Raw genomic sequence first — 57671 nt, forward strand, 5'->3', positions numbered from 1 at the left:
GATCGACTCCTACAGGGGAGTTCGACACAAGCGCGGGCAGAAGGTTCGCGGTCAGCGGACCAAGTCCACCGGTCGTACGGAGGGCACCATCGGGGTCAACGTCGAAGAGATCCGCGAAGAAGAAGCCGAAGGCGGCGAGGAGGAGGGTGAATAACGATGCCACTCGGAACCGACACCAAACAGTACGAGACGCCGAATCACCCCTACCAGGGTGAGCGCATCGCCACCGAACACTCCCTCATCGACCGCTACGGCCTCAAGAACAAGGAGGAACTCTGGCGAGCCCAGTCCGAGCTTCGTTCCTACCGGCGCGAGGCTCGAGACCTGCTCGGCCAGGCCCAGGGAGACGAAACCGTCATCGAACGCTCCGAGGAGTTCGTCGGCCGTCTCAAGCGCGTCGGTATCCTCGACGAGGGTGACGAACTCGGCGACGTCCTCGGTCTCGAGATCGAGGACATCCTCGAGCGCCGTCTCCAGACGGTCGTCTACCGCAAGGGACTCGCGAACACGACCGAACAGGCCCGGCAGTTCATCACGCACGGGCACGTGACGGTCGACGGCCAGCGCCACCGGGTCCCGTCGTACGTCGTCGACGTCGACGAGGAGGACCTCGTCGCGTTCGACGAGAACAGTCCGCTCGCGGACGAACTCCACCCCGAACGCGCGGAGGGTCAGTAAACCATGAGCCAGGACGACGAAAAGTGGGGCATCGCCCACGTGCACGCATCGTTCAACAACACCATCATGACCGTGACGGACCTCACGGGCGCGGAAACGATCGCCAAGTCCTCCGGTGGGACGGCGGTCAAGCAGAACCGCGACGAGGCGTCGCCGTACGCGGCCATGCAGATGGCCGAGTCCGTCGCCGAGGAGGTCAAGGCTGCCGGCATCACCGGACTTCACGTCCGCGTTCGCGGCCCCGGCGGAAACCTCCAGAAGTCCCCCGGACCGGGTGCCCAGGCGACGATCCGTGCCCTGGCCCGCTCCGGCATCGAGATCGGACGCATCGAGGACGTCACGCCGATCCCGCACGACGGATCGCGCGCACCGAAAGGAAAGGGCGGCTACTAGATCATGAGCGAAGAGTACGACGTCGAGTTCGTCGAACGCGAGGAACGCGAAGCACGCTTCCTCGTCCGCGGGATCTCGCCCGGGTTCGCCAACGGCATCCGTCGCGCGATGGTCGCCGACGTGCCGACGATGGCGATCGACACCGTCCGGTTCATCGAGAACTCGTCGGTCATGTTCGACGAGCAACTCGCCCTGCGACTCGGGCTCGTCCCGCTGACGACCCCGCCTGAAGGGGAGTTCGGCGAGGACGACACCGTCACGCTCTCGATCGACGTCGAAGGGCCGGCCACCGCCTACTCGGGCGACCTCGTCTCCGAGGACGACCTCGTCCAGCCTGCGGACGAGAACGTCCCGATCATCGAGCTCAAAGAGGACCAGCGGCTCGAGGCCGAAGCCGACGCCGTGCTCGACCGCGGGAAAGACCACGCCAAACACCAGGGCGGGGTCGCGATCGGCTACCGACACCTCCAGCGCGTGGAGGTCGTCGGCGACCTGCCGGAGTTCGAAGAGCAGGAGAGCCGGATCGTCCGCGGCGTCATCGAGGACGACGGCGAGCTCGTTCCCACCAGCGAATTCGACCACGACCTCTCGAACCGGTATCCGGGCAAGGAGGTCGAGGTCGAGGACGTCCCGAACGCCTTCGTCTTCCACGTGGAGACGGACGGCTCGCTCGACGTCGAGGAGTTGGTTACGCGAGCCGCCGACTCGATCGAGTCTCGCGCGACCGAACTCGAAGAAGCCGTACAGCTATAACACAAGTATGAACCGACGCCCCCGACCCGAACCGGCCGAAGCCGACCGCGAGGACGCACACAGCAGCGCCAGCGCCGTGAGCCACGAGACTGGCGCGACCGCGTCCCCGGCGGCTTCGTCCACTGGAATCGAAAGGGGTTTGAAGGGGCGGCGGGTACACGGAAGTGCGAGCAGGGATAGCCAAGTCAGGCCAACGGCGCAGCGTTCAGGGCGCTGTCTCGTAGGAGTCCGCAGGTTCAAATCCTGCTCCCTGCATTTTTCCGGCTCGACCGACGGAAGAGCCGTAAAAATGGAACGTACAGGTTTGAGCCACGGGAGTCGCAGCGGTCGAGCAATCGCGAGACCGACCGTCTCCCGGCGGTTCAAATCCTGCTCCCTGCATCACTTCTCTCGAATCGATTCCACGGTCGATTACGACCACGACCACGATTACGACTACGATTACGATCGCCGACGCTCCGTCGGCATTCACTGCAGATTTGGAGGTAACCAATGAGTAGCAAGACTAATCCGAGGCTTACCGATCTCATCGCCGAGCTGAAGTCGACGTCCCGCGAGGAGGACGCCGACGTCTGGCGAGACGTTGCGGATCGTCTCGAGAAGCCCCGGCGCACCCACGCTGAGGTGAACCTGGGCCAGATCGAGCGATACGCACGCGAAGAAGAGACCGTCGTCGTTCCCGGCAAAGTGCTGGGATCGGGCGCACTACAGAAGAACGTCACCGTCGCCGCCGTCGACTTCTCCTCGTCGGCCGAGACGAAGATCGACCAGGTCGGCGAACCAGTACCGCTCGAGCAGGTGCTCGAAGAGAACCCAGACGGATCCAACGTGCGGGTGATTCGATGAGTGTAAACGTCGCAGAGTTCGACGCGGACGTCGTCGTCGACGCCCGGGACTGTATTCTCGGTCGCGTCGCGAGCCAGGTCGCACAGCGGGCCCTCGACGGCGAGCGCGTCGCCGTCGTCAACGCCGAAGACGCCGTCATCACCGGCGACAAGGAAGACATCTTCGGCACCTACCGCAAGCGACTCCAGCTGGGGTCCGACAGCGGACCGTACTACCCGAAGCGACCGGACACGATCTTCAAGCGCTCGATCCGTGGGATGCTTCCGTACAAGAAGCCCCGCGGTCGCGAAGCGTTCGAGAACGTCCGCGTCTACGTCGGCAATCCCTACGAGGGCGACGACGAGCGCGACGCGGAAGTACTCGAGGACACGTCGCTGGACCGGCTTTCGAACATTCGCTTCGTCCAGCTGGGCGAAGTCTCCGAACAACTCGGTGCTAACGTCACATGGTAACGAACACGAGTGGCAAGAAAAAGACCGCCGTCGCTCGCGCAACCGTGCGCGACGGCGAGGGTCGCGTGCGAATCAACTCCCAGCCCGTCGAGCTGGTCGAGCCCGAGATGTCGCGGCTCAAGATGCTCGAGCCGTTCCGCATCGCGGGCGAGGAGCTCCGTAACGAAGTGGACGTCGACGTCGACGTCGAGGGTGGTGGCATCAGCGGACAGGCCGACGCCGTCCGCACCGCCATCGCTCGCGGCATCGTCCAGCACACCAACGACGCCGAACTCCGCGACGCGTTCATGGAGTTCGACCGGTCGCTGCTGGTCAACGACGTTCGACAGTCCGAACCCAAGAAGTGGGGCGGCCCGGGCGCTCGGGCGCGCTACCAGAAGTCCTACCGCTAAGGTGATCCAGATATGATGGTACCGGTTCGGTGTTTCACCTGTGGCAACGTCGTCGGCGAGCACTGGGAGGAGTTCGACGAGCGAGCGAACGAAGGCGACGAGGACCCCCAGGAAGTGCTCGACGACCTCGGCGTCGACCGCTACTGCTGTCGGCGCATGCTCGTGAGTCACACCGACCTCGTCGACGTCGTCTCCCCGTACCAGTAACATGCAACAGGAACAACACAACCGATACGAAAAGGCGCGCATCCTCGGCGCTCGAGCACTGCAGGTGTCCTACGGGGCACCCGTGCTGATCGAGACGGATCGAGCCGAGCCGATCCTGATCGCGGCGGAGGAGTACGACGCCGGCGTGTTACCCTTTACGGTCAAGCGAGGAGACGAGTAACTATGACGCTGATCACCGACGTTCGACTTCGCAGGACGCTGGACTCGCGCGGGAATCCGACCGTCGAGGCCGACGTGCTCACGGAAAGCGGCGGCTTCGGCCGTGCGGCCGCACCGAGCGGCGCGAGCACCGGCGAGTACGAGGCTGTCGAACGCCCGCCGAGCGAGGCGATCGCCGCGGCCCGGGAACACGCCGTTCCCCGGCTGGTGGGCGAGGCCTACGCCGGCAACCAGCGCGAGGTCGACGCGATCCTGCGTGCGGCCGACGGAACCGACGACTTCTCCGAGATCGGTGCCAACAGCGCGGTCGCGATCTCGATGGCCGCCGCGAAGGCCGGCGCCGACGTGCTGGGCGCACCGCTGTTCCAGCACCTGGGCGGCACCTTCCGCGGAGGGAACTTCCCGATCCCGCTCGGGAACGTCGTCGGCGGCGGCGAACACGCCGCCGACGCGACGGACATCCAGGAGTTCCTCGCCGCGCCCGTCGGTGCACCGAGCGTCGAAGACGCCGTCTTCGCCAACGCCGCCGTCCACGAAGCCGTCGCGAACCTGCTCGAGGAACGCGGCGTTGCCTGCGGCAAGGGCGACGAGGGCGCGTGGGCACCGTCGATCGACGACGCCGAGGCGTTCGAGATCGTCGACGAGGCGGTCTCGCTGGTCGAGGACGAGGTCGGGTTCGAGATCGGATTCGGGCTCGACGTCGCCGGCGCGGAGCTGTACGATTCCGACTCGGAAACGTACGAGTACAGCGACGAGAGCCGCGACACCGACGAACAGATCGCGTACATCGCCGAACTCGTCGACGAGTACGATCTGGTCTACGTCGAGGATCCCCTCGACGAGGACGACTACGACGCCTTCGCCGAGCTGACTGACGAGGTCGGCGACGAGACGCTGATCTGTGGCGACGACCTGTTCGTCACCAACACCGAGCGCCTCCGGGAGGGGATCGACCGCGACGCGGCAAACAGCATCCTGATCAAGCCGAACCAGATCGGAACGCTTTCCGACGCCTTCGACGCGATCGAACTCGCGATCGAGAACGGCTACGATCCCGTCGTCTCCCACCGCTCCGGTGAGACGGAGGACGCGACGATCGCACACCTCGCCGTCGCGACCGACGCACCGTTCATCAAGACCGGTGCCGTCGGCGGCGAGCGAACCGCCAAGCTCAACGAGCTCATCAGAATCGCAGACGACGCGACATGACAGACGACAACGACGCAACCCAGGAAGGGCTCGACGCCGCCGAAGAAGAGATCGACGAGGAGCCGGCCGAAGGGGCTGGCCCCGCCGCCGATCAGGACGACGTCGAGCCAGCGGAACAGACCGCCGACGCCGAGGCCGCCGACGCCGAGGCCGACGCCGAAGAAACCGAGGAAGACGCGGGGCCAGCCCTCGACGACGACGTGATGTCCGACGAGGAGGCCGACCTGCTCATCCCCGTCGAGGACTACCTCGGCGCCGGTGTCCACATCGGGACCCAGCAGAAGACCCAGGACATGGAGCGGTTCATCCACCGCGTCCGGACCGACGGTCTCTACGTGCTGGACGTCTCGAAGACCGACCAGCGCATCCGTACGGCCGCGGATTTCCTCTCGAACTACTCGCCCGAACAGATCCTGGTCACCTCGAGTCGCCAGTACGGTCGGTTCCCGGCGGAGAAGTTCGCCGAGGCCGTGGGCGCTCGCGCCCGCACCGGCCGCTTCATCCCGGGGACGCTGACGAACCCCAAGTACGACGGCTACATCGAACCCGACGTGCTCGTCGTCACCGACCCGATCGGCGACGCCCAGGCCGTCAAGGAGGCCATCACGGTCGGCATCCCGGTCATCGCGATGTGTGACTCGAACAACCAGGTCAGCAACGTCGACCTGGTCGTTCCCACGAACAACAAGGGTCGCAAGGCCCTCTCGGTCGTCTACTGGCTGCTCGCGAACGAGGTCCTCGACCGCCGCGGCGCGGAGCCGTCCTACTCGCTCGAGGACTTCGAGAGCGGAGTCTAACCCGTTCAGTTCGCCGCTTATCGTTCCTGTTTCGATCCGTTCGCCTGTTCGTTTTCGGTCCGACTATCGCTGACCGCCAGCCGTCGGTATCGCCCGTAAGCGGCCGGTCGTGGCGGACGCTCGAGGCTGCCGAGACGAAACCGAACCGGAACGCCAGGACCCCGCCCGAGGCGAAGGAGTTACCTGCGGTCCCGAGAAAGGTCGGAAATACGATGATCGACAACGTCTTCGAGTTCGAAGAGGAGAAAATTCCGCCGGTGGTCCTGCTCGCCGCGGCGGCGCTGATCGGGATCTTCGCGCTCGGGATCCCGTATCGAGTGTTCGTCGGGCTGGTCTGAACGGGCCGTTTTCCGCTACCGTTCTCCCTTTTCGCTCCCGATTACCCCGCGTTCACCTCGAGTCGTCCGCCGCCAGCGACTCGATCAGTTCCGCGGCCTCGACGGCCGTCCCGCCGAAGACGTAGGTCGCGGGTTCGATCCCGAACGCGCCGCGGTGGTATGCGACGGGCGGTACGGTCCCGCGCTCGGCGAACCGTTCCCGGAGGTGATCACCTCGATCCTCGTAGTCGGCGTCGAACTCGAGCGGGTCGATCCCCGCCTCCCTGGCCCGGTCGAGCAGGGCGTCGTCGGTGGCGACGTTGATCGCGCCGCGGACCTCGGGGTCGACGGTATTGGCCGCGAGTACCGCCGTGGCGACGTGTTTCGACGCGCCGAACTCCGGGTTCGCGGGGATCTCGATCCGGCCGCCCATCGCGTAGATCCGGCCGGGGACGGCGGCCACGTCGGTTTCGTCGTCGGGATCGGGCAGGGCCATACCCACGTTGGTGCCCACGTTGGGGACGTAGTCGGCCATCCGGGGGATCGAGGCGAGCGTTCGCGCGGCGGTCCGGACGTTCGCGAGGACGTCGCGTTCGGCCCGGACGTCGGGGTCGAGCCCGCGGACGCAGAGGTCACAGCCCAGCCCCCGGAGTTCGGGCATCTCCTCCTCGTGGATCTCACAGACCGGACCGCGGTCCTCGAGGGTGCGCACGAGCGCGAGGAGTTCGGCGAGCGCGTCGTAGCCGTCCATCTCCCCACTGGCGAGGCCGTCGGCGATCCGGTCGACGGTCGCGACGGTTTCGGGGTGGTCCCGGAAGCGGTCGTCGCCGCCGCCCTCGCCGCTGACGTACTTGCTGACGGCGGCCTGGGTGACGCCGAGTTCGGCGGCGATCTCCTGTTGGGTCAGCCCGCGGTCGGCCAGCCGGGTCGCCAGCATCGCACGTACCGTCGGCAGGAACCGGTCGACGACGATCTCGCTCGGCAGGACAAGCGACATGGTTTGGTTCATCGGGGCTTCGGACGGCGGTGGCTTAAGTTCGGCTACACTCGCTTTGGCTCCCCGTCGATCGGAGCCGACCGCGGCCCGACACGAGAGGATAGCTATTAATCGTCGTCGTGCGAACGCCCGCCTATGGCAGTCTCGAGCGCCCCCGGCAAGGTCTATCTCTTCGGGGAGCACGCAGTCGTCTACGGCGAGCCGGCCGTCCCGTGTGCCATCGAGTTACGGGCACGGGTCGGCGTCGAACAGCGATCGGACAGCAAACTCCGGGTCCACGCGGAGGATCTGAGCCTGGACGGGTTCACCGTGGAGTACGGCGGCCCCGCCGACGGACGGCCCGATATCGACGCGTCGGAGTCGCTGGTCAGCGCGGCGATGGGCTACGTCGACGAGGCAATCGAGCAGGTACGGGACGTGACCGGGGAGGACGACGTCGGCTTTGACGTGACCATCGAGAGCGACATCCCGCTGGGGGCCGGGCTGGGATCGTCGGCAGCGGTCGTCGTCGCCGCCATCGACGCCGCGGCCCGCGAACTCGGCGTCACGCTCGAGACCGAGGAACTCGCCGAGCGGGCCTACCGCACCGAGTACGAGGTCCAGGACGGCCAGGCCTCCCGGGCGGACACGTTCTGCTCGGCGACCGGCGGCGCGGTCAGGGTCGAGGGCGACGACTGTCGCTCGATCGAAGCGCCCGACCTGCCGATCGTGATCGGCTTCGACGGCGGCGCGGGCGACACCGGCGAACTCGTCGCCGGGGTCCGCAACCTGCGCGAGGAGTACGAGTTCGCGGCCGACACGGTCGAATCGATCGGGGACATCGTCCGACAAGGTGAGCAGGCGCTTGCCGACGGCGACGTCGCGGAACTCGGCCGACTGATGGACTTCAACCACGGCCTGCTGTCGGCGCTGGGGGTCTCCTCGCGGTCGCTTGACTCGATGGTCTGGGCGGCCCGGGACGCCGACGCCTACGGCGCGAAGCTGACCGGCGCGGGCGGGGGCGGCTGTATCGTCGCCCTCGATCCCACCGAGGAGACAGAGACCGCGCTGTCGTTTACGCCCGGCTGCGAGGAGGCGTTCCGCGCTGAACTCGCCGAGGAGGGGGTGAAGCGGCTCGAATGATCGTCCTCAAGCTCGGCGGGAGCGTCATCACCGAGAAGGACCGCCCGGAGACGCTCGACGGGGACGCGCTCGAGCGGGCGGCCGACGCGATCGCGACGGCGCTTGCGGACGAGGAGGACCTCGTGATCGTCCACGGCGGCGGGAGCTTCGGCCACCACAACGCGAGCGAACACGGCGTCACCACGACGGAGGGGACCCACGAGGCCGGAGCCGTGATGGATATCCACGGTGCGATGGGAACGCTGAACCGGTTCGTTCTCGCTCGACTCCACGACCGGGACCTCGAGGCGGTGTCCGTCCACCCGCTCTCGACGGCCGCTCGCGACGCGGACGGCGACCTGGAGTTACCGACGAGCCAGGTCCGGACGCTGCTCGAGGAGGGGTTCGTGCCCGTCCTCCACGGCGACGTGATCGCCCACGCCGGGGCGGGTGCGACGATCGTCAGCGGCGACGAACTCGTGGCCGAACTCGCCCGCCAACTGGGGGCCGACCGGATCGGCCTCTGTTCGACGGTCCCCGGCGTCCTCGACGAGTCGGACGCGGTTATCGAGCGGATCACCGCCTACGAGGACGTCGAGTCCGTACTGGGGGAAAGCGACGCGACCGATGTCACCGGCGGGATGGCCGCGAAGGTACGGGCCCTGCTCGAACTCGAGGCCGAGGCCTCGATCTTCGGGCTCGAGGGGCTGGAGCCGTTCCTCGCCGGCGAGAATCCGGGGACGACGATCGAGTGAAATGGCGCTCGAGTCGCGGTATCTCGCGGTGGTTCGGACGCTCACCGAGCGGCTTCCGGAGGATCTCGAGTGGGCGCTCACCGGGAGTACCGCCTTCGCGCTCCAGGGCGTTCCGGTCGAGCCGAACGACCTCGACGTCCAGACGACCGAAGACGGCGCATACGGGATCGCGGACCGGTTCCCGGAGTCGGTCGTCGACCCGGTCTCGTTCGAGGAGGCCGATCGGATTCGCTCCCACTTCGGCGCCCTCGAACGCCGCGGCGTCCGCGTCGAGATCATGGGCGCGGTACAGAAACGCGACGCCGACGGAACGTGGGAACCCCCGGTCGACGTCGCCGCCCACCGAACGTTCGCCGTGGCGGACGGGACGCGAGTCCCCGTGCTCTCGCTCGAGTACGAGGCGGATGCCTACGAGCGACTGGGGCGATCCGAGCGCGCGAAACTGCTCCGCGAGTACGCCGGGACCGACGCGGCGTAGCCGACGACCAACCCACTGCGTTTTTAACACCCGGGCGTGTAGAGATGGATACCGAAACCCGCGGGCAAGTGCGTTCGGGTTCCGCGACGGTTGTCGCGGGACGATCGACGCGGTTCCGAACGCATAGCGGGATGGCCGACGCGCTGTAAGACGCCGGGGCCGTAATCGAGAGTCCGCGGACCGTTTCGATACGCTGGAGTCGATCACGGCTTTCAGTACAACGAATCATGGAAATCGAAATCGCAACCATCGGCGGCTACGAAGAAGTCGGACGGCAGATGACTGCCGTCCGCGCCGGGAACGACGTCGTCATCTTCGACATGGGTCTGAACCTCTCGCAGGTTCTCATCCACGACAACGTCGAAACCGAGCGGATGCACAGTCTCGATCTGATCGACATGGGAGCGATCCCGGACGATCGGATCATGAGCGACTTAGAGGGCGACGTGCAGGCGATCGTCCCCACCCACGGTCACTTAGACCACATCGGGGCGATCAGCAAGCTCGCCCACCGGTACGACGCGCCCATCGTCGCGACGCCGTTTACGATCGAGTTGGTCAAACAGCAGATCGAGAGCGAACAGAAGTTCGGCGTCGAGAACGACCTCGTCAAGATGGACGCCGGCGAGACGATGACGATCGGCGACCACGGGGTCGAACTCGAGTTCGTCAACGTCACCCACTCGATCATCGACGCGATCAACCCCGTCCTCCATACGCCGGAGGGCGCCATCGTCTACGGGCTGGACAAGCGGATGGACCACACGCCGGTCATCGGCGACCCGATCGACATGGAGCGGTTCCGCGAGATCGGTCGCGAGGACGAGGGCGTGCTCTGTTACATCGAGGACTGTACGAACGCCGGCCGCAAGGGCCGGACCCCGAGCGAGAAGGTCGCCCGCGAGCACCTCCGTGACACCCTCTACAGCATGGAGGACTACGACGGTGGCATCGTCGCGACGACGTTCTCTTCCCACATCGCCCGCGTCAAGTCGCTCGTCGAGTTCGCGGACGACATCGGCCGCCAGCCCGTCCTGCTCGGCCGATCGATGGAGAAGTACTCCGGTACCGCGGAGCGACTGGACTTCGTCGACTTCCCGACCGACCTCGGGATGTTCGGCCACCGCAAGTCCGTCGACCGCACGTTCAAGCGGATCATGAACGAGGGCAAGGAGAACTTCCTGCCGATCGTCACCGGCCACCAGGGCGAGCCCCGCGCGATGCTCACCCGGATGGCCCGCGGCGAGACGCCCTACGAGCTGAACGCCGGCGACAAGGTCGTCTTCTCGGCCCGCGTCATCCCCGAGCCGACCAACGAGGGCCAGCGCTATCAGGCCGAGAAGCTGCTGGGTATGCAGGGCGCTCGCATCTACGACGACATCCACGTCTCGGGCCATCTCAACCAGGAGGGCCACTACGAGATGCTAGACGCGCTCCAGCCCCAGAACGTCATCCCGGCCCACAACGACCTCGAGCACCTGGCCCGGTACATCGACCTCGCCGAGAACCAGGGCTACGCGCTCGGTCGGGACCTCCACGCGACGCGCAACGGCAACCTGATCCAGCTCGTGGACTGAACAGATACTGACATCCATCGATATGACAACCCCCGAGGCACGCGAGGAGGCTGTGCTCGAGGCGGTCCGGAAACGTCGCCGTCGAGTCAACGATGCGATCCCCGAGGAGTTGCCGGTCCAGAAACCCGAACGGCTCTACGAGGCCTCCAGGTACCTGCTGGACGCCGGCGGCAAGCGCCTGCGCCCGACGGTCCTGTTGACGACCGCGGAGGCACTTGCCGACGTCGAGCCGCTGTCGACCGACTACCGGGAGTTTCCGACGCTCTACGACGACGCGGACGCGAACGATACCGACACCATCGACGTGATGGACGCCGCCGTCAGCGTCGAGGTCATCCAGTCGTTCACCCTGATCCACGACGACATCATGGACGACGACGACCTCCGGCGGGGCGTCCCCGCCGTCCACCGCGAGTACGACCTCGAGACGGCGATCCTCGCCGGCGACACGCTCTACTCGAAGGCCTTCGAGATCATGCTCGGGACCGGCGCGGAGCCGTCCCGGAGCGTCGAGGCGCTGGAGGTCCTCGCGACCACCTGCACGAAGATCTGTGAAGGCCAGTCGCTCGACGTCACCTTCGAGCAACGAACGGACGTCACCCCCGAGGAGTACCTCGAGATGGTCGAACAGAAGACCGCCGTGCTGTACGCGGCGTCTGCCTGTCTGCCGGCCATCCTGCTGGGTGCGGACGACGAGACCGTCGACGCGCTGTACGGCTACGGGCTGGACATCGGTCGGGCGTTCCAGATCCAGGACGACGTGCTCGACCTGACGGTCCCGAGCGAACAGCTCGGCAAACAGCGGGGCAGCGACCTCGTCGAGAACAAGCAGACGCTGATCACCGTCCACGCCCGGGATCAGGGCGTCGACGTCGATTCGCTCGTCGACACCGACGACGTCGACTCCGTCACCGAGGCCGAGATCGACGACGCGGTCGCCGAACTCGAGGAAGCGGGCTCGATCTCCTACGCCAACGAGAAGGCCCGCGACCTGGTCGACCAGGGCAAGCGGCGACTCGAGGTCCTGCCGGACAACGAGGCGCGACACCTGCTCGAGGAGCTTGCGGATTATCTGATCGAGCGCGGTTACTGACGCCGACGCCACCCGGTCGTTCTTTTCGGCCACAGCGGGTCCCGGAGTCCCGGAGTCCAGGATTCTCGAAGTCTCGAGCGGCTGCGCTCGATGGTCCCTTCGTCGGACTCAGACCACAAGCGAGACCGCCAGCCCGATCAGCACGACCCCGAGTGCGAGCTTCAGCCGATCCGCGGTGATCCGGTGGGCGAGCCACCAGCCGAGGCCGACGCCCCCGAGGTACGCGGCCGTGAGCGGCACGAACAGCGACGCGACGACCGCGTCCCGCAGCAGGTAGTTGACCGAGGTAAACAGCGCGGTGAAGACGACGACGATCTGCGTGACCGCGATCGTCACGAGCATCGGTACGCCGACCAGAACGAGCGCGGGGGCCGACAGCGCGGCGCCGCCGATCCCCAGGAGGCCGCCAAAGCCGCCGATTACGAGCCCGAGACCGGCAAACGCCGCGAGGTCTCGACGGCCCCGTCCGAGGTCGAGCCGCGGCTCGAGGTCGCGGTGCTCCCGGTAGACGATGTTCCCGCCGACGACCGCGAGCAACGCGGCGAGCACGATTCCGTACGCGCGCCGCGAGAGGTAGGCGTTGGCCCGGACGCCGAGCCACGTGCCGACGGCGGCGGCGGCGCTGACCGCGCCCGCGATCGGCCAGTCGATCTCGCCCGACCGCGCGTAGACGGCGCTGCCGAACACCGCACCGACGGTGAAGACCGCGCTTGCGGTACCCGCCACCTCGTCGCTCGAGAGCGACGTCAGGAGGTAGAGTCCAGTGACGATGAGGATCCCGCCGGGACCGATCGTGGCGACGATCACGCCGCCGAGAAAGGCAAGCGCGAGCAGGGCGACCAGCACCTCGAGGGTGACGACCACGAGTCTCGAGGGCGGGTAGCAGACTCGGTCGGTTAACGGCTTTCCTTGCTGCTGTGGGGCCGGTTCCTTCTCGCTTGGCGCGTTCCCGGTGGGACTCGAGCGACCTCCGGCGCCCCGACACAGTACGGCGATTCCGAACTGACTGGTTGAACATTCCGGGCGTGGACACTCCCCTCCACGGGCATTTGCTGTGGGTGTACTTCGTTCAGCGACACCCCACACTCGTTCGCTTCTCGCGATCGGGCAGTACGACGCGACTATGACACGATCACATCCACAGTCCGACGAGGCACAGGCACACGCACAGACACGGGCACGGACACGGACACGGACGCGGACACGAACCCAGCGTCTCGAACGCCGACGGAACCCGGCCGTCAGCGTCCGGCACCTGCGACGGATCGACCGCCGAACGGCGAGGGCCGACGAATGAGTATCCGCAACATCTCTTCGGTCGAGTACGTCGCCGGGCAGGTCCAGCAGTACGGACTCGCGTTCGTGATGGTCGCCAGCTACTTCGGCTCCGGGTCGGTGTTCATCGCGAGCCAGGCCGGCGTGATGCACGGCTACACCCTGTTGTGGGCCGTCGTCGGCGCCGCCTTGCTCGGGTTCATGGCCCAGGACATGAGCGCCCGGCTGGGGATCCACGGCGAACCGCTGATGATATTCGTCCGGGAGAAACTCGGCCGGCCGGGGGCCACGGCGATCGCGATATTCCTCTCGATCGGCTGTATCGCGTGGACCCTCGGCCTCGTCGCCGCCGTCGGCGCGGGCGTCTCGTTCCTGCTCGGCGGCGCGATCGGCTGGCAACCGATCGCCGTGGTGACGACGTTCGCGGCGATCGGCGTCGGCGTCCTGAACTACGACACCGTCGAGAACGTGATGATCGGGATGATGCTGTCGCTGATGGTCATCTACGTGATCGTCGCACTTCCGAGCGGCGCGAACCCCGGCGACGTCGCCGTCGGGTTCGTCCCGACGATGGACACGTTCGGCGCGCTGGCGATGGCCGCCGGCCTGCTCGGGACGACCGCCCTGTGGCCCAACTTCTTCCTCGAGTCGATCCTCGTCCACCAGAAGGGGTGGACGGACCAGAGCGACCTGCCCGACGCGCGGGAGGACCTGGCGATCGGCTACGCCGTCGGCGGCGTGACGACGATCGCGATCCTGATCGCCGCCGCGGCGCTCCTGCGCCCGATGGGCTTTACGCAACTCGAGACGTTCATCACGCCCGGCGAGGCGCTGGTCGAGGTGCTGGGCGTGTGGGCCATGGTGCTGTTCGTCGGCGGCGTCATCGCGGCCGCGTTCAACAGCATCATCCCGATCATGTGGGCGCCCGCGTACATGCTCCCGCAGGCGGCCGGAGTAGACGTCCAGAAGGGCGATCGGCTGTTCAAAATCGTCTTCGCGAGCCTGACCGGCGTGGGCGTCCTCTCGCCGGTTATCAGCCGCGTCCTGGACCTCTCGGTCGTCGACATGGTGATCCTGTTCCCGATGTACAACGGGATCTTCGGGCTGCCGGTCGCGGCCGTCCTGCTGTTCTGGGCGGTCAACGACCGCGAGACGATGGGCGAGTACCGCAACTCGTTGAAGCTGAACGTCGTCAACGCGTCGCTTGTGTTGTTGGCTATCGTGCTCGCCGCCCTGTCGATGCAGGACTTCCTGGACCTGCTCACCGGCGGCGGGTTCTGACCCGCTCCTGATCCCGCTCTCGACGGTTCGTGACTGCGTGCCACCGGAATCGGCGAGCCGACACCGCGGGGGTTTTGGTTCGGGCACGAATACCGCTCGATAATGAACGACGATTTGCGCGAGCGCGTCGAGCGCGAGGCCGAGAAACACGCGCTGTTGAACGCAGTCAAACACGAGAGCGACGCCGACGTCGGCGCGATCATGGGGCCGCTGATGGGCGACAACCCCGACTTCCGCCCGCACGGCGACGAGATTCCGGGCGTCGTCGGCGGCGTCGTCGGCCGGGTTAACGACCTCTCCTACGACGAGAAACGCGAGCGACTCGAGGAACTCGCCCCCGAGGAACTCGAGGAGATCGAGGCCGAAGAGGAGGAGGACGACCATCCCCTGCCCGACCTCCCCAACGCGGAGGAGTACGACGAGGTCCGAATGCGCTGTGCGCCGAACCCGAACGGCCCGTGGCACGTCGGCCACGCCCGGATGCCCGCCGTCATCGGCACCTACCGCGATCGTTACGACGGCTGGTTCTGCGTCCGGTTCGACGACACCGACCCCGAGACCAAGCGACCGGACCTCGAGGCCTACGACGCCATCCTCGAGGACCTCGAGTACCTCGGGTTCGAACCCGACGCGGTCTACCGGGCGAGCGACCGCGTCGAGACCTACTACGACCACGCCCGCGAACTGATCGAACTCGGCGGCGCCTACACCTGCTCCTGTTCGGGCGAGGAGTTCTCGGAACTGAAGAACTCCGGCGAGCCCTGCCCGCACCGCGACAAGGACGAGGAAACCGTCACACAGGAGTTCGAGGCGATGGTCGACGGCGAGTACGAGAGCGGCGAGATGGTCCTCCGGGTGAAGACCGACATCAGTCACAAGAACCCGGCGTTGCGAGACTTCGTCGCCTTCCGAATGGTCGACACGCCACATCCGCGCGAGGAGGCGAGCGATTACCGGTGCTGGCCGATGCTCGACTTCCAGTCGGGGATCGACGACCAGCTGACCGGCGTCACCCACATCATTCGCGGAATCGACCTGCAGGACTCCGCCAAGCGCCAGCAGTTCGTCTACGACTACTTCGGCTGGGAGTACCCCGAGGTCGTCCACTGGGGCCACGTCCAACTGGACGCCTACGACGTGAAGATGAGCACCTCCACCATCTCGGAACTGATCGAAGAGGGCGAACTCGACGGCTGGGACGACCCGCGCGCGCCGACGCTCAAGAGCCTCCGCCGCCGGGGCATTCGCGGCGAGGCCATCGTCGACGCCATGGTCGAACTCGGTACCTCGACCAGCGACGTCGACCTCGCGATGAGTTCGATCTACGCCAACAACCGCGAACTGATCGACGACGAGACCGACCGCCGGTTCCTCGTCCGCGACGGCACCCAGCTACCGCTCGGCGGTAGCCCGCCCGAGGAGGCGAACCCGCCGCTGCACCCCGACCACGAGGACCGCGGCGTCCGCGAGATTCCCGTCGGGGACGCCGTCCTGCTCGAGCCCGAGGACGTCCCGGACCGCGAGGACCGCGTCTGGCTGAAAGGGCTGGGCTGCTTCCAGTACACCCGCGATACGCTGCAGTACACCGGCGAGGACATCGAGGTCGTCCGCGAGGGCGACGTCGACGTCGTCCACTGGGCGCCCGCGGAGGAGAGCGTCCCCGTCCGAATGCGGACGATGACCGGCGACGTATCGGGTCGAGCCGAACCCGGCGTCGCCGACCTCGAGAGCGACGAGATGGTCCAGTTCGAGCGCGTCGGTTTCGCCCGGATCGACCGCCACGAGGACGACGAGACGGTCGTCTACTACACGCATCCCTGATCGCGGCTCCACGTCCACGGATCGCCTCGAGTCACAACGCTCCCCCGTCGGCGACGTCGGTCACCCCCGTTCGCCGGGCGGTCTCGAACCCGATGTTTTCGTCGAACGGGAGCGCCCGTTCGTTCTCGAGGTCGGCGAGCGCGACCGCATCGAGGGTTCTCTCGGGTCCGCGGTCGTAGAGATACGCGGTGCTCGTCGGGGGCCTGTGTCCGCGGTTTCTCCCCCTCCCTTTTCCCTTTCGTCCTTTCCCCTCCCCTCACCTACTCGAGGAGGTCGTCGGCCCGCTCCGGGAGCGGATCGGCGACCACGCCGTCCTGCCGACCGAGCACGCGTGCGTGAGCGGCACAGACGTACCGGTTCTCGGCCCACGGGATGTGTAACTCGACGGCGGCGGGCCGCTGGCAGTCCGCTTCGGAACACTCCATGGTCGTGTGAACGAGACCCACGAGTTGAGCTTTTCCCCGGTTCCGTCCACGCCCGCGCTCACAGCAGGAAGACGGCGATCAGGAAGCCGAACAGGACCGTCGCCGTCAGCAGCGCCTGAGCGGCCGTCGAGGCGAGCATCCCCGCGGTCGCGTACAGCGCCGACTGTGCGCTCTCGTCGACGTTGCCGTCGCGGACGAACTCGAGGGCGAAGACCGTCCCGAAAAGCCCCACGAGCAGGCCGAGCGGGCCGGTGACGACCATGAGGACGATGCCGACGGCGGCCGCGGCGGCGGTCGTTCCCCACGACGCGCCGCCGGCCTTCGCCGCGATCGAGCCGCCGAAGAACTCGACGAGCAGCGTGAGCACGCCGAGCAACGTCAGAACGGCGAGCGTGAGTGCACCGGGCTCCGCGAAGCCGGAGTGCCACCAGTAGAGGTAGACGCCGGCCAGCGAGAGCAGCCCGCCGGGGACCAGCGGCACGAGGGTTCCGGCGACGGCGGCGACGAGCAAGGCGACCGCGAGGACCGTGATCGCATCGACCATACCCCGACGAACGTGGGCCGACGCCAAAGTCGTACTGCGGCGATTCGAAAGGGCGGCGGCAACCGTCCTCACAGCCCCCAGAAGAAGACGATACCGACGGTGGTCACGACCGCGAGCAGGAGCTGGAGCGGGCCGCCCACGCGGACGAAGTCGCGGAACTCGTACTGTCCGGGTCCGTAGACGAAGAGGTTGGTCTGGTAGCCGACCGGGGTCATGAACGCCGTACTGGCGGCGAAGGTGACCGCCAGAACGAACGCGAAGGCGTTTACCCCCAGGCGGGACGCCACGTCGACGGCGACCGGGACGAGCAACACGACGCTGGCCTGGTTGCTGACCACGTTCGTCATCAGCGCGGTCAGGAGGTAGAACAGGCCGAGGACTCCGATCGCGGGCAACACGTCCGCGCTCGAAACCACGAGTGCGCCGAGGACGTCCGCACCGCCGGTCTCGGCCAGAGCATCCCCAAGCGGGATCACGCCGGCGAGCAGGAAGATGACGTCCCACTGGACGGCCTCGTAGGCCTCGGCCGGCTTGACGACGCCGGCCGCGAGCATCGTGGCCACGCCGGCCAGTGCCGACACCACGATCGGAACCACGCCGACCGCGGCCAGTCCGACGACGCCGAGGACGGTGCCGACCGCGATCGGTAGTTTCGACCGCCGGAACTGCTGGAGCGCGAGGTCGCCCGCCACGATGACGTTGGGATCGTTCGCGAACCGATCAACGGTTTCCGGGTCGGACTCGATGAGCAGGACGTCCCCCGGTCGGAGGGTCAACTCGGTCAGTCGCTCGTGGGTGATCTCGCCGCCGCGTCGGACTGCGAGCACGCGAGCCTGGTAGGTCTCGGTGAAGTTCGCCGATTCGACCGTCTCGCCGATCAGATCCGAACCCGCCGTGAGGACGATCCCGACGAGCGTCTGTTCCGGCGCGAGCGAATCGAGTTCCGTCTCGGTCGTGACGCTCGGCACGAGGTCGATCCCCTCGATCTCGAGCAGCGCCTGGAGCGCGTCCTCGGTCAGCCGGATCGTGTAGACGTCGCCGCTGCGGATGGTCGTCGACAGCGGCGGCGCGGTGACGTACCGGTCGTCCCTGATGAGCTGGGTCACCTCCGCCTCGAAGTCGACCTCCTCGAGCGCGTCCCGGAGCGATAGCCCGACGGCGGGCGAGTGCTGACGGACGACGAGTTCCGTGAGGTACTCCTCTTCGGTCGCCGTCGATCGCTCGCTTCGGGGCGTGACGTGGGACGGAGCGAGCCAGTAGCCGACCGTGAGCAGGTACGCCGAGCCGACGACGAACACGACGGCCCCGAGTGCGGTAAACTCGAACATAGAGAACGGGTGGCCGAGGTACTCCGCCGAGAGGCTGCTCGCGATGAGGTTCGTGGACGTTCCGATGAGGGTGAGCATTCCGCCCAGCATCGATGCGTACGACAGCGGCAACAGCAGCTTCGACGGGGAGGTGCCGTTGTCGTGAGCGAGGTCGTTGACCATCGGCACCAGGACGGCGACCGCCGCCGTGTTGTTGATCAGCGCGGACAGCGGCCCGACGATGCCGATCGTCGCCCCGAGTTGCCGGTGGACGTCCCCGCCAGTGTACTCGGCGACCGTCTCCTGAAGCCGCTGGATGAGCCCCGTCCGCCGGACCCCCTCGCTCAGGACCATCATCGCGAGGATGGTGATCGTCGCGGGATTCGAGAACCCGGCGATCCCGTCGCTCGGCGTGACGCCCGTCCAGGGCTCGAGGATCATCAGGCTGACCATGATCCCGATCGCCGTGACGTCGATCGGCACCGGTTCGGTGACGAACAATACGAGCGCGACGGCGATGAGCAAAAAAACGAACAACGCGCCGGTCGTCAGCGTAGCCATCCGGGTGGCGACAGTACCAGAGCGATCGACAAATAGTCCCCGACGCTTCCAGCGAACTCGGATCGGTTCGACCTGCGGCGGACTCGGCGAGCGCACGACCGCTCGAGCGGCGATCCGAGAACCCGAAAAGTTCCCGGGAAGTTCGTCCACCTCCCGAACGAGCGGAGCGTCTCTCGAGTCGATACGATTACCTTCCGTCGGCTGAACGTCCACCCATGGCAGACGGCGCGATCATCGTCGGCGGTTCGTCCGGCATCGGCGAAGCGCTGGCTCGCGAACTCGCCGAGGACGGCTACGTGGTCGGGCTGGCGGCCCGGCGGACGGAACGGATGCGACGGATCGGTTCGGAACTGGCGACCAAGTCCTACGTCGCGACGATGGACGTCACCGACCCCGAGGACGCCCGCGAGGGCTTCTTCCAGCTCGCGGAGGCGATGCCGTCGGTCGACCTCGTGGTCGTCAGCGCCGGCGTCGCCGACGTCAACTACGACCTCGAGTGGGCGTCCGAACGGCGCACGATCGACGTCAACGTCCGCGGGTTCGCCGCGATCGCGACGGCGGCGATCTCGTACTTCGAGGAACGTTCCGGCCGCGCCGGCGAGACGGCCGGCCACCTCGTCGGCATCTCCTCGGTCGCGGGTCGGTTCGGCAACGGCGGCACACAGGCGTACAACGCCTCGAAGGCGTTCGTCTCGCGCTACCTCGAGGGACTGCGAACCCGACAGGCCGGCTCCGGCGGGGACGTGACGATCACGACGATCGAACCGGGCTTCGTCGACACCGAGATGTCCTACGGCTCGTTCTGGCAGTGTTCCCCGGAAACGGCAGCAAAGCAGATCGTCCGGGCGATACGGAAGGAGAAGACCCACGCCTACGTCACGCGGCGGTGGCGGCTCGTGGCGTGGGTGCTGTCGCTGGTTCCGAACGCGATTCTTCGGCGGGCGCTGTCCTGAAACGCGCTATTTCTCGAACCGTTCCCGGACCTCGAGGGCCGCATCGACTCCGCGTTCGACCCCGTATCGGTCGACCAGCGGCCGGACCGCGTCGCCGAGCGCGCGCATACACTGTCCCGCGGAGGGGTACTCGAGTCGGTCCGCGACGGCGGGCCACTGCCGCCCCTGGAGCCCGCGGAGGACCAGCAGCCGCTCCTCCCGCGGCGTGAGGTCGACCCCGCCCGGGTCCTCGAGGAAGTACCGGACGATCAGCCGGCGGAACGGGCCGGGGTCGACGTCGAACAGCCCGGGGCCGTAGGCCGCGCCCCCGACCACGCGCCACTCGTGGTCGCTCACCTCGAGCGGCGGCGCGGCGTCGGCGTCGGTGTCGGTGTCGACGCTCCGGAGGACCGCGCGGGCCACGTCGGGATCGAGGTCGGCGAGCGAGTCGGTACACAGCGCGGGGAACCGCCGGGCGAACCACGCGGCGTGGCGGTCGCGGAGCCGCTGTCCGGCCTCGGAGACCGGCGCGAGCATGAGCGCCGAGTACTCCCCGCTGGCGTCGTTGCGGGTCGTCGAGACGTGGACGGTCCGGTAGCCGTTTTCGCGCCAGAACTCGAGCAGGCCCGGCGTCGCGCCGAACCCGGTGCCGAGCCAGTCGACGCTCGAGTCGTCGTCGCCCGCGAACTCCTCGCGAACGCGCTCGAGCAGCGCCGAGCCGAGCCCCCGAGAGCGCGCCGCGTGGTGGGTCGCGATGCGGACGACCCGCAGTCCGGCGGGCGCGCCCGCTTCCTCGTCCCGGAGCTGGCTGGTCAGCACGTCCGGGAGCATGTTCCCGCGCACGCGGCCGCCCTCGTACATCTCGGCACGGGTCTCCACCGAGAGGTTCCCCTCGCGGGCCAGGAGGGCGACGCTGACGACGTGGCCGTCGTGGACGAGGGCGCGAGCCTCGAGGTTCGGCGCGTCGAGCAGGCGCGCGAGGTCGTTGGGCTCGGTCCGGTAGTGGGCGAGCACCAGCAGGCCGAACGCCTCCCGCAGGAGGCGGTTGTCCGCGAACAGGGCCGCGGGCTCGAGTCGCCGGTACTCGACGCTGTCGGGGGTAGCGTCCTCGACCAGCGGCTCGACCGGGGGCCGGGCGTCGAGCAACAGCGCGCGGAAGGCCCACACCTCGACGGGGTCGCCCGCGGCGTAGCGGATCGGCTCGACCAGCGTCCGCTCGGTCACCTCGTGGTCGCTTCCAGCCAGTCGGTCCCGGAACCGAACGGAGAAGCCGCGGCCGGCACCCTCGTAGCCGTGGATCGTCGTCGCGAACGCGACGGCGTCGGCCGCGAGGAACGCCTCGAGTCGCGAGACGGGCAGCGCCGCGGCTTCGTCGACGATCACGACGTCTGCCTCCCCGACCGCGTCGACGGCCGCGGCGGGCTCGAGGAAGCGGACCTGGCCACCCGTCGTCGTCTCGACGTGGCGGGGGCCGACGCTCGAGGCGACCCCCAGCGTCTCGCAGAGTTCGCCGGCCCGGTCGAACGCCTCGCTGGCGTTGCGCGCGTCGGGGGCCGTCACGAGGACGTCCGTGCCGTCGGCGGCGAACGCGCCGGCCGCGAGCCCCGCGGCGCTGGATTTCCCGCGCCCGCGGTCGGCCTCGAGCACGACGGCGCGGCGCGATCCCTCCTCGGCCGCGCGAAGCGATTCGAAGGCTTCGACCGCCTCGGCCTGGTCGCTCGTGAGACAGGCCTCGTAGGCCGCGGCCGGGAACCGACGATCGGACGGCGGGTCGACGGCATCGGCGTCGACCTCGGAAAAGCGCGGTGCGGGATCCGTCAGCCCGTCGTCCGCGATCCGGCCGGCCTCGAGGTCGACGATCGCGACGCCCCGATGGTCCCGAAGGGTATCGACGAGTCGTCGACGGAAGCGGCCCGAGACGTCCTCGAGCGCGAACGGCGGGACCGCGAGCGACTCGTCGAACGACCCGCGACGGTCCGGCCACTCCTCGAGCGGCGGGGTCAGGAGCACGAGCAGGCCGCCGCCGTCGACGGCGCCGACGACTTTCCCGAGGGCGTTCGGGCGGAGTCCGTCGTGGGCGTCGATGGCGACGATATCGCGGGTCGTCCCGAGCAGTTCGCTCGCGTGAACTCCTTCGATCTGCTCGCAGCGCAGTCGGTCCTCGGGGCCGACGAGCGTGGTGCTCGTGATCGGCACCGGGAGCGAATCGAGGGCAGCCTCGAGGGCCTCGTACCCGCGTTCGCGATCACCGGCGAGGACCAGCGCCCGGCGCTCGTTCGCGTCTCGTGCCTCCGCGGCGAGCGCCGCCGCGAGGTCCGCGACGTCGTCCATACGTTCGCCTTCGCGCCTCGAGAGTAATAGGCATCGGAACCGCGAGAGACGAGAGGCGAGAGGCGAGAGGCGAGGACCGCTACGAGTCGGTCCGACCGGGAGCGTTCGACCAGCCCGTCGGCGTGCCGTCCGGCTGTCGGGCCCACCAGCCCGCGAGGACGGCGTAGCCAGCCGCGACCGCGATCACCATCGGCAGCCCGCCGATGGGGTGCCACAGGCCGGGTCCGGTGACGGCGGTCCGGACGATCGTCGGCGTCGCCGGCTGTCCCGGCACGGGTGCGGCGAGGAGGTTGTTCGCCGCGAAGTTGATCGCGAAGTGAACGCCGATCGGGGCCGCGAGTCGACCGGTGAGGACGTACGTGACCGCGAGCAGTCCACCCGTGAGCGTCCAGACGGCGAGCATCCCGGCGAGCGAGGCGTTCCCGGGAACTGCCGACGCTGGCGCGTGGAGGGACCCGAAGACGACCGAGGAGACGACGACGGCGCCGACGGTGGCCGCACGCGGGGACAGCGATCGCGAGGCCAATCCCTCGGTCGCGTTCGTGAGGAACAGCCCCCGGAAGACGACCTCCTCCCAGAAGCCGACGCAGAGCCAGACGACGGCGAACGCGGCGATACCGATCGGAAGCGAGTCGACGGCACCGGGGGAGAGGACCCCCTCGATCCGGACGCTGCCGACCGCGTAGCCGATCCCGTACGCGAACCCGAGCACCGCACCCCCGAAGAGGACGCCGATTCCGAACTGCCGCCCCCATTCCCCGGACGCGTCGAACCCGTACTCGGCGATCGGTCGCCGATCCAGCGCCCGCGCCGAACCGACGAGAACCAGGGCCGCGACGGCGGCGGCCGACCCGTTCGAGAGGAGACCGGCCCACGGCGGCGCCGGCTCGAGGCCGAACGCGGCCGACAGGACGCCGGGGACGACGCCGGCCCCGATCACCAGGACGGTCAAGAGCGGAACCGCGATCCGCCAGATAGCCCGTGGGCGGGGGTCGTCCCGGCCACGGACGATCCTCGAGACGAGACGGCGCAGGCGGCTCGGTTCGGTCATCGGTCTACCACCGGCGAAAGGGCCGAGGGCGGGACGGAGTCGGCTGATCGCCGTCCGGCCGGTCGGTCGGCCAGTCGGGCGGAAATGGCCCGGTAACGGATGGGAGTTCGCATGTAATCTCGAATCCGGGCGCTCGGTCCGTATAACTGAGCCGTAGCGTATTATTGTTCTCGAGGTTATGTGTCCAAGGGATGGCCGACGATCGAACGCGGTGGACCGACCGCACGGGGGTCTTCGATCTGCTCACCAACGAGACGCGGGTTGGGATCGTCGCCGAACTCGCGGCTCGGCTGGGGGACGACCGCGACGGTCGCGACCTGTCCTTCTCGGAACTCAGGCGGCGCGTCGAGGGCCGGGAAACGGGGAACTTCTCCTACCACCTCGAGCCGCTCGAGGGGACGCTCGTCGAGCGGACCGATCGGGGAACCTATCGGCTGACGGAACGCGGCGCGTACCTCGCGAGCGTGCTCGCAGCGGGGTTCTACGAGGAACACGACCTGCGGACCGTCATGGAAGAAGTCGCGCCCTGTCCACGGTGCGACGAACCCCTCGAGTGTCGCCACGAGAACGGCCTGTTGCGCATCGCGTGTGCGAACGACCACGCTGTGGCCCAGGTTCTGATGCCCCGCAGCCAACTCGAGCGCCGTTCGGCCGACGAACTGGTGACCGCGGCGACGGCAGTCGCCCACTACCACACGTCGCTCGTCCGACGGGGAGTGTGTCCGCTGTGTCACGGCACGACGGAGGGCACACTCGAGGAGGGGCCGACCGAGCGCCCCCACGTGACGTATCGCTGTCGCCACTGCGGAGTCGCCGGGTTCGGCGCACCGGGCGTCTTCCTCCTCGATCATCCGGCCGTCGTCGCCTTTCTCCACGAGCACGGGATCGACGCCCGGGAGGTGCCACCCTGGAGCCCGCTGCTCGCTGACGGGGGTTCCGTCGAGTCGACGGTGGTGAGCCGCGATCCGCCGCGGCTCCGCTGTACGGTTCGGCTCGAGAGGGACGAACTCCAGTTGCGTTTTGACGTCGCCGCGGGCCGAATCCGGCTCGAGGGACCGGCCGGCGAGAGCGCTGGCGACGACGGTGGTGGGAACGGAGGGTAACCGATTACCGGACCACCGGACCGGATCGTCATCACGGGAGCGTGCCGGAACCGTGCGGACGGCTCTCACCCCCTCGCGCGTTTGAACACGCTTTTAAGGGGGGCAACGCTACTCCGTAGTACACCCTACGCGGGGTTGATGATGCTCCTAGCCACACAGGACTTCCGCCGAACTCAGTTCGGCCAGGGGTGACCAGCGCCCCGGACGGCAGGGGAGCGCGAGCCCACGCGTAGGAGAGGTGAACAACCAATGTCAGTCTACGTCACAACCGACATCCCAGCCGACCTCGCCGACGACGCCCTCGAGGCGCTCGAGGTCGCACGAGACACCGGACGAGTAAAGAAAGGAACCAACGAAACGACGAAGGCGATCGAGCGCGGCAACGCCGAGCTCGTCTACGTCGCCGAAGACGTCTCGCCCGAAGAGATCGTCATGCACATCCCCGACCTCGCCGACGAGAACGGCATCCCCGTCGTCTTCATCGAGACCCAGGACGACGTCGGCCACGCTGCCGGTCTCGAAGTCGGCTCGGCCGCCGCGGCGATCGTCGACGCCGGAGAGGCCTCCGGCGACGTCGAAGACATCGCCGACAAGGTCGAGGACCTCGACTGAGGTGATCAGAGATGAGTGCTGAAGAGGAAGAAACCGGATCCACGCCCGCCGAGGTCATCGAGATCGTCGGCAAGACCGGCATGCACGGCGAGGCCATGCAGGTCAAGTGCCGGATCAAGGAGGGCGAGAATCAGGGACGCATCATCACCCGGAACTGCCTCGGGCCGGTCCGCGAAGGGGACGTCCTCCAACTTCGCGAGACCGCCCGCGAGGCGGACGCCATCGGAGGTCAGTAACCAATGGTCGAGAAACGCACCTGCGACTACACGGGCGAAGAGATCGAGCCCGGCACGGGCATCATGTACGTCAAAAACGACGGCACCGTGCTCCACTTCGTCGACTCCAAGGCCGAGAAGAACTACAAGCTCGGCCGCGAGCCCCGCGACCTCGAGTGGACCGCGGAAGGTCGCGCCGGCAAGGGTCCTGCGGGGCCCGACCAGGAGGAGGCCGCCGAATCCGAGGACCTCGAGGAAGAGACAGAGGTCGTCGAGGACGAGGACGAAGGCGAGGAAGACGAAGAAGAAGACGTGCCCGCCGGGGACGAGACGGTCGACGAGACCGAAGACGCCGAAGCCGAGGGTGAGGCCTGATGGGCGAGCACGAACGCACCTTCGTGATGGTCAAGCCCGACGCGTTCGCGCGCGGCCTGGTCGGCGAGGTCATCTCCCGACTCGAGGACCGCGGGCTGAAGCTCGTCGGTATCAAGGTCATCAACATGCCCCGCGAACGGGCGGAAGAGCACTACGCCGAACACGAGGACAAGCCGTTCTACGACGACCTCGTCGACTTCATCACTTCGGGCCCGGTCGTCCCGATGGTCTGGGAGGGCCAGGACGCGACCCGTCAGGTCCGCCAGATGATCGGCGCGACCGACCCGCTCGAGGCCGAGCCAGGCACCATCCGTGGCGACTACGCGCTCGACCTCGGTCGGAACGTCGTTCACGCGGCCGACCACGAGGACGAGGGTGCCAACGAACGCGAGATCGCGATCCACTTCGACGAGGACGAACTCATCGATTACGAGCAACACGACGCCGAGTGGCTCTACGAGTAAGCTAGTCGTACTCGTACTTACACTCACACTCACACCGGCACTCGCACTCGCAGTCGCCTTCTCACACTCGACGGATACTCCTCCGTCGATCCCTCTCACGCTCTTCCCGAAGAGTGCCCGCGATACCCCTCGTCTTCCCCGAAGAGTGCCCGCTGGCGGTTACAGAGTCCGTATCGCGTCGGAACCGGCCGGTTGAACGACAGTCGATCGGCGATTTACCGGGTTATAATCCCGGTCGATAGTAGATCATTTAATACAGATCGGGATTTCGGTAGACGTAACATCTAATGTGTCGGCTGCAGTAGAGGCTGCTGGTGGTTTCGAATGGTAACTCACGGTAGGTGGTTTGGGGATGCGTGAAACCGAACGAGCGTCGGCTGTTCGCACGGCCGACGTGACGCCGTCGCTCGACCGGGTTTTCGACCTGTTGTCCGATCGTCGTCGCCGATACGCACTGTACTATCTCAACGACCGGGACGACGGGGTGGCGACCGTCGGCGAACTCACGGATCACATCGCGGCCCTCGAGAGCCGAGAGGACTCGACCGGCGGCGAGAGCGCGAGCACGGGCAGGCCGGAAACCGAGTCGGAACGCAAAGAGGGGATCCGAACGGAACTCCGACACGTCCACCTGCCGAAACTCGCTGAGATCGGTGTCGTCGAACACGACCAGCGAAGCGACACCGTCCGGTACTGGACCCAGCCCTCCCTCGAGGAGTGGCTCGAACACGCCGAACACAAGGAACTGTAGCCTGGGCAGCGACACCGAGCGACGGCACTCGAAGCCCGGCCGCTCGAGCGCGCTGAAAGGTTTAAGACCGAGTTCGTGGTGGATCGAGATGGAGTTTGAACCACTCGAGCACCGATCTCGTGAGACATGATACCGTTTCACTCCTCAACGTTTAACAGGAGTGATACCGTTAGAAACGTCACAGGTGTGTACTTATGACTGACCACGAACTACCACCGCTCCCATACGATTACGACGCACTCGAACCGGCGATCTCCGAACAGGTCGTCACCTGGCATCACGACACCCATCACCAGGGGTACGTAAACGGCCTCAACTCCGCCGAGGAGACCCTCGCGGAGAACCGCGAGTCGGGCGACTTCGATTCGACGCCCGGCGCGCTCTCGGACGTCACCCACAACGGCTGTGGACACTATCTCCACACGCTGTTCTGGGAGAACATGTCCCCCGATGGCGGCGGCGAACCCGAGGGAGACCTCGCCGACCGCATCGAGGAGGACTTCGGCTCCTACGAGGGCTGGAAAGGCGAGTTCGAGGCCGCAGCCGGTGCCGCCGGTGGCTGGGCACTGCTGGTGTACGATCCGGTCGCGAAGCAACTGCGCAACGTCGCGGTCGACAAACACGACCAGGGTGCGCTCTGGGGCTCCCATCCGATCCTCGCGCTGGACGTCTGGGAGCACTCCTACTACTACGACTACGGTCCGGACCGCGGCAGCTTCATCGACGCCTTCTTCGACGTCGTCGACTGGGACAAGGCCGCAGAGGAGTACCAGAAGTGCCTCGACCACTTCGAGTAAGCGACGAGTAAGTCAACCCCGATTTTCTTTCGAGCGGTCGACGGGAGCGATGGGTCTCGCGTTTCCCACTCAGTGTTTCGAGTACTGATCCCTCTCGAGACGGTTCCATCGCCTCGCCGCGTGTGTTGCCTTCGTTCACTGTGATCGACTGCCATGGTTTATGTCAACGGCTGTTGAGAGGCCGGTATGGCCGTCGATAACACCGACGCCGTCGGCGATCCCGAACAGCGAACGGGCTCGAATCGACACGGGGAGACGGGCTCGAGGTCCGACCAGGGGGAGCCACGAGGGGGAGCGAGCGGGCAAGCACAAGCGCAAGCGGAGTTAGCCGCCGACCTCCGGGACGCCTGCCGCGGGGACGTCCGATTCGACGAGTATACGCGAGTGCTGTACGCGACCGACGGGAGCATATACGGGGCACAGCCCGCCGGCGTCGTCCTGCCCCGGGGCGTCGACGACGTCCGGGCAGCGGTCCGGGTCGCGAGCGACCACGGCGTGCCGATCCTCCCGCGGGGTGCGGGCTCTTCGCTGGCCGGCCAGACCGTCGGTCCCGGCTGCGTCGTACTCGATCTCTCGCGACACATGGACGACATCCTCGAGATCGATCCCGACGAACGGCGGGCCGTCGTCCAGCCCGGGGTCGTCCAGGACGATCTGGACGCCGCGCTCGAGCCCCACGGGCTGAAGTTCGCCCCGGACCCGGCGTCGTCGAACCGGGCGACGATCGGCGGTGGGATCGGGAACAACTCGACGGGAGCGCACTCGGTCCGGTACGGGATCACCGACGCATACGTCGAGGAGTGTACGGCGGTCCTCGCGGACGGTTCGATCATCGAGACCCGCGACGTCGTCCTCGACAGCGAGGAATGGGATCGGATCGTCTCGAAGGACGACCGCGAAGCGGAGATCTACCGGACGGTCAGGGCCGTCGTCGAGGACAACGCGGCGGAGATCGAGGAGCGGTACCCGGACCTGAAACGCTGTGTCAGCGGCTACAACCTCCAGAAGGTGATCCGGGAACCCGGAGGGAACGAGGCGGCGACCGCCGCCTCGGAGGACCGAGCGGGCGAAGCCCGCGAGGACGGCGAGCGGATCATCAACCTCTCGAAACTGCTGGTCGGGGCCGAGGGGACCCTCGGCGTCGTCGTCGAGGCGACGCTGTCGCTCGTTACCCGCCCCGAGGAGACCGCGTTGCTGGTCGCCTGCTACGACGACCTGCTCGAGGCGCTGTCGGCCGTTCCCGCGGCCCTCGAACTAGAGGCCAGCGCGGTCGAGTTGATGGACGACGAGGTGTTCCGGCTGGCCGCCGATTCGACGGAGTACGCCGAGTACGCCGCGCCGATCCCCGACGATACCGCCGCGGCGCTGATGCTCGAGTTCGACTCGGAACTGTTCGACGACCTCCCGGCCGCGGTCGACGACGCGCGGGACCGCCTCGTCGCGAACGGGGCGGCCGTCGAGTCTCTCGAGGCCCTCGATCCCGCCGACCAGAAGCGGCTCTGGAAGCTCCGGAAGGCGGCGATTCCGCTGTTGATGAGCATGGAGGGCGATCCGAAACCGTACCCGTTCGTCGAGGACGCCTCGGTCCCGCCGGACGAACTCGCGGAGTACGTTACGCGGTTCGAGGACGTCCTCCAGGACCACGATACGACCGCAGCATACTTCGCCCACGCCGGCGCCGGGACGCTGCACATCCGGCCCGTGCTGAACCTCAAGACCGAGGATGGCGTCGAGACGATGCGTTCGATCGCCGCGGACGTCACGGACCTGGCCCTCGAGCACGGCGGGGCCTTCTCGGGCGAACACGGGGACGGACTGGCTCGCACGGAGTTCAACCCGAAGCTGTACGGTCCGGAGCTGTGGGCGGCGTTCAAGGAGTTGAAATCGGCGTTCGACCCCGACTGGCGCATGAACCCGGGCAAGGTCGTCTACCGCGAGGACGTCTCCGCGAGCGACGCGACCGACCCGAGCGAAGGCTCGTCACGGGATCCCCGTGACGGTGACCCCACTGACAGCCGCAAGCACCTCCGGTACGGCCCCGACTACGCATCGCTCGAGCCCCGGACGGAACTCGACTTCGACGAGGAGGGCGGCTTCTCGCACCTCGTCGAACTCTGTAACGGCTGTGGTACCTGCCGCCAGACGGGCAGCGACGTCATGTGTCCGACCTACCGGGCCACCGGAGAAGAGATCGCGACGACCCGCGGCCGGGCGAACCTGCTCCGGGCGGCGATCAGCGGCGAGATCGACCCCGAGGAGCTGTACGACGAGCGGTTCCAGTCGGAGGTGCTCGACCTCTGTATCGGCTGCAAGGGCTGTCAGAGCGACTGCCCGACCGGCGTCGACCTCGCGAAGCTCAAGGCAGAGGTGAAAGGCCAGTACCGCAAGCGAGAGGGGGCGACGCTTCGCAACCGGCTGTTCGCGAATATCGACCGGCTCGCCGCGGTCGGGAGCCGGCTCGCGCCGGTCGCCAACCGGGCGACGGCCCTCCCCGGCGCGCGGCGGCTCCTCGAGCGGACGGTCGGGATCGCCGCCGACCGGTCGCTGCCGACGTTCCGACGGGAGACGCTGGTCGACTGGTTCGCCGCGCGCGGTCCCCGGGTCGATCCCGACCGGGCCGTCGACGGGGTCGTGCTCTTCCCGGACACCTACACGAATCACTCGAGCCCCGAGGTCGGGAAGGCGGCGGTCGAGGTGCTCGAGGCCGCGGACGTCCGCGTCGCGATCCCCGACCTCGGGTCGACGGGACGGGCGGCCTACTCCCAGGGGTTGCTCGAGGAGGCCAGGGAGCGCGGCCGGGAACTGCTCGCGGATCTCGAGCCGTACCTCGACCGGGGGTGGTCGGTCGTCTTCCTCGAGCCGTCGGACGCGTCCATGGTCGTCGACGAGTACCGGTCGCTGCTCGCCGACTCCGGCACGGCCGCCGACGGCGGCGAGCGGGGGTGGGGCGACGCGGTCGACGACACCCAGAGTCGGGTCGATCGGCTCGCGGACAACAGCTACGGCGTCTTCGAGTACCTCGATCGGCGGGGACTCGACGACGATCTGGCCTTCGACCCGGATCGCCGGGAACGACTGACCTACCACGGACACTGCCACCAGAAGGCCCGCGGCGCGGACCACCACGCGGTCGGGGTCCTCCGGAGAGCCGGCTATCGCGTCGAACCCGTCGACTCGACCTGTTGTGGCATGGCCGGCTCGTTCGGCTACGAGGCCGAACACTACGACCTCTCCCGGTCGATCGGTGACCTCCTCCGGAGGAAACTCGAGGCGAGCGACGGTGCCGATGTCGTCGCACCCGGCGTCTCCTGTCGAACGCAGATCGGCGACTTCGAGGGGCGGTCGCGGCCGGAGCATCCAGTCGAGGCGCTCGCCCGCGCGCTCGATGCGGCGTGACTCGCGGAGCCGATAACGGCGGGGCAGTTCCCATTGATCGCCGGAGCTCGTTGCGTATCGGTGCGGTCTTGTGGGCCGATCCGGTACTACCCGCTATGCCAGTTCCCAAATCCGAGTTCGACAGTCTCCCGCCGTGTGATTTCTACACGCCGGAGGAACTCCTCGAGCCGGAGCAGATGTACACCGTCTACGAGATCGCCCGCCTCCTGCAGGGCCTCGAACCCGACGCCGAGATCGAACGCGAGACCGAGGACGTCCTGTTAGACTGGGCGATCCCCTGGATCATGATCAACGCGGACGAACTCGTCGTCGCCGAGCCGCGCAACGACGACGAACCGGGCTACTACGGGCTGAAATCCGACGAATAGGATGCTGCTGCTCGTCGTCGGAGCCGACCGCGTCGACGCCGGCAAAACCACCTTCTCCGTGGGCTTGCTCGCACGGACCGGCGGGACCGGCTACAAGCCGCGGGCGGGCAACGACTACTGGTTCGACCACGACGACTGCCGGCACGCAATCGCGGACGGCCGTCTCTACGGGAAAGACGCCAAGCGACTCGCCGACGCCGAGGGGCGGGGTCGGGGGCCGGAGGACCTAAACCCCGTGCACCGGCTCTGGCGGCCGGCCCCGGGTGGCGGGTCCGGCCTGCTGGGCCGGGCGGACCGGGAGTTCCTGGTCGACCGCGTCGGTCGTCCGGACGGCGACGACGTCACCTACGTCCGGAACGCCACCGCGGAGGTTCCCGACCCAGTCGCCGACTCCCTGCCGCTCGAGGACGCGATCACCGTCGAAACCGTCGAGGAGCTCAACGAGGTCTCGGCCGAGCGGTACGTCCCGGCGTTCGAGGACCTCGCCGCCGAGGTCGAAGCGCGGGACCTCGCGGTCGTCGAATCCTACGGCGACATCGCCCTCCCGCTCGCGTCGCTCGATCCGGCGGCCGTGGCCGCGGTGGCCGTCGTCGAACCCGGCCGGGCGACCCTCTATCGCGGGGATCGGTACTGTCGGGCCTGCGAGATCGCCAGTTCGAGCCCCGTCGACGGCGCGCTCGAGAAACGGGTCGGCGACGTCGTCGACTACCTGGAGCCGTTCGACCGCGTCCGGTTGCCGCCGCTCGGCAGCGACGCGCGAGCCGATCCCGGCCGGATCGCCGACGCCTACGGGGAGGCCTACGACGCGCTGTTGGCCGCCGCGCGCGAGCGATAACTCCGTTCCCCTTTGGCGCCTTTCAGGCCTGGCACCTTTCAGACCTGGCGCGCCATCCGCGCCGCGAGTTCGACGTGATCGTACGGCTCCGTCGTCACGCTCGGTCCGTGTCCGGTGTGTAACTCCGACAGGTCCTCGTCGACGATCTCGAGGACGCGGTCGAGACTCTCGATCAGCGTCCTGCGGTCCCCCTCCGGGAGGTCCGTCCGGCCGAAACTACCGTTCTGGAAGACCAGGTCGCCGGCGAACAGCACCCCCGCCTCGGCCGAGTAGAAACAGAGATGATCGTCCTTGTGGCCGGGCGTGTGGAGCGCGAGGTACTCGTGGTTCCCGATCGCGACGCGGTCCTCGTCGGCGATTTCGCGGTCGACCCCCTCGATCGAGGGATCGTAGCCCCAGGCGTCGACGTCGAAGGCCGACTTCACGTCCTCGAGGTTGCCCACGTGATCCCGGTGGGTGTGTGTCAGAAGGAGGGCGTCCAGACCGTCGACTCGAGAGCGGACCGCGTCGACGACGTCGAAGTTCGCCCCCGCGTCGATCAGGACCGGCCGATCGCCGTCGACCAGAAAGACGTTGCTCGTAAACGCCTGCACGCCCTGCGCGAGGTTGTCGATCATGCGCTCGAGTACGGCGTCGACCGGTTTGTGCGTATCGACCCCGGAACGTGACGTGGGACCGGAGTCGTTCGAGTCGGGAGAGAGGGAGAGGGAGAGGGAGAGAGGGAGAGGGAGAGAGAACCATCGTATTCCGAGAACTCGAGGAGGTGAACGATCCAAATGACGATCCGCGTATTCACAAGCATTTTTAGCTACGGCACGTAGTGAAAAACGAATGAACCGGCCGGCCTTCGTCGGACTGCTCGCGTTCGCGATTCTCCTGGTGATCGCCGGTCTCGGCGGCCCGGCGATGGCGACCGGTGGTGCCGGCGGGGACATCGCGTCGGACGCGCCGTCCGAACCTGTCGCCGACGCGCAGGCTCACTCGTTCGACCGACCGCAACCCACGACGGCCGCCCTCGAGTCCACAGAGGCCGAGCCAGCAGCGTCAGCGGCCGACTTCGGCGGGCAAACGAACATCGACTCCCGGAACTTCGATACGACGTCGTTCGAAATCACCGTCTACGAAAACGGGAGCGCGAGGTGGACCTTCAGGTACGAACAGCGGTTCAGCGGCGACGACGCCGCCGAACAGCGGACGAACTTCGAGGAGTTCGCGGCGCAGTTCGACCCCGATTCCGACGCCGACCCGGACGCCGATTCGGATGGGGACGGCGAGGACGGAAGCGATGGCGAGGTTCCCCCGCTCTACGAACGGTTCGTCAACCAGGCCGAAGCGATGACCGACACCGGTGCCGAGGCCACCGACCGAAAGATGGAGGCGACCGATTTCGATCGTGCTGCATACGTCGAGGAGGGCCTCAACCCGGTGGGCGTCGTCGAGATGTCGTTCACCTGGATCGGGTTCGCCGAGACCGTCGACAGCGAGGACACCGACGGCGACCGGATCGTCGTCGGCGACGTCTTCCAGGGCATCTACATCGCCGAAGATCAGTCGATCGTCGTCCAGCCCGGGGACGACCTCGAGTTCCGAACCGTCGAACCCGAAGGGCGGTACGTCGGACAGAGCCTCGAGAACGCGGACTCCGTAAGCTGGACCGGCGAGCGGGAATTCATCGACGGGCGTCCGCGCGTCGTCCTCGAGTCGGCCGGCGACGGGGGTAGTGCCGGGGCCAGCACGACGCCCGACTCACCACCCATGTCGTCCGTCGGCGGCGACAACGGCTCCTGGCTACTCACCGCAGGAATCGCGGTCGCCGTGGTGTTCGGCGCGGCGGGCGCCATCGTCTGGTATCGACGTCGCTCCGACGGGAACACTCCGGACGCGCCGTCGAGTGCCAATTCGACCACCAGCGGACCCGACCCCACGGGGACGGCGGAAGCGGGCGATGCTCCGCCGCAGGCGACTGCGACGGAATCGGCCGGTTCCACATCAGCCTCGAGCGGGAGCGACGACGCGACGACAGAGCCCCTACCCGACGACGAACTCCTTACCGACGAGGACCGTGTCGTCAAACTCATCCGGGAGAACGGTGGCCGGATGAAACAGGTCAACATCGTCGAAGAAACCGGCTGGTCCAAATCCAAGGTCAGCATGCTTCTCTCCGACATGGAGGAGGAAGATACCATTAGCAAACTCCGCGTCGGCCGCGAGAACATTATCAGCCTCGAGGGCTTCGAACCGGAAGCGACGAAATCGCCGTTCGAGGAATAACGCCGGTTCGGGCCCACGGTTCCCACCGTTTTTCCATACGCGTCTGGACTATCGATAGCTACTCGAGTCCGTATCGCTGTTCGTTGCCCGGCGAGAGTCGACTCCCGTCTCCCGTTTAGTCCTGTGCTATCTCGAACCAAGTCCGGTTCGAAACGGAATGCTTAAACATCGTACTGCGTAACGATAAGATGCACTCGCGGAACGCTCCGATAGTGTAGTCCGGCCAATCATATTGCCCTCTCGAGGCAATGACCGGGGTTCGAATCCCCGTCGGAGCATCCTACCCCGATTCCTTCCTGCGGCTTTCGGTCGTGAACGAGTAAGGAACACGACCATGACGTTGGGCAATTCGATTCAACCAGGTGTCCCGAACCCGTCGCTCTCATGCGATTCGCGTGAAAGAAAGGGCATCGAAACTTCACGGGGAAATTCCGGCGCCGTCCGGCGATCGGCGAAATTCGTGGGCAATCAACGGATTGACCGACGATAGCCACCAATTTGGAGTGGTGCGACGATCCTGCTTGTCCATTAGGTTGGTTTATAATCTTTGTTAATACGTGCCATAACCGGGGTAAAGGTCCCGGCCCAGGATTAAGCGCCTCGTTATAGTCTCCCCATCCAAATTATACCACATCTCGCAAAACTGACTCCAACTCTTCTTCTAACTCAGACGCCTGCAGGATAGCAATTTCCTGCTCTTTTTGCCCCTCTACAGATGCGGTATCCTGATCAAGATCCTGCACGACCAACATCCCGTTCCATCCAGATCCGAAGTACTCGCCATCTTCCTGGCCAAACACGAACTCGTCGTTCACCCGTAAAAACGCGAGATACTCGAGCGTCTCCTTGATCCCCTGGCGAATCGTCGCCTCTCGCGTACTGTTTTTCACCTCGACGATCAGGTACTCGTGCTCGTTTTCGTCCTCCGAGATGACCTCGAGGACGATCACGTCAGGCCGACCCGTGTGATTCCGGTAGTCCTTCCTGAAGTAGTTGCCAGCGATCTCCTGTGCGGCAACCTGCACCTTGTCCGTCCGGGATAACTCCGCTTTGTCCTCATCAGGGACCGCCACAAACGACAGTTCACGATCCCGGGCCGAGTTATCGTGGTAGAGGACGATCTCTTTCTCGCCCTCGAACCGCGCCAGTTCCTGTCGATCCGTGGCGATCGTCTTGAACTCGGGCTGGGTCTCCCGCATCTCCTCGAGCGTCGCCACGAACCGGAAGAGGACGAACAGCTCGAACAACGTGTCCTGATCATCCGGAGCGATAGCGGTCTCTTCGAGCAACTGGCGGATCGCGTCGGGCTCCCCGCGGAATAGCCGCTCTCGAGAACGAAGCAACGAGGCCGCATCCCGGTACACCTCGTGGCGCGAATTGGCAGCCGTCGTCAGCATCCGCTCCGTTGGCTCGTAGGTATCGGGCTCGCGGATCCGACGGACGTGTACGTTCCGCTCGACGATACGCTGGAGCTCGTCAATCAGTTCGTCGCTCCCCTTCCAGGTCTCCGTGACCCACTCGTAATCGCCCCGGAGGTACTCCGCCGCTTCTCGAATCGTCTCGTGGACGACGGAGATCAACCGCTTTAAGACGATATTCTCGGGGATGTCGTAGTCCTCAGACCGATTTTCGCAGACGTAAAGCGATCTATCGCGTGGATGCTCTGCATACCGCTTCTTGATCGTCTTCCCCCAGTTGATACGCCCATCGACGGTTCCACGCCGTGTTCGAGACGTCGTCTGCGTCTCGGTACGGATACTGCGAAGATGCGCCGGCAGTTCCCTGAAGAACTCGACGACGTCGTCCTGGAGGATAAAATGTAGATCCAGGAGCAACTCGTATTCCTCGAACCGCTCGTCTAACTGCTCGGGCTTGATCGACCGGGCCAACTCTTGCTCCGGGAAGGAGCCGTGCATCGCGTACGCGAGGATGTCCTCGGTGAGTTGCTCGAGGAGGTCGTCCCTATTCATTCGTGGCGAGGGTCACCTGGAGCATCTCTTGAGCTGCGGCTTCGACCAAATCGGCCTCGATCTCGTCGACGGCCGCGAGCTTCCGAACGATCTTCTCGCGTCTCGGTACGCCCTCCAACTGCGGGAAGATGTAGCTGATGACCGCCTGCGTCAGATGGTGGTCGAGCTCGGCTTCGGGATGGTGAGCGATGTATCGGAGGACGTCTTCGACGATTGCGGGCCCGATCGCTCGTTCGTCTATCGCCTGGTTGGTCGCTTGCCAGACACGGCCGACTGCCCACGCCTGGGGACGGGACGCTTCGATCCCCCACGCATCGGCATACTCGAGTACTACGTCTTCGACCGTTCGCCCACCGTCTGTTTGCTCCGTTCCCTCCGGAAGCTCGGGTACAGGGACGCGAACGAACGCGAATCGCCGCATGAACGCGTAACTCATCTCGTACAGCGACGTCTTGTCGTAGGCGTTCATCGTAGCGAAGATCCGCCACGAGTTGGGAACGACGTACTGGTTGGCAGCAGGACGCCCTGTGAGGTCCGCAGACGTCGTGAGTTCCACTTCTCGCCCATCGACCGTGTACGGCAGTTGCACCGATTGGCCGGACAGCAACGTGAACAGTTGCCCGAACGCTTTGTCGATATCCGCTCGGTTGAGTTCGTCGATCACGAGGAGTTCGTTCGACTGTGTCCCACTCTCGAGGTCTTTGAGCCGGTTGAGGACGATCCCGGGCGTAAAGGAGAGGTCGTCACCGTTCTCACCGGATTCGTTCGGCATGTACCCGCCAACGGTGTCGAACGTCGACCAGTCGGCAGTGGCTGTCGTCATCTCGAAATCCGTGTAGAGAGACGGACGATGTTCGACGAGATACTCACAGACTCGTTCGGCGATCTCCGTTTTTCCCGTTCCCGGCGGGCCGGTAAGCAGCACGTGTTTGCCGGACTGCAGTGCTGTCGCGATCTGCTCGAGAATTCGCTCACCTCGTTCGTCTTCGAAGTGGAGCCCCTCGAGGATGTCCGCCGGGAGCGTACACTCGAGGGACTGGTGAGGATTGATCGGCGAGACCTCCTGTAGGTCCTCAGCCATCGCCTCGATCAACGCAGCGGGACGCTCGTAATCGATCTCATCGTCCTCTGTCCGGAAAGTCCCATACATCGATTGTGCGGGGAACTCCTTTCCGGAGATGTTCTCACAGAGGCGATTGGCCTCCTCGATCGACAAACAATCGGCCGTCAGTGCAGCCAGTTCGCCGTTGACCTGTGCCGTCTCTTTGGCAGTGATCCCTTCTGTGAAGTCGATGGCGTCGACGTCCCCGGTAAGGAAGAGTCGATCGAAGCCGGCGATCATCGAGAAGTCCGCGCCGGCCTCGTGTTCCTCCCACCACCATGGGTCGGATTTTTCAGTAGTGTCGCCGAAGACGACCGCACCGATGACACCGTTCGGTTGCGAGGCGAACTCCTCCTTGCCGGGTTCGGCTCGTGAATGGAGAATCCCGACGTCACCCTTCTCGAGCTGTTCCCAGCGGTTGCGATGTTCTGGCTCGAACGAGAGCGATCCGTGTTCGATGGCCGTGAGCCAGTACTCCGGCGGCGCGGTGAATTTGTAGACGGTCGGTTCCTGCTCTCGCAGGTGCGTCGTTAGTGGATGGTCGATTTCAACCGATGAGTGGACCTGGGATGGATCACCGACCTCGTACGAGTCTTTGAGCACACTGTTGAGTCGAGGTTGGTTGAGACCGCCCCCGAGATCCAGTTCCTCCTGGCGAAGTCGCACCCAGCCCAAGAAGAGGGTCTGAGCGGGCGAAAACCGATCAAGTGTTCCGCTACCGAAATCGGTCGCTTTCTCGGCTAAATCCGCTTCGAGAGTCCGGTAGACGATCCGAAGCTGGTCGAGTTTCGTTGCGGTCGACCGGTCGACAGTATCGGACGGCCTGAATCCCTCGAGTGCCCCGGACCACTCTTCGATGAAGGAGTCATCAATCCGAGTCTGGAACCATGATCTGTCTTCTGCAGAGAGCCGTGTTTGAATATCCTCGAGGGCTGTGTCTAACGATTCGTATTCCCCAGCAACCTCGTCAGGATAGAGCTGTTCGCCCCGAATCACCTCGATGAACTGGGAGACAGAATCGTACTCCTCGTAGAATCCTGAGCCGCTGCGATCGAAATTGATCGCACTGAACGTATCGTTGGGCCAGCCCTTGAATCCGAGCAGATCCCAGAACTGCGCTCGATCGAGCTCGGCTTCGTAGATCGGCTCGAGGAACATCACATGCGGGAAGACCTGATCGGTCACATCGCCCCAGCCGACTGCGTTCGTAAACCGAGCTGCTACATCGTCGTCTAACACTGTGGCGTGGGCGATCCGAGCAAGGAGGGTATACGACCCGCCACGGCGTCCCTCTCGATCGGCGAAGAGGAGGTAATCGCCCTGGTCGGCCGGCTCGTCTTCCTGGTTCCCCCAGACTCGAACGGAGTCCCCGTCGACCGGCGGCTCGTAGATACCGGTGAGTTGGTCGCGAGGAACGTCCTCGAGAATGGTCCGCTCAAAATTCGTCCGGATGGGGCCATCGCCCGTCTTGATCGGGACCTGGTACACCGAGGGGTCGGCAAACTGCTGCAGGTTCGAGTTCGCTCCCGTCTGAGTGGAGCTAGAATCGGTTCTCTCTCGAACCCCGCGTTCAGCTGGGAGTTCTTCGTCCTGAATTGGAGCAAGTAGGAAGCGAATTGCAGTTCGTGTGTTCCCCTCCGAGTCTGGGAGTTCCTCGTAGAAGTGACCTGCGTAGAGGTACTGCCCGATATAGCGGACACCGTCGTCTTCCATCTCGAAAAAGTGCAACTCGCGACCGTCCTCGAGATGGTCTCGAATGGCTCGGTTGCCCCGGACCATCTCCATATCCCCGACCTGGCCCTCGCCAGTGTAGACTACCGTGCCATCCGAGCGGAGTTCGTCCTGATACCCATGTTCTCCGCCGGTGCTCCCGCTAAAGAGAAAGACGACTGGTTCGTCTCTCGAGGGTGCGATTCCACCTTGGATGCTGCCGCCATATTCTGAGTGCAGCTCACGGCGTTCGTAGACAGTGTCGGGCTCGAGGTCGACAGTCGAAACACCGCGTAGTTGTTCGGCGACTGCTTCACCGGCGTCTGTGAGATGGATTCGATCGTCGGTTCGTTCGACGTAGCCAATCGTCTGTAGCCATTCACGGTGGCGGCTCGCAACGCCGGGCGTTTCCATTCGACACTCCTCGAAGGCGTCCACGAGCAACTCCATGAGATCTTCATCGGTTTTGGGTTCGGCAGTGAGTGCAGCGAGGATCGTGTCGAAGCCTTTGACCGTGGTTCGAAGGGCGTTGTAGAGGACCGCTGGGTCCTGTTCCTCGAGGTAGCATCGGCCGATTCGGGTACAGCTGTATGTGTCACCCCTGCGCTCGAGCAGGTCTAGTTGCTCGAGGAACTGCAGTCGTCGCTCGATCGCGTCAGGGTCTTCGGCGTTCGTCCTGGCGGCGATCCAGTCTACGACGTTGTCTCGAGGGACGCCATCCGAGTCCTCGCCACCCGACTCGAGGAAGGAAAGTAAATCAGCCAAGATATCGGCTCGATCTTCAAGATCACCGTAGAATCGCGCGGTGGACATCCGACGATCGTCTGCCATTCTTCTATAACACGTCACAGTAACTTACTATAAATCCTGTTTACTGGTTGTTGCGAGGTATCGTTCTACCCCCATGGATGATCGTTTCAATAGTTGAGGTAGGTACCTATTACACCAATCAACATTGGGTGATTTGTACTTTTGATGGTGGTATAGTGACGCTCAGGGAGGTGTGTGAACAGCAGCGGGATATGCATCCGGAGTCGGGGAGTCGTGGGGAGACGGACATGTCGCGACAGCGAGTGGATTAGTTGCGGAGCATGGAACTCGTCGAGGAGCGAGGTGACGCGTACGCATTGACGGACGGGGCCGGTCGTTCGTCGAGAACGCTGTTGCAGAGTGGAGTGATTCGGATTGGACGCCCGCAACAACCGACGACGAAATGAGTGCTGGGACGTACGCGACGACGATTCGATAGGACGACGTGGTGTGCGGCAGCGTTTTCACGGTTCCAGAACCTGCTTGTTTTCGAACTCGTAGATTCTCCGCCTCCCCGTCAGCTCGTCTTCTCGAACGCCAATTCGTCAGGCGAGTACGTGTAGCACTTGATTCCGTTCTCGTCGCAGTGCTCTGCTAGCTTTGATGGCCACACTCCTTCGTCGTCGAAGTCCCCGAGGTACGCAACGGTAACCGAGTCTTCACCCCGTTCGACGACGACAGCCGTGTTCGGATCGGTATGACTGGTCCTGATGACGCGGTCTCCCGGAACGTACGGGTTGTCGGCGAACTCGAGGTTTTCGTGTTTGTATGTCCAGAGTTTGATCTCGGTGTCGACGCAGTACGATGCGAGGATTCCGGGGTGGTACTCACGCCAGTCTGCGGGTCCTTTGTCGAGTGCACTCGGGAACGCTACGCGAACGGCTTCACCGTCGAGTTCCTGTCCGAAGGCACCAGTGTTCTTCTCCGGGGGCATCACCTCAATGACGACGCCGACGGACGCGTCCTCGTCACCAGCCTTGATGACGCGGTCACCAGGCTTGAACGGGTTCTCCGGTTTCTGGTTCATGTACGCCGTGTTCGGCCCTAACTCCTGTAACTCGTTCATGGGCCGCGCTGTGAGGTGCGCTAGTTTTTCCGGTTCGTCACCCGAGTACGCCGCTTGCGTTTCCACCTTCGATTTGAGCGTCTCAGTACGCTCCCACCCTAACAGGATCAGCGCGTCCTCGTTATCTCGATGCCAGACCATCACGATGATATCGTCGTCGGGGTCGTTCTCCAGCAGGTTCGCCGGGCGAAACGCAGAGACGTCTCTCGATGTCTTCACGTCCACTTCGTAGCCGAACACCTCGAAATCGTGCCCGGAGAAACTCTCGGGATTGCACCGCCGGATCGCTGCTTCGTTCTGCCATTCCCACATCTCGACTGGAAGGTACTCCCGGCAGAACTGCTCGAACGCCAGCTCACCAAGGTTCCCAATTCGTTTCACATCGATATCGTCCGCACCCTGAATCACTGCCTGGTGATTCGCTCGCTCCCGATCGATCCCGTCCGGCGAATACAGATACATTACACTCAGGTCATCTATTAGATAAATATACTTTGGGTGTTGGTTATCACTACAGGAGTTGGGGCCCCGATGTCAATATTGTATCCGGGTTGATCTAATCGGGTGGTTGGTGTTCTGATTGCGGGCTGAGGTAGTCTGTTCCGTTGAGGAGGATGACGGCGTCGCTTACTGAGTATTCTACCGGCGACCACTGCCGGTGAGGCCAGCATTACCACCTCTCATGCGCGCCGGAGTCGGTATCTGACGAGTGGAATCGACTATTCGTCACCCAGAACGGTCTGGGACTAGCCACGTCCCTCGAGTGCCGTTGCGCCGCGTTCGAGCGACGCGGCCGGGTCGTCAGGGTCGTCGTGCTCGTAGATCAACCAGTCGACGTCGACCTCGCGAGCGGCATCGACGCAAGCCGCGATATCCACGTCACCCTCACCGAGTTCGGTGAATGTGGGCTCGGATCCGGTTGTCATGTCTTTCATGTGGAGCTGTCCGACACGATCGCCGAGGTTCCGGATGCGCCGTGCAGGGTCGTCGCCGCCGACAAGCGCCCAGCCGACGTCGAGTTCGATCCCGACGGTCGTTTGCCTGAGGAAGCGGTCGTAGGCGGCCCCCTCCTCGAGTGCGGTGTACTCGTGGTCGTGATTGTGGTACAGCAGGTCCAACCCGTCGGCCTCGAGAGCCGATTCGAGAGCGGCGAGGTCGTCGGCGATGGCGTCTACCGCTTCGGCCGACGCGAAGTGTGCCTCGTCGAGCCAGGGAAGGACGATCGCGTCGACCTCGAGCGGGGCAAACGCCTCGCGGATAGCCTCCCTGTCGGTTCGGAGCGTCTCGAGATCAACGTGGGGCGGCGCGACCGCGAGATCGAGTTGCCGGAGTGTCGCCGCGACGGTAGCCGGTTCCGCGTGCAGGGGGGAGTAGTCGCCCGCGAACTGGACGCCATCGTAGCCGGCGTCAGCGACCCGGCGAAGGACCGACTCGAGGTCCGCATCCAGGTTGCGAACGCTGTAGAGGTTAATGGCCGTGCGAGGCATGTGTTGTGCGTCTCGGCCCCAGGTCATCGGTGTTTGGGTCCCGAGTGTGTGCTCGTTAGATCTGGATCGATCGGTGCGATCGTCTCGAGTCAAGTGCAGACCTAGTCACCGACTTTTCAACCCGTCTCCGTCGCACTGAGAGTGAACGGGCAGGTGATGTCATTGATCGAGGCGTCGACGAATTACAGTCACGGTCGGATAATCGGGTCGGAGACGAAGTACGGGGACGGCTGTGAGCAACAGCTGAGCGGTGTCACAGGTGGAGCAAGCCGCCTCGAAGCCTGATCCAAAGCACTTCACATTCGAAGGCCCCGTCACAGTCGATACCAGAAATACACTGCTACGAGACCGAGTGCGCTGACGGTGTAGAAGAAGGGTCCGGCCCCGATCGCTAGCGCCAATGCAGCCGCAATAAGTGGACACACGACAGCTATCAGCATCCCCTCGAGCACCGGCCCGAATATATAAACGAGCTGTTGCCAACGGGTCATCCCGGTGTCGTCTGGGTGACCACGATTCCCTCCGTTCATCCCCATACGCGCCGTCGAATTGTCAGCAATTAACCCCTTCTATCTCGTTCTAACGGCCGAAAGAGTCCGTTCGGGTTCGCGGGACCGCTCCAACACGTAGGGCGACAGCGATAATGACGCCGGCGAAAACCAAGCCGCCAACTGCCTCAACGACGGTATGAGCCTCGATTGCGATCCGACTCCAAACCAGTCCAATCGGAACGAACAGAAACACAGCGAATCTGCGATTCAAAGAGCAGAGAAAGCACGTGGAAATCGCGGAATAAATGACGTGGCTTGACACATCCCAAAAGGGGACTACTGCCATATGGACGATAGAAGTGCCAATCAGCAACAAACTAAACAGTTGAAGTAGTGGTCCCCAGCCTTTTCGAACCCAAACGAACCAGATTATCACGAATCCCGTGATCAGACCGATGCTCGCGAAGAAATCCTCACTACCGGGTACTGATACAGAGAATATACTCGATCCCCCCTCGTAAACGGCAAACGCTACGATCCAAGCGAATAGGACCGTAGTTGTTCGAGCAGCCAAGGCACTCGCGCAGATATCGCTTCCCCAGAGCTCGTATCCCGCCACGATAGTCGTGACCAGGAGGACGAACAGTTCCGGTGCAAATACCTCCGAGAAGACGGTTGCTGTACTCATACCGATTAGATCACAGTCGCTGAGAAAACCAATTACGGAATTGTTCGGCAGAGAGACGTTCTCCAGGGTGGCGTAGGCCTGAGTACTAATTGACCATCAATTATATATCAATACTTCCTAGCATACGGCATTGGCATCAACGAGGTCGTCGAAGCCAGTATGAGACTCGTTACCGAGAGTGAATTGATCCGAAATGTCTATCCAGAGGCATATACTGATATCGCCGCATTCGTTACAGAACTCGGTGGTTCGACTGGCCTCATAGTTATCCTCGCGGTCATGTACTGGCTCACCTGGCGACGTGAGAGTGCACTCGTTGCCGGCTATGCTGTTGCTAGCATCGGATTCATATTGTTCATCAAAAGCATAGTTGCACTTCCGCGTCCGCCGGAATCCGTTCATCTAGTCCCGTTGACCGACGACCCCTATGGGTTTCCGAGCGGACACGCGTTCATGGCAACAGTTGTGTATGGTGGACTTCTGGTCGTCTTAGACCGGTATCGTGATCCACTGCCTCTTCTGGGGACCGTTCTCCTCGTCACCAGCATTTCACTATCTCGAGTTGTGCTCGGATTACACTACTTGGGGGATGTCGTTGCTGGGGCTGGTATGGGTGTGGCGTTCCTTGGCTTACTACATCGGTTCGCCAGGGGGAATCCACAGCGTGCATACGCAACAGGAGCTGTAATCGCTGTGCCAGCGATTGTTGTCAGCAATGGGTCCCCCTACGCTTTGCTGGCTCTCGGTGGCGGTATCGGTGGAACGCTCGCCGTAACTCGAGTCGAATCAATGCCGGAGCGTCAGTCGGCCACTGAAGCGTTGCTCCTTTCGGTGATCGGTTCCGGTTACCTGGTTGTCTTGGGAACGCTCGAGTCAACTATTGTGACGATCTCCCTGTTCGGTACCGTTCTGGTGAACGCACTCCTCGTTGCCGGTGTCCTCCTCCTCCCAGCGGCAGTCAGAAGCCTCTTGCAGTATGTTTCCTTAACGGCAGTAAATGTATTTAAATTTGTTATACATTCGAAATAAGGTAAGTTGGACTCTCAACAACCGGCACAGCGCATATCGTTCATCTCAATTCCGGTCCGGGCACCAGACTCTTATCGCCAGACGGCCGTCAAATGTATTTGTTTTAATTGTATTTGAAACGATAAGACCAGTGCCAGAATAGCTGGACGGGAAGCTACTGATGAGTGATACGGAAGGGAGAACACCGACGACCGCATCCGGACCGGACTGGGGGCAATTCGTCCTCGTCGTTATAGCCGTTCTTTTACTATCGCTTGCAGCCGTTGCCGTTCCGGCGCTCGGCGGCGTGAGCGTTGGTGAGTCGGCACAGGGAGGAGAGGACCCGGACGGTCCTGCTCAACTTGCCGAACATGTTGAAGACGCAACTGGCGAGGAGCAAAACGATGCCAACGATGAGAGTGAAGAAGGTGATGAGGATGACGAAACTGGTGGGACTGAGCAGCACGAGCCCAAATCTGACGAAGGCCAGAATCCAGAGGAGGTCGATTCGGAGCCAGATGGAGAGAAGGGTGACGACGCGGCGGCCGACGAAGACTCAGAAACCGATGCCACCGGTGACGACACGGATTCGGGAGAAGTTTCCGACACAGGCGACGAGGAAGTCGGAGACGAGCTTGATGAGGCCGATACGGATGCCGACCAACGCGACGAAGCCGGCGATGAACACAGTGGCAGTAACGACACCGAAACAGACGACGAAACCGACGGCGACGACACACAAGACGAAACTCCAGACGACGAGGCAGAAGAAGAAGAGGATGAGCCTGTAGACGACGAAGATGAGACCGATGAGGAACCAACTGACTATCGGATTACATTCGACGAAGAGCCGACACCCGGTGCAACGGTCGAGGTGACTCTCACAGCAGACGGTGAGCCAGTTGCGGGTGCCCCAGTCTACTTCAATGGGGACCAGATCGGAACAACCGGTACAGATGGAACGGTCGTCGGTGACGTGCCGTTCACGGAAACGCTGACCGTGGTGGCTGACCCGCCAGACGGTGATGTGTCCGAAACCGAGGGGTCGCAGGCGAATATCCAAGGCGTATTCGCTCACGGCGCCGGCACGGGACTTGCGAGCAGTAGTTCAACGACGGCGTCGACAAACAACGGGACGGAAACGACCGTCGAGATGGACGCCGACACGGCACTCGAGATCGACGGGCCGGCGATTCCGGAGACGGACGTCACACTGTCGGCAACCGTCAACGAAACCCCGATTCCACAGGGGGACGTGCTGATCGACGGTGAGAAGCGCACCACCACCGACGAAGACGGAAACGCGACGATCGTCCTCCCACCGGAACCCGGAAACACGACCATTGCGGTTGAACGCGGCGATATCAGGGCCGAAGAGACGATCGAGGTGCAGGAACTCTCGTTCGAGGTTACCGATACGATCCCGTTCCCAGGACGTTCAGTCGACGTCGAACTCCACCACGGTGACGACCCGGTCGGGGAGACGACGGTGTTCGTCGACGGCGACGAAGCGGGTACGACCGACACCAACGGGAGCGCCACGGTCGGACTGCCGATGGCGAACGAAGCAATACTGACCGCTCATGCTGACGGCGCAACTGCGGAGACAACAGTCGATGGCCTCTACCGGAACGCCGCCGTTCTCGGCCTCCTCGGGGTCGGCGCGCTGGTTCTTACCGGACACATACTCGTCCGTCGGTTCGGCGTAACGACGTCGACCGTCCGTGCGTTACCCTCGCTGCTCGTGGCCCTCGTTCGACACAGCGCCGAAGTTCTGGCGGCGTTCGGCCGGCGAGTCGTCGACGCAGTCGTCAGCGCTGCACACGCACTCGAGCGGTTCGGCCACTGGCTGCTCGGCTGCGGGCGTGTGACTGTTAGCGCACTCCGACGCGCCTGCCGCTGGCTCGTCGCGCTCCCAGGCGAACTCCTCGACAGGGGAGTGGCGGCTCTCGCCGTGATACACCCGATCCGAATCTATCGGGCAATCGTCGGGGCTCTCCGTTCGCTGTTCCGTACATCTCGGGAGCGGGTGACCGAGACCACGGGACTCGGGACCGACGACGCGACCGACACGCGAACGGAGTCGACGCCCGACGAGACCGTCCTCACGCTTCGTGATCTGTGGTCGGAGTTCGTCCGGCTGGTTCGACCGCCACGCGTTCGGACGAAAACGCCCGGTGAGGTCGGCCGATACGCCGTTGACGAGGGCTTCCCGGAGCCGCCGATTCGAACCGTCGTTGACGCCTTCCGAGATACCGAATACGGGAACGAGCGACCGTCGCCAGGCCGCCTCGAGCGCGTCCGATCGGCGATACTTTCGGTCGCGGACGACCCGGATCAGGTCGATGTCGAGGCCGATCGCGTCATTGCTGACGAGAACAGGCGAGAAGCCATCTCAGCCGAGTCCGATGCGGACACCGAAGCAGCTGACGCTACCGCTACAGCGGACGTCGAACTCATTCACGATAGTCGAGACGTGTACGGACCCGATGCAGGCAACACTACTGACACCGATATCGAGGACAGTGACCGGCCAGAAGGGCTCGATTCAACCGAAGACGAGCCGACGACAGTTCCGAACGCGAAGACAGACACCGAGACGAATGCTGGCCCCGGAGGTGACGACGCGTGAGTCGGATGCGAACGGTCGCGAACGGACTGCTCGCTCTTATCGCGGTAGTCGCGCTCGGAGTGGCTGGCGTTCTCTCGATCCGACCCTCGGTACTGCCACCCGACCTCCTGGATGCGATCGTCATGGTGGAGGAGACAGTCGAACCCGACGATGTCCTCATCCGTATCGCTGGGCTCGTCGGACTTTTCGCACTGTGGCGTACGTACTTCTCGGGAGCGACCGACCTGCAAGACGGAGGGGTCGACCGAAACGCGGGATCGCAAGCCGCTGCAAGCGACACGAACGTGGTCGGCGAGGTGGCAAGCGAGCGCGTCGAACGAACGATCGAATCACTGAAACGCGGGAGCCGAACCGACCGGGAAACGGAGGCAGTCGTCGACGACCTGCGCGAAACGTTGCGGACCGTCGAGACTGCCAAAGGGCGATCGGACGAGGTTGCTGCCGAGCGCATTCGAGCCGGTGACTGGACCGACGATCGCATCGCAGCGGCGTTTCTCGGCGACGCATCTGCGGGCCGGTTGTCGATCTGGCACCGTCTGCGGATGTGGTTGTTCCCGGGGCAAACCTTCGAACAGCGACTCGAGCGGACGCTCGCGGAATTGGAACGATACGCGACGGATTCGACGAGCGATATGACACAGGACACCGACGGAACGGAGGCTGAGGATGAATAGCGGACGCGTCACGCGGTGGCATTCGGGAGTCGTCGCGTCGGTCGTCCTCATAGCTACAGGGACCTTGTTCGGCTCGACACCGCTGTTGCTTGCTGCGATCGTCCCCCTCACGTACTTGGGCTATGCTGCGCTGTCTTCGGTACCCGACCCGGCGACAGCGGTGACGGTTGACCGCGACTGTACCCCCCAGAAACCGCTGCCAGGCGAACAGGTCGAAGTCACGCTGACGATTCGTAACGAGTCTGCCCGAACGTTGCCCGACGTCAGGATCATCGATCGCGGCCCGGAAAATCTGGAGGTGATCGACGGGGCGGCAAAAGATGCAGTCACGCTTCGCTCGGGCGAAGAGACCAAACTCACGTACACGCTGCAGCCCCGACGAGGAACGTACGTCTTCGACGACACATGGATTCGCCTCCGAAGTCTGAGCGCAACCGCTGTTGCGACGGGGTCGGTTGCTGCTGACGGCGACAGTAAAATCGAGTGTACGGTTCCCCTCGACGGCCTCCCGATCCATCGCGACACGATTCCAGTCACCGGCTCGGTCGGGAGTGACCGGGGTGGGGCAGGTTATGAGTTCCACTCGACCCGAGAGTACCAGCAGGGCGATCCGTTGAGTCGGATCGACTGGCGACGGTACGCCCGTACCGGCGACCTCGGAACGGTGCTCTACCGGGAGCAGGAAACGACGAACGTCATCGTGATCGTCGACGGTCGCACGGACGCCGGCGTCGCACCAGCACCCGGCCGTCCGGACGGGCTGACGCTTGCGGCATACGCGGGACTCGTGGCGAGCAGTGCCGTAATCGACGTCGGACACAACGTCGGCGTCGTCGGGCTTGGAATCCGCGGCGAGACACCAGGTGTGTACGAAGGGCCACCAGCCTACGTCGAACCCGGCAGCGGAGTCAACGTCGGGGCCAGAATCGCCCGTGTCTGTGATGCGATCGCCGCGCGTGGCAGCGGCGCGGAGCTTTCGTCGTCCGCCCGTGGCGCTCCCGAAGGGGACGCGCCCGATGACGGCGCTCGATCGCCGGCCGACGGCAATCGAACGGTTCGAGCGGACGGCGGCGGGGCCAGTACTCAGTCGACCATGGCATCCGTCTCTCGCCTCGATGCCCTGTTCCCAGCCAGCGCGCAACTCGTTGTTTGTACACCTGCTGTCGACGACGAGATCATCGATTTCGCGGTTCAACTTCGACGTCGCGGCTACCCGCTGTCGGTCGTGTCGCCGAACGTTACGGGTCGTGACGATGTCGGCGCGCGATTGGCCAGGATTCGCCGCCAGTCCCGACTCGAGCGACTCCGCCGACTCGACGTTCCGGTCGCGGACTGGGATCCCGAAACGTCGCTCGTCTCTGCTCTCAGTCACGGCTTCGGAGAGGTGATTCGCTAATGGGGGAAACACCGGGAAGCGGTTCGCGGGACTCCCGCCGGAGCAACGGATCCACGAGCCAGAACCGCGGATCTGGACCGCAGGCGTCGACCAGTAGCACTCGAAGCGAGAGCCGAACCCGGGCTCACAGTCCCGAACGTGCCAGCACGGAGACCGTCAGCGCATCTACGACAGCGATCGCGACAATCCTCGGGACGCTCACCGGCGCACTCGTCCTTGCACTCGGCGTCGACGTTCTCGTTCCGGGAGTCGTCGCCACCATCGCCGGTGGCTTGCTCACCGCGACTGTCACGGCGACCAAACGCCGAACACCCGGAGCGCGGGCCGCCGGCAGTCTCCTCGTCGTCGTCACCGCAGTCGGAATCAGCGCGTCCGTCGGACTCGCTGCAACCGGCGGGCCGTCACTCGAACAACTCCTCTCTCGCGTCGGCGTCGTCCTCGCGATCGTGCTTGCGACCTTCGGCGCGACGGCAACTGTCACGGGTGCGATCGGAAACAACGCAGTCCGGTCCGCGCTCCCCGTCGCACTGCTTACCGCGCTTCCGATCGCCGTCGTGGCAGCACTGCATATCGACCCCGTTCGCGACCGAGTCCACGAGTCAGTCGTCGGTCCGCTCGAGGAAGCGAATCCAAGCGGAATCGGGCTCGAACGTATTCTCTCCCCCGAGAATCTGACAGGGAGTGCCGTAACTTTCGTCGTACTTCTCGTCGGATCGCTGTGGCTCACAGCCTACATTTTGCCACGACTGCCGATCCCGGAACTCGTTCCGCGGGACCGACGTTCCGAAACCCGCCGCCGGATCGACTGGGTCGCATCACGGTCGATCTGGAGCGGTACGTTCCTGCTGATCGGTAGTATCGTAGTGGGCATATTCACCGTTCCCGCACAGAACGAGGATCTCCAGTACGTCGAGGACGTCGTCCCCGTATCGCTGTTCGAAACGTATCTCGAACCGGTCACGATGGCGACAGAGCTTCGAATTGTCCTCCTCGCAGGAATCGGAGTGCTCACGACAGCCTATCTTCTCTCTCGCCTGCCAGGCCTCCACCGCCTCCGATACAGTACCACCCTCAGATGGGTTCCAGTGTTTATAGGCGGCGTGTTCGTCACGGCACTCGTCACGGTGGGCTATCCGCGCGTGTTCGAACACTGGGTACGCCCCGAAGTCGAACAGTCCATCGCCGAGCAAGAGACCGTCTTCTTGCCGATCCTCGAGGAGGAACTACAGCTCCAGGAGTTGCTGCCGATCCTGTCGCCGCCGAACGGGATCGCAATTGCCGGCCTCGGAATCACCGGAATCGTCGGTGCCGTCCTTGGCGTGTTTCTGCTCCTCTGGCTCCTCGGCTCGTTTCAGCTCTTGCCGGACCGTGGCGCACCGGGCACGATCGGCGCTGCGGCGTTGGTGGGCGGAACGATCATCGCGGCGACCGCCGGCGCGTCAACGCTCGTCGTCACCGGGGGCGTCGCCTGCGCGATCGTTTCCTGGGACGCCGCCGTCTACGGCGTGTCGGTCACCGAAGAACTCGGCCGCGACACTGACGTCGGCCGACCGACGCTTTCGCACACGCTCGGCGCGGTCCTCGTGGGGGTCGTCGGAATCGGAATCGCGCTTGGTCTCAATAGACTTGCCGAGGCGATTACCGTCCAGACCGGTGTCACGATCGCGATCAGCTTGATCGTCGGCCTGCTCGTTTCATTCATTGCGGTGAAACGCCGCGCGACGTCGAAAGCAATCACGACTCGATCGACGACCGCGAGCCCACGGACCACGGCCGCCACTGATCACTCCGTCAGCGCGGCGGGCGACGACTCCGTGGCCACGGCGAAGGACGCGACCGTCAGCGTCGATACGGTTCCCCTGCTGGATGTCCATGAAGCACGGATGCTTCGAGCCGCCGGCTTCGAAACGATCGGTGATCTACAGGCGGCAAGTCAGAGCGAACTCGAGGCGGTCACTGGCGTTAGCGACGAGACAGTAGCTGCGGTGATAGCGGCAGTTGCCGACGGAAAAGACCGTAACGAATGAACCATACCGGGTCACTGATACTGGCCTAAGACTGCGACTGAACGGGCGTCTCGCGGAGCTACGATTTAGGCGTCGGCGTCTCGACCTGCCTCACGACGTCGCGAACGACGCTTGCCCCATCGACACCGTCGATCTGTGCGTCGGTCGTCAAGACGAGCCGGTGTTGCATGACCGGTTCGGCGATCCGTTTGACGTCGTCCGGCGCGACGTAGTCTCTGCCCTCCATGACGGCCCGGGCTCGCGCAGCCTCGAAGTACCGCTGGATGCCACGCGGCGAGATACCGATATCGACACGGCTGTCCTGCCGGGTTTCACGGGCGAGTGTCACGAGGTACTCCCGGACTGATCGATCCATCGTAATCCGCTCGGGGACCTCCTGTAACCGTCGCACGCCGTCCGTCTCCAGTACCGGGTCGACCGTCGGCATCTTGGTGTTGCGCTGGCTGCGCCGTTCGATCAACTCGAGTTCGCCTTCTTTGCCAGGATAACCGATCGAGCTCTTGACGATGAAGCGGTCGCGTTGGGCTTCCGGAAGCTCGAACGTCCCTTCTTGCTCGACGGGGTTCTGGGTCGCGATCACGAGGAACGGATCCGGCAACTCGCGGGTCGTCCCATCGACGGTTACCTGGCCTTCGTCCATCGCCTCGAGTAGCGCCGCCTGGGTCTTCGGCGGAGCGCGATTGATCTCGTCGGCCAGCACCACGTTCGCGAACACCGGTCCCTCGGTGAATTCGAACTCCCCCGTCTGTTCGTTGAACACGTGCGAACCGGTGATGTCGTTCGGCAGCAAGTCCGGCGTGAACTGGATCCGCGAAAACTCCAATCCCAGCGCCTGCGCAAAGGTTAGTGCTGTCAGCGTCTTCCCCGTTCCGGGCACGTCCTCGAGCAAAACATGACCCCGGGCGAGCGCAGCCGTCAAGACCGTTCCCAAAAATTCACGATCCGTGATCACCGCATTGCTGATCCGATCAATCACCTCGGCACAGGTGTCACTTGCCGCAGCGACCGAGACATCCTCGTCTGCGTCTGCCATCAGTCTCCATTGACGTGGACGTTACATCAAGATTCTGGCGGATACGCGACGAAATGATACACCAACTACGGTGGTGACATGGGTCAACCGCCCCGGGGTCAAGTGGTACGAGACGCTCCGCGTCTCGTCACTACGCGGGATCGAAGATCCCGCGAGGTCAGCGAACCCGAAGGGTTGGCTTGATCACGGAAATCTTCGATTTCCGTACGACCTCGAGGCTCAGATCAATCCACACCCATTACGCAACTGATGGACTCAATAGATACGCAACTGCATCCAAATACTAACCAGAAACAGGCAGTATTCCTCGCTATCAAGAGCGATAAAGACGAAATCCCGGTTGTGGACCGGGATGGCCGATTCATCGGTGCAGTAACTTCTCGGTCGATCATCGATACGATGCATCGAGAGCACCTCGAAGAGGTTTTTCTCCGGGCCGGCGTACAACAAACCGGGAATCGGATTACGGACGTCGTAGCTACTGATGTCCGCAGTGCTGTTCGAAGTCAAGCGCCATGGCTACTGTTCGGCCTCGTTGCTGGGCTTTTTCTCAGCATCATTTCGAGGCAGTTCGAGGCTACCGTTCGTGAGACAATCGCCCTCGCGCTCGAGGACGTCCACGACGTCGGTCTCGGTGCGAGTCTGACTCGGCTCGTTCGTGTCCGCGACGTAGAGGTGAGTGACGGGCGCGTCGTGATCGCTGGCGATCTCGAGCGCGTGATCCAGCGCTACCGTCGCCGAATCGCTCCCGTCGATGGAAACGAGAATGCGGTCGTACATGACCATCATCGACTACGACCCGGATCGGTACACCGTTTGATCCGACGACGGAGTGACACCCTCCCGTCGCCGGACATGATCGTCGACGAAGTGGCAGTGACACGGTGAACGATTATCGGGATCCCGGTAATGGTCTAGAACGGTTCGAATTCACTGTGACGGCATCAAAACCACGCGTCCGGCGAACAGGTGAAACCGGCGTTCGGCGGATCGTGAATCGCCTCTTACACGCGGGAATTGTCGCCGCGCTCGTTGCGGGAATCCGGCGTCGCGACCCGAGCGTGATTGTCAACGGTGCCCTCTCACTGACGTTCGGCTCGTTGCCGCGATACCTCGAACGGCGATACGACGTTCACTTTCGGCCATGGCAGCGGGAGTGGATCTCGACGGCTGCATTGGTCCACACGCTCGGCATGCTCGGCCCGTACGATCGTGTCTGGTGGTGGGACCATCTCGCACACACGCTCTCGGGGGTCGTCTTTGCCGGTGTTGTGGACGTGGTGTACCGATCCGACGTCGACGGAGAACGCCACGTTTCGAGTCGCTCTAGGACGGCGTTCGTCGCCGGAATTACTTTCGGACTCGGCTTCGTCTGGGAGGTATTCGAATACATCGTCCACGCACTCGGCGATCGGATCGGGTTCGACCCCTTGCTCGTCCACTACGGACGGCTCGACGCCGTAGGCGATCTCGTCTTCGATCTAGTCGGGGCGATGATCGTCCTCCTGTTCGGGCGGGATCGGTTATCGAATCTCGTCGACTCGGAGAGGGACGAATCGTAACGCCCTGAACGAGCTATTCTTCCGTGGGGGGATCGATCAGTTCGACCGGACTGAGAACGTCAGTCCGCAACTCGGATATTTCCTCCTCGCCGAGACGATCATTCTCTTCGAGCACGTCAATTAGCAGTAGTTGATAGTATGTTTATTTATTTATTTATGCTTGGGTGAATGTGACTGTAAGTATAGGAAGTAGCTGTTACACTGACGGCTTGTTTCAGGGGAGGAACCTTCATTTGAAAGCCAACGCTGCTATGTGTTCGACTACAAGTTTACCTGGCATCCAATGAACAGCAATTCGCAAAACCGGTCAGTCGAGAACTCGCGAATATACACGCGAGTAGTACGGGAGAAGTATGGATAGGGGAATGATTCTTATCCCCTGGTGATATAATTATGTTTCTTGTTATGGTCATGAGTGATGCAGTTGCGGCAGCATTACTCACAGGTACAATTCGGAACCAGTCTCGGACTCCCTCTCCAGAGAGCCAACACATCTAAGAGTGAGTCCCATAGTTATGAGCTCGCTCGAAATCGGAGCGCGAATCCTCGCGGGCGTCGGTCTCATCCTCATCAACGCCTACTTTGTTGCTATCGAATTCGCACTGACCCGCGCCCGTCAGTACTCTGAGTCGGAATTCGACACGCCAGGGCTCCGCCGTGCCTGGGGGATGACCGACGACCTCGAGTTCTATCTGACGAGTTGCCAGATCTGGATCTCCGGCACCAGCATTGCGTTAGGTGTCGTCGCCGAGCCGGGACTGGCAGCCGTGTTCGAACCCGTCTTCCAGAACTCGTTTCCAACGCTCGCGTCGGCTGGCGCCGGATCGCTATTCGCGTTCTTCCTCATCAACATGGTCCACCTCACCCATGGTGAGCAGACGCCGACCTACCTCGGCGTCGAGCGCTCGAAACAGGTCTGCCGGTACGGCGCGCGGCCGCTGTATTGGTTCGCGTTCGTCATTTCACCGTTCATCAAGTTCGGCGACTGGGTGGCGAAAGGAACGCTCAGACTGTTCGGGATCGAAATGACCGGCGCCTGGCTCGAGGAAACCGGGACGGACGTGATCGAATCGCGGGCGAACCTCCGCCAGGAACTCGGATCAGTACTCGACCGCGGCGAAGTCACCGATGAACGTCGCCAGGAAGTGGTAAACGCACTCGCGATCGGCGAGCAACCGATCCGCGACGCGATGGTGCCGGCCGACGAGATCGTCGCGCTGTCTACGACGGTCGATCCGGAAACGAATCTCGAACGAATAGTTGACCGGCCGCAGACGCGCTATCCGCTCGTCGGTGACGACCTGACTGACTTGCGCGGGATCGTCTATGTGCCGATCCTCACCAAGTACCGCGAGGACCTGCTCGAAAGTGAGGTCAGGTTCGCCGACATCGCGGCCCCGCCGATGACGCTCTCGCCCGACGTCGATATCAGCGACGCCATCGACCAGTTTCAGGCCGAAAATCAGGAACTCGCGCTTGTGATCGAAGACGGCATGGTCGTCGGTCTCGTCACTGTAACTGATCTATTCGAGGCAGTAATGGGCGACATCGAGGATCCGCTGGATCAGGAACAAGTTGGATCAGCCGACCGGTAAACCGCTCGAGGGAGATGGTCGCCACGATGAATACGAACGGGAGGTAACTGAACAGTCCGACGACGAGCCAGACGACTACCGCAGATGCAAACGCCTGTGCAGGCGACATCTCCTCAGCCTCCGACACGACGTACACAGTATGCGACCAACGCTATAGACGATCGCGGCCGACAGGAGTTCGGCCGGAATCGCGTAGTACTCCTTCCAGATGATCGAGACGATCGCGAGACTTGCAACTACGACAGCGAACTTGATCAGGACCATCCCGAGATTTCGACCAATCGGATTGTACCAGCTCATCGGATTCCGATGGACCGATTAGTGCGGATGGTCGTTCGCTTCGAGGGCGTTATTTATTCCCGCCATTCACAGGAAGAGAAAGACGGATCGGGTAGCCATACTCCGGCCGCTCACCCCTCCGAGAATGCCGACGATTGATTGCTCCCGTCCGACGATTGTGACTGGACGGTATCGATTACGTGGCCGTACAGCTTTGTGAACGGCGTGGCCGTGATCCCGTGGACGAGGGCCGAACTCGCGATGACGAGACTGGCCACCCCCCAGATGATCTCATTGCCCAGTATTCGGTGGGCGACCGTCGCGTAAAACAGCGCCGCGATCCCGATCGGGCCGAACCAGCCGGCGAACAGCGAGTCGCGAGTCCCGTCGATCGGTCGAACTACCTGCCGGAAGATCACTATCATCGGCAGGCGCCGCAGGAGCAAGACACCGGCCGCGAGGGCCACACCGGCCCAGCCGAGCGAAACCCACTGGTCGACCGGCAGCGCGATACCAAAGAACACGAAGATCGGGAACGTGAACAGGCGGAGCACCGTCTCCTGGACCTTCTGCTCGTCGGCTTCGTCCGCGGCATCAGCGAACTGATTGAACAGGAGTCCGGCCACGAACGCTGCCAGAATCCCGTCGCTGCCTAGCAACTTAACCCCGCCCAGTACGGCGAAGGTGAGCGCGACGGTGACACTCAACAGCGACGTCTCCTCGAGGAACTCGTGTTCGCGGGACTCGCGTTCGATCCAACCGGCGGCCGCTCCGATCGCCGTGCCGACGAACACGGCGACGCCGACTTCCCAGAGGAGCGTCGAGACCAGCCAGTCGGTAATCGCCCGCTGGGGCGGATGCTGGAGTACCAGAATCGGAAGGAAGACGAGCGGGTACGCGAGTCCGTCGTTGGCACCCGACTCGGCGGTAAGGAGGTTTCGGATCGACTCCGGAATATACTGCTCTGCGGTAGTTCCCGTGACGATCGTTCCGGCAAGGACTGGATCCGTGGGTGTGACGATCGCCCCGATGAGCAGCGCGATCCAGAGCGGAACGCCCAGGACGAGATAGACAAGTCCACCACTGACGAGCCACATAGCAATCATTCCGGGGACGAGGACCGCCGCCATTGAGCGTACGTGTGTCCGGAGGTACCGTTGGGGGAGCCGGAGCGCGGCGGCCATGACGGCTAGCCCGACCG

General features: G+C 64.4%; 53 protein-coding genes, 2 tRNA genes and 1 pseudogene (2 of these 56 only partly in view). 41 read left to right on the forward strand and 15 right to left on the reverse strand.

What is annotated here, in order from left to right; all coding sequences use genetic code 11:
• The 13 genes from BM113_RS16695 to BM113_RS22900 all read left to right on the forward strand — a co-directional run.
• Positions 1-154, forward strand: the 3' portion of a protein-coding gene (locus BM113_RS16695; RefSeq protein WP_089789184.1) for a 30S ribosomal protein S13. 362 nt of this gene lie to the left of the window's left edge; only the last 154 of its 516 coding nucleotides appear in the window; its start codon lies off the left edge, out of view; it ends in the stop codon at positions 152-154.
• A 2-nt stretch (positions 155-156) separates the two neighbouring features.
• Positions 157-678, forward strand: a complete 522-nt coding sequence (locus BM113_RS16700; protein ID WP_007143643.1) for a 30S ribosomal protein S4 — start codon at positions 157-159, stop codon at positions 676-678.
• A gap of 3 nt (positions 679-681) precedes the next feature.
• Entirely contained in the window at positions 682-1071 is a 390-nt protein-coding gene (locus tag BM113_RS16705; RefSeq protein WP_005579703.1) for a 30S ribosomal protein S11, read from the forward strand.
• Positions 1072-1074: 3 nt separating this feature from the next.
• Positions 1075-1824, forward strand: coding sequence for a DNA-directed RNA polymerase subunit D (locus BM113_RS16710; protein ID WP_089789185.1), 750 nt, complete (start codon positions 1075-1077; stop codon positions 1822-1824).
• Positions 1825-1994: 170 nt separating this feature from the next.
• A tRNA-Leu gene (locus BM113_RS16715) sits at positions 1995-2079 on the forward strand.
• 237 nt (positions 2080-2316) lie between these two features.
• A complete protein-coding gene (locus BM113_RS16720; RefSeq protein ID WP_007143645.1) occupies positions 2317-2670 on the forward strand; it encodes a 50S ribosomal protein L18e in 354 nt (117 codons plus the stop codon).
• Positions 2667-3122 (forward strand): 50S ribosomal protein L13, encoded by a 456-nt coding sequence (locus BM113_RS16725; protein ID WP_089789186.1) that lies wholly within the window; start codon positions 2667-2669, stop codon positions 3120-3122. Before BM113_RS16720 ends, BM113_RS16725 begins: the two co-directional genes overlap by 4 nt.
• Positions 3116-3514 (forward strand): 30S ribosomal protein S9, encoded by a 399-nt coding sequence (locus BM113_RS16730; RefSeq protein WP_089789187.1) that lies wholly within the window; start codon positions 3116-3118, stop codon positions 3512-3514. Before BM113_RS16725 ends, BM113_RS16730 begins: the two co-directional genes overlap by 7 nt.
• Before the next feature lie 12 nt (positions 3515-3526).
• Positions 3527-3721: a DNA-directed RNA polymerase subunit N gene (locus BM113_RS16735; RefSeq protein ID WP_007143648.1), complete on the forward strand. Its 195-nt coding sequence runs from the start codon at positions 3527-3529 to the stop codon at positions 3719-3721.
• A 1-nt stretch (position 3722) separates the two neighbouring features.
• Positions 3723-3902 carry a DNA-directed RNA polymerase subunit K gene (locus BM113_RS16740; RefSeq protein ID WP_089789188.1) on the forward strand — a complete coding sequence of 60 codons (180 nt, stop codon included), beginning with the start codon at positions 3723-3725 and terminating at the stop codon, positions 3900-3902.
• Between the two features lie 2 nt (positions 3903-3904).
• Positions 3905-5110, forward strand: coding sequence for a phosphopyruvate hydratase (gene eno / locus BM113_RS16745; protein ID WP_089789189.1), 1206 nt, complete (start codon positions 3905-3907; stop codon positions 5108-5110).
• Complete coding sequence (gene rpsB, locus BM113_RS16750) at positions 5107-5907, forward strand: 30S ribosomal protein S2 (RefSeq protein ID WP_089789190.1); 801 nt, start codon at positions 5107-5109, stop codon at positions 5905-5907. Before eno ends, rpsB begins: the two co-directional genes overlap by 4 nt.
• Before the next feature lie 212 nt (positions 5908-6119).
• On the forward strand, positions 6120-6245 hold the full coding sequence (locus BM113_RS22900; protein ID WP_281244038.1) for a hypothetical protein: 126 nt from the start codon (positions 6120-6122) through the stop codon (positions 6243-6245).
• Between the two features lie 52 nt (positions 6246-6297).
• On the opposite strand, the gene BM113_RS16755 is transcribed toward BM113_RS22900, so the two are convergent.
• The gene (locus BM113_RS16755) at positions 6298-7221 is read right to left on the reverse strand and encodes a thiamine-phosphate synthase family protein (RefSeq protein WP_089789191.1); all 924 of its coding nucleotides are present in this window, start codon (positions 7219-7221) and stop codon (positions 6298-6300) included.
• Positions 7222-7356: 135 nt separating this feature from the next.
• Here BM113_RS16755 and mvk point away from each other — a divergent pair, with 135 nt between their 5' ends.
• The 5 genes from mvk to idsA3 all read left to right on the forward strand — a co-directional run bounded on the left by mvk (position 7357) and on the right by idsA3 (position 12225).
• Complete coding sequence (gene mvk / locus BM113_RS16760; protein WP_089789192.1) at positions 7357-8343, forward strand: mevalonate kinase; 987 nt, start codon at positions 7357-7359, stop codon at positions 8341-8343.
• Positions 8340-9077 (forward strand): isopentenyl phosphate kinase, encoded by a 738-nt coding sequence (locus BM113_RS16765; protein ID WP_089789193.1) that lies wholly within the window; start codon positions 8340-8342, stop codon positions 9075-9077. The genes mvk and BM113_RS16765 overlap by 4 nt, the downstream gene beginning before the upstream one ends.
• 1 nt (position 9078) lies before the next feature.
• The gene (locus BM113_RS16770) at positions 9079-9555 is read left to right on the forward strand and encodes a nucleotidyltransferase domain-containing protein (protein ID WP_089789194.1); all 477 of its coding nucleotides are present in this window, start codon (positions 9079-9081) and stop codon (positions 9553-9555) included.
• Between the two features lie 227 nt (positions 9556-9782).
• Positions 9783-11132 carry a ribonuclease J gene (locus BM113_RS16775; RefSeq protein WP_089789195.1) on the forward strand — a complete coding sequence of 450 codons (1350 nt, stop codon included), beginning with the start codon at positions 9783-9785 and terminating at the stop codon, positions 11130-11132.
• 22 nt (positions 11133-11154) lie between these two features.
• Complete coding sequence (gene idsA3 / locus BM113_RS16780) at positions 11155-12225, forward strand: geranylfarnesyl diphosphate synthase (RefSeq protein WP_089789196.1); 1071 nt, start codon at positions 11155-11157, stop codon at positions 12223-12225.
• 108 nt (positions 12226-12333) lie between these two features.
• On the opposite strand, the gene BM113_RS16785 is transcribed toward idsA3, so the two are convergent.
• Positions 12334-13089 (reverse strand): sulfite exporter TauE/SafE family protein, encoded by a 756-nt coding sequence (locus tag BM113_RS16785; protein ID WP_089789197.1) that lies wholly within the window; start codon positions 13087-13089, stop codon positions 12334-12336.
• Positions 13090-13518: 429 nt separating this feature from the next.
• Here BM113_RS16785 and BM113_RS16790 point away from each other — a divergent pair, with 429 nt between their 5' ends.
• Together BM113_RS16790 and BM113_RS16795 are read left to right on the forward strand one after the other, a co-directional pair.
• Positions 13519-14781, forward strand: a complete 1263-nt coding sequence (locus tag BM113_RS16790) for an NRAMP family divalent metal transporter (RefSeq protein WP_089789198.1) — start codon at positions 13519-13521, stop codon at positions 14779-14781.
• Between the two features lie 102 nt (positions 14782-14883).
• A complete protein-coding gene (locus BM113_RS16795) occupies positions 14884-16602 on the forward strand; it encodes a glutamate--tRNA ligase (RefSeq protein WP_089789199.1) in 1719 nt (572 codons plus the stop codon).
• Between the two features lie 260 nt (positions 16603-16862).
• On the opposite strand, the gene BM113_RS22405 is transcribed toward BM113_RS16795, so the two are convergent.
• The 3 genes from BM113_RS22405 to BM113_RS16805 all read right to left on the reverse strand — a co-directional run bounded on the left by BM113_RS22405 (position 16863) and on the right by BM113_RS16805 (position 19439).
• The gene (locus BM113_RS22405; RefSeq protein ID WP_177209202.1) at positions 16863-17027 is read right to left on the reverse strand and encodes a DUF8014 family protein; all 165 of its coding nucleotides are present in this window, start codon (positions 17025-17027) and stop codon (positions 16863-16865) included.
• Between the two features lie 58 nt (positions 17028-17085).
• A complete protein-coding gene (locus BM113_RS16800; RefSeq protein WP_089789200.1) occupies positions 17086-17571 on the reverse strand; it encodes a DUF456 domain-containing protein in 486 nt (161 codons plus the stop codon).
• Between the two features lie 68 nt (positions 17572-17639).
• Positions 17640-19439 (reverse strand): SLC13 family permease, encoded by a 1800-nt coding sequence (locus BM113_RS16805; RefSeq protein WP_089789201.1) that lies wholly within the window; start codon positions 19437-19439, stop codon positions 17640-17642.
• A gap of 215 nt (positions 19440-19654) precedes the next feature.
• Here BM113_RS16805 and BM113_RS16810 point away from each other — a divergent pair, with 215 nt between their 5' ends.
• Positions 19655-20392: an SDR family NAD(P)-dependent oxidoreductase gene (locus BM113_RS16810; protein ID WP_089789202.1), complete on the forward strand. Its 738-nt coding sequence runs from the start codon at positions 19655-19657 to the stop codon at positions 20390-20392.
• Positions 20393-20398: 6 nt separating this feature from the next.
• Here the strand turns inward: BM113_RS16810 and tmcA are convergent, their stop codons facing one another.
• Positions 20399-22702, reverse strand: coding sequence for a tRNA(Met) cytidine acetyltransferase TmcA (gene tmcA / locus BM113_RS16815; RefSeq protein WP_089789203.1), 2304 nt, complete (start codon positions 22700-22702; stop codon positions 20399-20401).
• Between the two features lie 79 nt (positions 22703-22781).
• On the reverse strand, positions 22782-23753 hold the full coding sequence (locus BM113_RS16820) for a CPBP family intramembrane glutamic endopeptidase (protein WP_089789204.1): 972 nt from the start codon (positions 23751-23753) through the stop codon (positions 22782-22784).
• A 191-nt stretch (positions 23754-23944) separates the two neighbouring features.
• Between BM113_RS16820 and BM113_RS16825 the strand changes: the two genes are divergently transcribed.
• From BM113_RS16825 to BM113_RS16875, 10 genes are all read left to right on the forward strand, one after another.
• Entirely contained in the window at positions 23945-24856 is a 912-nt protein-coding gene (locus BM113_RS16825; protein WP_089789205.1) for a DUF7351 domain-containing protein, read from the forward strand.
• Positions 24857-25105: 249 nt separating this feature from the next.
• The gene (rpl7ae, locus tag BM113_RS16835; RefSeq protein WP_089789206.1) at positions 25106-25468 is read left to right on the forward strand and encodes a 50S ribosomal protein L7Ae; all 363 of its coding nucleotides are present in this window, start codon (positions 25106-25108) and stop codon (positions 25466-25468) included.
• 11 nt (positions 25469-25479) lie between these two features.
• Positions 25480-25704: a 30S ribosomal protein S28e gene (locus tag BM113_RS16840; protein WP_007143670.1), complete on the forward strand. Its 225-nt coding sequence runs from the start codon at positions 25480-25482 to the stop codon at positions 25702-25704.
• Positions 25705-25707: 3 nt separating this feature from the next.
• A complete protein-coding gene (locus BM113_RS16845) occupies positions 25708-26058 on the forward strand; it encodes a 50S ribosomal protein L24e (RefSeq protein ID WP_007143671.1) in 351 nt (116 codons plus the stop codon).
• The gene (gene ndk / locus BM113_RS16850; protein ID WP_007143672.1) at positions 26058-26522 is read left to right on the forward strand and encodes a nucleoside-diphosphate kinase; all 465 of its coding nucleotides are present in this window, start codon (positions 26058-26060) and stop codon (positions 26520-26522) included. The genes BM113_RS16845 and ndk overlap by 1 nt, the downstream gene beginning before the upstream one ends.
• 352 nt (positions 26523-26874) lie before the next feature.
• Complete coding sequence (locus BM113_RS16855; protein ID WP_089789207.1) at positions 26875-27273, forward strand: DUF7344 domain-containing protein; 399 nt, start codon at positions 26875-26877, stop codon at positions 27271-27273.
• Between the two features lie 194 nt (positions 27274-27467).
• Entirely contained in the window at positions 27468-28070 is a 603-nt protein-coding gene (gene sod, locus BM113_RS16860; RefSeq protein ID WP_089789208.1) for a superoxide dismutase, read from the forward strand.
• A 186-nt stretch (positions 28071-28256) separates the two neighbouring features.
• Complete coding sequence (locus BM113_RS16865) at positions 28257-31466, forward strand: FAD-binding and (Fe-S)-binding domain-containing protein (protein WP_089789209.1); 3210 nt, start codon at positions 28257-28259, stop codon at positions 31464-31466.
• A 95-nt stretch (positions 31467-31561) separates the two neighbouring features.
• Positions 31562-31834, forward strand: coding sequence for a DUF5827 family protein (locus BM113_RS16870; RefSeq protein ID WP_007143676.1), 273 nt, complete (start codon positions 31562-31564; stop codon positions 31832-31834).
• Position 31835: 1 nt separating this feature from the next.
• On the forward strand, positions 31836-32669 hold the full coding sequence (locus BM113_RS16875) for an ATPase (RefSeq protein WP_089789210.1): 834 nt from the start codon (positions 31836-31838) through the stop codon (positions 32667-32669).
• 38 nt (positions 32670-32707) lie between these two features.
• On the opposite strand, the gene BM113_RS16880 is transcribed toward BM113_RS16875, so the two are convergent.
• A complete protein-coding gene (locus BM113_RS16880) occupies positions 32708-33286 on the reverse strand; it encodes an MBL fold metallo-hydrolase (protein ID WP_089789211.1) in 579 nt (192 codons plus the stop codon).
• Between the two features lie 214 nt (positions 33287-33500).
• On the opposite strand from BM113_RS16880, the gene BM113_RS16885 reads away from it, so the two are divergent.
• Positions 33501-34940 carry a helix-turn-helix transcriptional regulator gene (locus BM113_RS16885; RefSeq protein WP_089789212.1) on the forward strand — a complete coding sequence of 480 codons (1440 nt, stop codon included), beginning with the start codon at positions 33501-33503 and terminating at the stop codon, positions 34938-34940.
• A 203-nt stretch (positions 34941-35143) separates the two neighbouring features.
• A tRNA-Glu gene (locus BM113_RS16890) sits at positions 35144-35218 on the forward strand.
• Between the two features lie 345 nt (positions 35219-35563).
• Here the strand turns inward: BM113_RS16890 and BM113_RS16895 are convergent.
• The 4 genes from BM113_RS16895 to BM113_RS16920 form a co-directional block, all read right to left on the reverse strand.
• Positions 35564-36910 carry a hypothetical protein gene (locus BM113_RS16895; protein WP_089789213.1) on the reverse strand — a complete coding sequence of 449 codons (1347 nt, stop codon included), beginning with the start codon at positions 36908-36910 and terminating at the stop codon, positions 35564-35566.
• Complete coding sequence (locus tag BM113_RS16900; RefSeq protein WP_177209203.1) at positions 36903-40553, reverse strand: SRA domain-containing endonuclease; 3651 nt, start codon at positions 40551-40553, stop codon at positions 36903-36905. The genes BM113_RS16895 and BM113_RS16900 overlap by 8 nt, the downstream gene beginning before the upstream one ends.
• 496 nt (positions 40554-41049) lie before the next feature.
• Positions 41050-42060: a DUF7961 domain-containing protein gene (locus tag BM113_RS16915; protein ID WP_089789214.1), complete on the reverse strand. Its 1011-nt coding sequence runs from the start codon at positions 42058-42060 to the stop codon at positions 41050-41052.
• Positions 42061-42344: 284 nt separating this feature from the next.
• Positions 42345-43085, reverse strand: a complete 741-nt coding sequence (locus BM113_RS16920; protein WP_089789215.1) for a sugar phosphate isomerase/epimerase family protein — start codon at positions 43083-43085, stop codon at positions 42345-42347.
• 1338 nt (positions 43086-44423) lie between these two features.
• Between BM113_RS16920 and BM113_RS16935 the strand changes: the two genes are divergently transcribed.
• The 5 genes from BM113_RS16935 to BM113_RS21975 all read left to right on the forward strand — a co-directional run bounded on the left by BM113_RS16935 (position 44424) and on the right by BM113_RS21975 (position 52001).
• A complete protein-coding gene (locus BM113_RS16935; RefSeq protein WP_089789218.1) occupies positions 44424-45293 on the forward strand; it encodes a phosphatase PAP2 family protein in 870 nt (289 codons plus the stop codon).
• A gap of 160 nt (positions 45294-45453) precedes the next feature.
• A complete protein-coding gene (locus tag BM113_RS21970; RefSeq protein ID WP_143095851.1) occupies positions 45454-47904 on the forward strand; it encodes a DUF4129 domain-containing protein in 2451 nt (816 codons plus the stop codon).
• A 5-nt stretch (positions 47905-47909) separates the two neighbouring features.
• Positions 47910-48578: a DUF7269 family protein gene (locus tag BM113_RS16955; protein WP_089789222.1), complete on the forward strand. Its 669-nt coding sequence runs from the start codon at positions 47910-47912 to the stop codon at positions 48576-48578.
• On the forward strand, positions 48571-49974 hold the full coding sequence (locus tag BM113_RS16960) for a DUF58 domain-containing protein (RefSeq protein ID WP_089789223.1): 1404 nt from the start codon (positions 48571-48573) through the stop codon (positions 49972-49974). The genes BM113_RS16955 and BM113_RS16960 overlap by 8 nt, the downstream gene beginning before the upstream one ends.
• A 962-nt stretch (positions 49975-50936) precedes the next feature.
• Complete coding sequence (locus tag BM113_RS21975; RefSeq protein WP_143095852.1) at positions 50937-52001, forward strand: DUF7519 family protein; 1065 nt, start codon at positions 50937-50939, stop codon at positions 51999-52001.
• Positions 52002-52059: 58 nt separating this feature from the next.
• Here the strand turns inward: BM113_RS21975 and BM113_RS16970 are convergent, their stop codons facing one another.
• A complete protein-coding gene (locus BM113_RS16970; RefSeq protein WP_089789225.1) occupies positions 52060-53034 on the reverse strand; it encodes an AAA family ATPase in 975 nt (324 codons plus the stop codon).
• A 249-nt stretch (positions 53035-53283) separates the two neighbouring features.
• Between BM113_RS16970 and BM113_RS23035 the strand changes: the two are divergent.
• Positions 53284-53424: pseudogene (locus BM113_RS23035) on the forward strand (CBS domain-containing protein); the annotation flags it as partial.
• Positions 53425-53553: 129 nt separating this feature from the next.
• Here the strand turns inward: BM113_RS23035 and BM113_RS16980 are convergent.
• A complete protein-coding gene (locus BM113_RS16980; protein WP_394327723.1) occupies positions 53554-53814 on the reverse strand; it encodes a universal stress protein in 261 nt (86 codons plus the stop codon).
• Between the two features lie 281 nt (positions 53815-54095).
• On the opposite strand from BM113_RS16980, the gene BM113_RS16985 reads away from it, so the two are divergent.
• Together BM113_RS16985 and BM113_RS16990 are read left to right on the forward strand one after the other, a co-directional pair.
• Complete coding sequence (locus BM113_RS16985; RefSeq protein ID WP_218149967.1) at positions 54096-54596, forward strand: DUF2238 domain-containing protein; 501 nt, start codon at positions 54096-54098, stop codon at positions 54594-54596.
• Positions 54597-55111: 515 nt separating this feature from the next.
• Entirely contained in the window at positions 55112-56191 is a 1080-nt protein-coding gene (locus BM113_RS16990; protein ID WP_089789227.1) for a CNNM domain-containing protein, read from the forward strand.
• 410 nt (positions 56192-56601) lie between these two features.
• On the opposite strand, the gene BM113_RS17000 is transcribed toward BM113_RS16990, so the two are convergent.
• A protein-coding gene (locus BM113_RS17000) for a cation:proton antiporter domain-containing protein (protein ID WP_089789229.1) crosses the window boundary here: on the reverse strand, positions 56602-57671 show its 3' portion. It continues 214 nt past the right edge of the window; only the last 1070 of its 1284 coding nucleotides appear in the window; the start codon falls outside the window, past its right edge; it ends in the stop codon at positions 56602-56604.

The organism is Natronobacterium haloterrestre (genome assembly GCF_900112205.1).
Taxonomy (GTDB): Archaea; Halobacteriota; Halobacteria; order Halobacteriales; family Natrialbaceae; genus Natronobacterium; species Natronobacterium haloterrestre.

Coding starts and splice junctions, on each gene's coding strand:
- BM113_RS16700 (WP_007143643.1), top strand. CDS start 157: ATGCCACTCGGAACCGACACCAAACAGTACGAGACGCCGAATCACCCC.
- BM113_RS16705 (WP_005579703.1), top strand. CDS start 682: ATGAGCCAGGACGACGAAAAGTGGGGCATCGCCCACGTGCACGCATCG.
- BM113_RS16710 (WP_089789185.1), top strand. CDS start 1,075: ATGAGCGAAGAGTACGACGTCGAGTTCGTCGAACGCGAGGAACGCGAA.
- BM113_RS16720 (WP_007143645.1), top strand. CDS start 2,317: ATGAGTAGCAAGACTAATCCGAGGCTTACCGATCTCATCGCCGAGCTG.
- BM113_RS16725 (WP_089789186.1), top strand. CDS start 2,667: ATGAGTGTAAACGTCGCAGAGTTCGACGCGGACGTCGTCGTCGACGCC.
- BM113_RS16730 (WP_089789187.1), top strand. CDS start 3,116: ATGGTAACGAACACGAGTGGCAAGAAAAAGACCGCCGTCGCTCGCGCA.
- BM113_RS16735 (WP_007143648.1), top strand. CDS start 3,527: ATGATGGTACCGGTTCGGTGTTTCACCTGTGGCAACGTCGTCGGCGAG.
- BM113_RS16740 (WP_089789188.1), top strand. CDS start 3,723: ATGCAACAGGAACAACACAACCGATACGAAAAGGCGCGCATCCTCGGC.
- eno (WP_089789189.1), top strand. CDS start 3,905: ATGACGCTGATCACCGACGTTCGACTTCGCAGGACGCTGGACTCGCGC.
- rpsB (WP_089789190.1), top strand. CDS start 5,107: ATGACAGACGACAACGACGCAACCCAGGAAGGGCTCGACGCCGCCGAA.
- BM113_RS22900 (WP_281244038.1), top strand. CDS start 6,120: ATGATCGACAACGTCTTCGAGTTCGAAGAGGAGAAAATTCCGCCGGTG.
- BM113_RS16755 (WP_089789191.1), bottom strand. CDS start 7,221: ATGTCGCTTGTCCTGCCGAGCGAGATCGTCGTCGACCGGTTCCTGCCG.
- mvk (WP_089789192.1), top strand. CDS start 7,357: ATGGCAGTCTCGAGCGCCCCCGGCAAGGTCTATCTCTTCGGGGAGCAC.
- BM113_RS16765 (WP_089789193.1), top strand. CDS start 8,340: ATGATCGTCCTCAAGCTCGGCGGGAGCGTCATCACCGAGAAGGACCGC.
- BM113_RS16770 (WP_089789194.1), top strand. CDS start 9,079: ATGGCGCTCGAGTCGCGGTATCTCGCGGTGGTTCGGACGCTCACCGAG.
- BM113_RS16775 (WP_089789195.1), top strand. CDS start 9,783: ATGGAAATCGAAATCGCAACCATCGGCGGCTACGAAGAAGTCGGACGG.
- idsA3 (WP_089789196.1), top strand. CDS start 11,155: ATGACAACCCCCGAGGCACGCGAGGAGGCTGTGCTCGAGGCGGTCCGG.
- BM113_RS16790 (WP_089789198.1), top strand. CDS start 13,519: ATGAGTATCCGCAACATCTCTTCGGTCGAGTACGTCGCCGGGCAGGTC.
- BM113_RS16795 (WP_089789199.1), top strand. CDS start 14,884: ATGAACGACGATTTGCGCGAGCGCGTCGAGCGCGAGGCCGAGAAACAC.
- BM113_RS22405 (WP_177209202.1), bottom strand. CDS start 17,027: ATGGAGTGTTCCGAAGCGGACTGCCAGCGGCCCGCCGCCGTCGAGTTA.
- BM113_RS16800 (WP_089789200.1), bottom strand. CDS start 17,571: ATGGTCGATGCGATCACGGTCCTCGCGGTCGCCTTGCTCGTCGCCGCC.
- BM113_RS16805 (WP_089789201.1), bottom strand. CDS start 19,439: ATGGCTACGCTGACGACCGGCGCGTTGTTCGTTTTTTTGCTCATCGCC.
- BM113_RS16810 (WP_089789202.1), top strand. CDS start 19,655: ATGGCAGACGGCGCGATCATCGTCGGCGGTTCGTCCGGCATCGGCGAA.
- tmcA (WP_089789203.1), bottom strand. CDS start 22,702: ATGGACGACGTCGCGGACCTCGCGGCGGCGCTCGCCGCGGAGGCACGA.
- BM113_RS16820 (WP_089789204.1), bottom strand. CDS start 23,753: ATGACCGAACCGAGCCGCCTGCGCCGTCTCGTCTCGAGGATCGTCCGT.
- BM113_RS16825 (WP_089789205.1), top strand. CDS start 23,945: ATGGCCGACGATCGAACGCGGTGGACCGACCGCACGGGGGTCTTCGAT.
- rpl7ae (WP_089789206.1), top strand. CDS start 25,106: ATGTCAGTCTACGTCACAACCGACATCCCAGCCGACCTCGCCGACGAC.
- BM113_RS16840 (WP_007143670.1), top strand. CDS start 25,480: ATGAGTGCTGAAGAGGAAGAAACCGGATCCACGCCCGCCGAGGTCATC.
- BM113_RS16845 (WP_007143671.1), top strand. CDS start 25,708: ATGGTCGAGAAACGCACCTGCGACTACACGGGCGAAGAGATCGAGCCC.
- ndk (WP_007143672.1), top strand. CDS start 26,058: ATGGGCGAGCACGAACGCACCTTCGTGATGGTCAAGCCCGACGCGTTC.
- BM113_RS16855 (WP_089789207.1), top strand. CDS start 26,875: ATGCGTGAAACCGAACGAGCGTCGGCTGTTCGCACGGCCGACGTGACG.
- sod (WP_089789208.1), top strand. CDS start 27,468: ATGACTGACCACGAACTACCACCGCTCCCATACGATTACGACGCACTC.
- BM113_RS16865 (WP_089789209.1), top strand. CDS start 28,257: ATGGCCGTCGATAACACCGACGCCGTCGGCGATCCCGAACAGCGAACG.
- BM113_RS16870 (WP_007143676.1), top strand. CDS start 31,562: ATGCCAGTTCCCAAATCCGAGTTCGACAGTCTCCCGCCGTGTGATTTC.
- BM113_RS16875 (WP_089789210.1), top strand. CDS start 31,836: ATGCTGCTGCTCGTCGTCGGAGCCGACCGCGTCGACGCCGGCAAAACC.
- BM113_RS16880 (WP_089789211.1), bottom strand. CDS start 33,286: ATGATCGACAACCTCGCGCAGGGCGTGCAGGCGTTTACGAGCAACGTC.
- BM113_RS16885 (WP_089789212.1), top strand. CDS start 33,501: ATGAACCGGCCGGCCTTCGTCGGACTGCTCGCGTTCGCGATTCTCCTG.
- BM113_RS16895 (WP_089789213.1), bottom strand. CDS start 36,910: ATGAATAGGGACGACCTCCTCGAGCAACTCACCGAGGACATCCTCGCG.
- BM113_RS16900 (WP_177209203.1), bottom strand. CDS start 40,553: ATGGCAGACGATCGTCGGATGTCCACCGCGCGATTCTACGGTGATCTT.
- BM113_RS16915 (WP_089789214.1), bottom strand. CDS start 42,060: ATGTATCTGTATTCGCCGGACGGGATCGATCGGGAGCGAGCGAATCAC.
- BM113_RS16920 (WP_089789215.1), bottom strand. CDS start 43,085: ATGCCTCGCACGGCCATTAACCTCTACAGCGTTCGCAACCTGGATGCG.
- BM113_RS16935 (WP_089789218.1), top strand. CDS start 44,424: ATGAGACTCGTTACCGAGAGTGAATTGATCCGAAATGTCTATCCAGAG.
- BM113_RS21970 (WP_143095851.1), top strand. CDS start 45,454: ATGAGTGATACGGAAGGGAGAACACCGACGACCGCATCCGGACCGGAC.
- BM113_RS16955 (WP_089789222.1), top strand. CDS start 47,910: ATGCGAACGGTCGCGAACGGACTGCTCGCTCTTATCGCGGTAGTCGCG.
- BM113_RS16960 (WP_089789223.1), top strand. CDS start 48,571: ATGAATAGCGGACGCGTCACGCGGTGGCATTCGGGAGTCGTCGCGTCG.
- BM113_RS21975 (WP_143095852.1), top strand. CDS start 50,937: ATGGCGACAGAGCTTCGAATTGTCCTCCTCGCAGGAATCGGAGTGCTC.
- BM113_RS16970 (WP_089789225.1), bottom strand. CDS start 53,034: ATGGCAGACGCAGACGAGGATGTCTCGGTCGCTGCGGCAAGTGACACC.
- BM113_RS16980 (WP_394327723.1), bottom strand. CDS start 53,814: ATGTACGACCGCATTCTCGTTTCCATCGACGGGAGCGATTCGGCGACG.
- BM113_RS16990 (WP_089789227.1), top strand. CDS start 55,112: ATGAGCTCGCTCGAAATCGGAGCGCGAATCCTCGCGGGCGTCGGTCTC.